Genomic DNA, 55,954 nt, shown 5'->3' on the forward strand with positions numbered 1-55,954 from the left:
GGCGGCGTCGCCCTCGACCTTGTCGGTGGGGCTGGGCTTGGTGCCGGAGGTGGGCTTGTCGGCCGGTCCCTGCTTGGGGGCGGGGGAAGACTTACGGTCGGAGCTGTCGGCGGAGCCGGACTTCTCGTCGTCCCTGTCCGAGGGGGCGGCGTCGCCCTCGACCTTGTCGGTGGGGCTGGGCTTGGTGCCGGAGGTGGGCTTGTCGGCCGGTCCCTGCTTGGAGGCGGGGGAAGACTTACGGTCGGAGCCGTCGGCGGAGCCGGGCTTGGCGCTGGTGGCAGCCTCCGGCTGGGAGGCAGAGGCGGTCTTGCCACCGGGAGCGTCCTGACCGGGCTTGTCGGCAGACTCCGACTCGGAGGCGGAGGTGTCCTTGTCGCCGGAGGCGGTCTTCCCGGTCGGGGTGAACTTGTCGTCGAGTTTGGTACCGGGAGCCGACTCGTCTTCGACCTTCTGCCCGGAGGCAGACTTCACAGCGGGGCTGGACGCGGAGCCGGACTTGGCGTCGTTCCGCCCGGCGGCGCCGGACACGGTGCTCTGGGCCTTGTCGGCGGGGCTGGACGCCGCGCCGGAGGCGGGGGAGGCAGTACCAGCGGAATTGCCCTTGGCCTTCTCGGCAGACCGCCACCGGGAGCCAGCGGCGGACGTGCCGTCGGCGCCGGAGGCGGGCGCGGCAGCACCGGCGGACTGCGGCTTGGAGGCGGGAGTGGGCGAGCCGTCGGAGGTCGGCTTCTGACCGGGGTCGGTCTTGGCGTCGGAGGCGGCAGCCTTACCGGCGGCGCCCGGCTTCTCGGCAGACCCCGACCGGGAGGCAGAGGCGGACTTGCCCTCGGCGGAGCCGGACTTGGCGTCAGGCGTTTCCGTAGCCGCAGGCTTGTCGCTCGCCTCGGAGGCGCGATCGGCACCCGAAGCGGAACTACCCTTGCCCGCGCTGGAGGAGCCCCCGTCGGACCCCTTGGACGCGCCAGCGGAACCGTTGCCGCCCGAGGCGGAACCATCCCTGCCCGTGCGGGGGGAGCCCTCGCCCGCGCCAGCGGAATCGTCGCCGCCCTTGGGGGCGCTGTCGGCGCCCGAGGCGGAAGCGCCGTTGCCCGAGCGGGAGGAGCCCCCGTCGGACCCCTTGGACGCGCCAGCGGAACCGTTACCGCCCTTGGGAGCGCTGTCGGCGCCCGAGGCGGAAGCGCCCTCGGCAGCACGGGAGGAGCCCTGAGCCGCGCCAGCGGCACCGCTGCCGTCCTCGGCGGAGTCGTCGGCGCCCGAGGCGGAACCACCCTTGGTCGCGCGGGAGGCGCCCCCTGCGGGGCTCTTGGGGGCATCGGCAGCCCCGGAGGGGGAACCGCTGCGCTCGGCCGCGTCAGCGGAAGCCTCGCTGCTCTCGGGAGCGTCCTCGGCGCCGGAGGCGGACGGCTCGGAGGCGTCAGCGGCGCGCGAAGCGGAGCCGCCCTTGGCCGCGGCAGCGGAACCCGCGGAAACGTTGTCGCCACCGCTCCCGGAGCGGGACTTCTCCGAAGCCGTCTCGGTGGAATCGTCCTTGCCCTCAACGGAGTTGGGACCCGCAGCCGTGCCGGACGCATCGTCGTTCCTGCCCGCGCCCTTGCCGGAGGCGGACCCCTCCGAAGTCTTCCCGCTGCCGAACCTGCCGGAGGCAACCCCGCCGGAGTCCGCACCCGCACCCCCGCCGGAGGCAGACGTACTCACCCCGCCCGCAACGGAGTTGGCGCCCCCCTTCGCCCCCGCCCCCGCGGACCTCTCCTCGGACTCGGCCGAATCCACCCCCTCCGCCGAACCGACGGAGTTTCCCTGCTTCGACCTGTCGGGGGACTCGCCCGCCACCGATGCCTCCTCCATGCGCCGCACGCTCGCCGCGCGCCCTGTCCGAACCATGTACCAGTGTCCTGTGTGGGGGCTTGCCCAGGGTGGTAGACGAGAACGACATACCTACCGGTTCCCCCACGAACCGGGCACGCACCCTCGACAGATGAATGTGAGAGGCGTCACCCTGTCATTCATCCACGCGGGGAGGCATGGATGGGCAGGAGCCGCAGAACACTTCCGGAAGAGCTTCTGCTGCTCGCACTGGACCCGGCCACGGGTACCACTGCGCAGCCGCAGTCGCTCGACCTCGGTCTGGCCGGTGCACAGCTAGTGGAGCTGGCGCTGGCCGGACGGATAGCCCCAGACGGGGATCGTATCGCCGTGGTGGTGCCACGGCCGACAGGAGATCCGACTCTGGACAGCGCGTTGGAGCTGCTGCGCAGGCGCGGCGCTCCGGTGCGTGCCGTCCATTGGATCGGCGGCCCACGCCTGGGCCTGCGCCAGACCTACCTTTCCCACCTCGAACGGTGCGGAATGGTCGCCGCGGTGCCGGGCCAGATGTGCGGGGTGCTGCCGACGACGCGGTACCAGGCGACGGACACGGCGATCAGCCGGGAGATCCGTTCCCGTCTGGACGCCGCGATCCGCACCGGCGTACCACCGGACCCGCGGACCGCCGCGCTCGCCGCGCTGGCGCACGCCGTCGGTCTCGGCAAGCATCTGTACCCGGGCAACGAGGGCCGCTCGTCCCGTTCCCGGCTGCGCGACCTCATCCGGCACGACCCGATGGGCGGGCTCGTCGCCCACGCCGTCATGGACGTGCAGAACGGTGCCGCCGCGCAGCCGCGCCGGGGTCCGGCAGGGCCGCCGCGGCCGAGCGGTCCCGCGCGCGCCGAACCGGCGCGCGGGGTGCCGATGCAGCCGCATCACGGCTCCATGGCACGGGCCGCCGCGCACTGAATCCACGCGTACGGCCGACGACAGGCGGTGGGGCGAACGTCGCCCCGCCGCCTCGGCGTTCACCCGAATCATGTCCGAACTGACGCGTACGCGCCGCATATCCGATGTTTTCCAGCGCTGGAAAGCACTGTGGTGGCAGTCTGCTGAACAGCAGATACACAAAGTGTCAGGAACAGGCAGGCAGCCGGAGGTGCGCTCACCGTGGCGTCCAATGTCAATCCCACCGTCAGGCGGCGCCGTCTCGGCCAGGAGCTGCGCAGACTCCGTGAGCAGAAAGGTATGACCGCCGAAGAGGTGGCCGACCGTCTGCTCGTGTCGCAGTCGAAGATCAGCAGGCTGGAGAACGGCCGCCGCAGCATCAGCCAGCGCGACGTGCGCGACCTGTGCGGGGTCTACGAGGTCGAGGACCAGCGGGTCGTCGACTCGCTGATGGAGATGGCCCGCGACTCCCGCCAGCAGGGCTGGTGGCACACCTTCGGGGACATCCCGTACAGCGTGTACATCGGTCTGGAGACGGACGCGCAGTCGCTGCGCGTCTACGAACCCCAGTTGGTGACGGGTCTGCTGCAGACCCGCGCGTACGCCGAGGCGCTCGTGCGCGGCGCGCTGCCGGAGACCTCGACCGCCGAGATCGACAAGCGGGTCAACGTCCGTATGCGCCGGCAGGAGCGCGTCACCGCGGAGAACAACCCGCTGCGCCTGTGGGTCGTCCTGGACGAGGCGGCGCTGCACCGGGTGGTGGGCAGCAGGCTGGTGATGCGCGAGCAGTTGGAGCACCTCATCGAGATGTGCCAGTTGCCCCATGTCACCGTGCAGGTCCTGCCGTTCGAGGCGGGCGCCCACCCGGGGCTCAACGGCCAGTACGCCATCCTCGAGTTCGCCGACGCGGCCGACTCCAGCGTGGTCTACCTGGAGGGCGTCACCAGCGACCTGTATCTGGAGAAGGCGCCCGACGTGCAGAAGTACGCCGTGATGTACGAACATCTGCGGGCACAGTCCCTCAGTGTGGAACATTCCCGGGAGTTCATCGCGAAGGCGGCCAAAAACTTCGCGGACTGAGGTCGCCGGACAGGCGGCGAGGGATCGTACACCGTCGGACCGCCCGAGCGGAGGCGCGTTTGGAATATGCCATCCGCTCGGGTGAACGGCCCAGCCGCGGAAGCCTGTTGCCGGGTAGCGTCGATCACGCCAATCGATCGACAGGGTTGGCGTGAACCGCACCACCGCAACTCGCAACAGGAGTGGACATGGCACTGATTCAGGGCGCTTCGGAGACGTGGATGAAGTCCTCCTATTCCGCGGGCAACGGCGCCTGCGTCGAGGTCAAGTCGCCGACCGCCGCCGAACTCGCCGTTCGCGACTCCAAGGTCACCGAGGGGCCCGTGCTGGCCTTCCCGGCCACGGCCTGGAACACCTTCGTGGCCTCGGTCAAGGCGTAAGGGACCGTTCCCGGTCCTCCGCCCTCGTAGAAGCGCGAACCATGCTTCGACGACAACAGCACACGCACCACCCCGCGAAGCCCTCTCGGCCTGACGCCGTCCTCGCCGAGGGGGCTCCGCGTTTCGAGTGAGCGACCTCGGTCGTCCGGACACCCGCACGCCGGCCTCCCCGCCAGCACCTTCCGTGTCCGGACCGACCCGGGCCGGGTCCGACCGGGGCGAGCGCTCAGCCGAGCTGGGACTCGATCGCGGTCACGATCTCCGCCGACTCCGGCTCCGCCTGCGGGGAGAAACGGGCGACGACGGCGCCATCGCGTCCGATCAGGAACTTCTCGAAGTTCCAGCGGATGTCACCGGTGTGGCCCTCGGCGTCCGCGAAGTCCACGAGCCGCTGGTAGAGCGGGTGCCGGTCGGCGCCGTTCACCTCGACCTTCTCGGTCAGCGGGAAGGTCACGCCGTACGTCGCCGAGCAGAACTCCGCGATCTCCTCGGCGGAGCCGGGCTCCTGCCCCATGAACTGGTTGCAGGGCACCCCGATCACGGTGAACCCGCGGTCGCGGTAGCGCTCCTGCAGCCGCTCGAGACCGGTGTACTGCGGGGTCAGCCCGCACTTGGAAGCCACGTTCACGATCAGGACGGCGCCGCCCGCGTACTGCGCGAGATCGGCTTCGCCGCCCTGGAGGGCGCCGATGGGGGTGTCCAGTACGGCGGTGTTGTCATCGGTTGTCGTCATGGGCGGATGCTAACCGGGTCAGTGGTCGCCGGGGACGACCAGCCCGGTCACCCGGCCGTACCGGCGGACCGCCCCGCCGCCACCAGCCCGTCCCCCGCCGCCGTGCGCTCGTAGAGCACCGAGCGACCCGCCCGGCGCCGGACCAGCAGCCCCGCGTCCAGGAGCACCTTCAGATGGCGGCCGACCGAGCCGAGGCTCTGCCCGGTGACGGCGGTGAGCTGGGTGGTGCTCATGGGGGAGTCCAGGAGGAGCAGGACGCTCGCGCGGGCGGGACCGAGCAGGGTCGCCAGGGCGGCGGGTGCCGAGCGGTCCCGGTGCCAGGCGAGGGAACCGGCGCAGGGGTAGACCTTGGCGTAGCGCAGCCCGTCCTCCCAGCACACCCAGCCGCCGCGCTGCGGGGTCACGGGGACGAAGGACAGCTCGGCGCCCGTGATGTCGCGCGGGGGATACGCCTGAAGGTTGACCTGGAGGCGGCTGTCCCCGAGCCACCGCGTCCGCCCCGGTCGCAGCGAGTCCAGCACCCCGGCCCAGCCGTCCCGGCTCACCCGCGCCGTGCGCGCCAGCACATCCGCCTCCAGGACCTTCCGGCGCCGCTCCCAGGTGGGGCGTACCGTCTCCTCCCACACCCACTCCAGGAGCGCGGCAGCCCGCTCGGGCAGGTCGTCGCGCTCCAGTACGGCGGGGAGCGGACCCTCGAGGGAGAGCAGGAGATGGGCGCGGGCGTCCGCCGGACGGGCGGCGCGTACCCGCGCGACCTCGGTGGCGAAGTCCTCGCCGGGGCGGGGCGCGGGGGTCAGGAAGTCGGCGGTCCAGTGACGGCCGAGCCCCGCCCGGACAAGGCGAGCGGTGACCGGCTCCGACGCCAGCAGGGCGCGGTAGTCCGGGAGATGAGCCGTCAGCCACTCCCGCTCCCCGGGATGCGAACCGCTCCCCGTGTGCAGCAGCCACAGCGCCGCGAAGGTCTCGGCGAGCGGGGAGATCACGAACCGTCCGCGCGCGAGCGTGTCAGCGTCGAGCTGCCACCATCCCAAGTCGGCTCCCCCTCACGAGCTTTCGCGCACCGGCGAAACAATATCGGCGCGGAAGACGGCCTTTGAGACTCCCGGCATGTCCAGTTACCGATCCCTGTTCCGCACCCCGGAGTTCACCCCGCTCTTCCTCGGCTCCGCCGCCCAGACCGCCGCCCAGACCCTCGGCGGACTCGCCCTCGGCACCCTCGTCTACCGCGCCACCGGCTCCCCGCTGCTCGCGGCGGTCAGCATGTTCGGCTCCTCCCTCGCCCAGGTCCTCGGCGCGACCGTGCTGCTCTCCGGCGCCGACCGGCTGCCCCCGCGCACCGCCCTGTCCGTCATCGCGCTGACCTTCGCGGCGGGTACGGCACTCCAGGCGCTGCCCGGTCTGCCCACGGGCGTCCTCGTCCTGATCGTCCTGCTGCTCGGGCTCGTCGCCTCGCTCGGCGTCGGCGTCCGCTGGGGACTGCTGAACGAGATCCTGACCAAGGACGGCTATCTGCCCGGACGTTCACTGTTCAACATGATGAGCGGTCTGACGCAGATCACCGGGTACGTCACCGGCGGCGCCCTGCTGACCGCCCTCTCCCCGCGCGTCTGTCTGCTCGCCGCGGCGGCGCTGTATCTGGCGGCGGCGCTGCTGCTGCGCCTCGGTCTGACCCCGCGCCCGCCCCGCGTCGGCGGACGCCCGTCCCCGGCGGTGACCTGGCGCACCAACGCCCGCCTGTGGGCGGACCGTTCGCGCCGCCTGACCTATCTGGGGCTGTGGGTGCCCAACGGACTGGTCGTCGGCTGCGAATCGCTCTACGTGTCGTACGCCCCCGGCGCGGCGGGCACGCTGTTCGCCTGCGCGGCGCTCGGCATGTTCGCCGGGGACGTGTCCGTGGGGCGCCTGATCCCGCCCGTGGTGCGTACCCGCCTCGCGACGCCGCTGCTGCTCCTGCTGGCGGTCCCGTACCTGCTCTTCGCCGCGCACCCGCCGCTGCCGGTGGCGGTGGTGTGCGTGACGCTCGCCTCCGTCGGCTTCGGCGCGAGCCTGGTCCAGCAGGAGCGGCTGATGAGCCTGACCCCGGACGAACTCGCCGGTCACGCCCTGGGGTTGCACTCGGCGGGGATGCTGACCCTCCAGGGCGTGAGCGCGACGCTCGCCGGTGCGGTCGCCCAACTCATCTCTCCGGCAACGGCGATGACCGTGATGGCGGCGGCGTCCGCGACCGTGACGCTGGCCCTGGCTACGGCCGGCCGGAGTCTTCCCGCGGGCGCGGCTCGGGAAGCCGCTTGGCCTCGGGCGAGGTCAGCTCGGGAGCGGCGGGGGCAGGGGTGACCTCGGGAGCGGCAGCGACCTCAGGTGCCGACTGGGGCGCGGACGCACCGGAGTTGGCGCCGGAGTTGGTCCCAGCGCCGCCCCCGAACTGCTGCGCCGCCTTGTCGAAGTACCGCAGCAGCTCGACCGGGAACGGCATGACCAGCGTCGAGTTCTTCTCCGCTGCCACCTCGACGACCGTCTGCAGCAGCCGGAGCTGCATCGCCTCCGGCGTGTCCGACATGATTCGCGAGGCGTTGGCGAGCTGCTGCGCCGCCTGGAACTCGCCGTCCGCCGTAATGACCCGCGCCCGCCGCTCCCGCTCGGCTTCCGCCTGGCGCGACATGGACCGCTTGAGCGACTCGGGCAACTGGACGTCCTTGATCTCGACCCGGTCGATGTGGATGCCCCAGCCCGCCGCCGGGCTGTCGATCATCAGGGCGAGCCCCTCGTGCAGCCGCTCACGGTCGCTGAGCAGGTCGTCCAGGTCGCTCTTGCCGATGATGGAGCGCAGCGAGGACTGGGCGACCTGGCCGACGGCGAACACGTAGTCCTGCACCTCGATGGCGGCGCGCACCGGGTCGACCACCCGGAAGTAGACGACCGCGTCGACCTTCACCGAGACGTTGTCCTTGGTGATGCCCTCCTGGGTGGGCACCGGCATCGTGACGACCTGCACGTTCACCTTGCGCATCCGGTCGGCGAACGGCACCAGGAAGGTGATCCCCGGCTGCCGCGCCCCCGGCAGCGCCTTCCCCAGCCGGAACACCACCCCGCGCTCCACCTGGTTGACCACCCGCATCCCGCTCTTCAGCACGAGCAGCAGGAACACGGCCACGACCACCTCTGCGACGACGGCGCCGTCCATGGCACTCCATTCTCCGACGCGACTCCTCCGGTCGGCCCGGACAAGGAGAAGGACTCGACGGGGAGGCGCGCGGATGCGAGCGCACGGGTCATGACCGCGCAAAGAATCGCCGCACGGAATACGCCCGCGAAAGGCGTCGTTTGCGGTGGAATGACCGACTGGACGACGGAGGTCCGCGACCGCCTGGCGGCGGAACGCGAGGCCACGCACGCCCGGATCAAGGCGCTGAACAGGGACTTCCAGGCGATCGTCGAGGCGAACGCCCTGGTCGCGGTGGACGACGAACACGACCCGGACGGCTCCAGCACCGCCTTCGAACGAGCCCATGTCGCCTCCCTCCTCAAGCAGGCGGAGGCGCACCTGGAGACCCTGGACGACGCCCTGACCCGCCTCGCCGAGGGCACCTACGGACACTGCGAGACGTGCGGCGACCCGATCCCGCCGGAACGGCTGGCGATACGGCCCGCGGCGACCATGTGCGTGGAGTGCGCGGGCGCGAAGCGGCGGCGTTAGGGGGTGTGCGTGGGTCCTACGCCCCGGCGCCCGCCCCGATCGAGTCGAGGGCGACGGCGACGGTCCGGTGCAGCGTGGCGGGGTCGGCGCCGGTGCGGGAGCGGAGGTTGACCCCGTAGGCAAGCAGCGCGAGGAGTTCGGCGGAGGCGGCGGGATCCGTCCCGGGCGCGAGCTGTCCCCGGCGCTCGGCGCCCGCGAGGGCGGTGGCCATGGCGTCGCGCAGTTCCTGGTGGTGCCGTTCCAGCAGGGCGCGCACCTCGGGGTCGTCGTGCTCGGCACCGGCGTGCGCGTTGGCGATCATGCAGCCCCAGCGGGCGTACTCGCCCGTGCAGCGGACCTCGACGAGGGCGCCGAAGAACTCGGCGACGGCGGGCAGTCCCCGCCCGTCCTCGGTCAGGCGCCGGAACGCGGGCCAGGACCACTGCTCCACGTAGCGGCGCAGTGCGGCGCGGTACAGCTCCCGCTTGCCGCCGAACGTGGCGTACAGGCTGGACCGGTTGAGCCCGGTCGCCGTCACCACGTCCTGGATGCCGGTGGAGGTCACGCCCTGCCGCCAGAACAGCCGGACCACGGTGTCCAGGGTGGCGTCCGGGTCGAAGTGCTTGATGTCCGGCATGGTCCTGCCTCGTCCTCCTGAAGTCGCCCTGAAGGCATCTTGAAATGCCGATTCCAAGATACGCGCCCCGGATCAAGGGCAAGCGGCTATCTTGGAACGGTCGTTCCAAGACGAACCCGGGAGGGGCGAGAGCCATGACCACGCTCAACACCGAACTGCGTGCCTTCTACACCGCGCGCCAGCAGGACATCCCCGCCGAGATCCGCGAGGTCATGCGGCGCGCGGACGGGGAACTCGCCGCCTCCGGACAGGCGGACCGCGCCCTGACCACCGGCGACAAGGCACCCGCCTTCACGCTCACCACAGCCACCGGCGGCACGCTCTCGCTGGACGCGCTGCTCACCGAGGGTCCCGTCGTCCTGACCTTCTACCGCGGCGCCTGGTGCCCGTACTGCAACCTCGCGCTCCGCGCCCTCCAGCGGCACCACGAGGACATCACCGCGCGCGGCGCCCGGCTGGTGGCGGTCTCCCCGCAGGTCCCGGACGAGTCCCTCACCCTTGCCGAGAAGCACGCGCTGGACTTCGACGTGCTCAGCGACCCCGGCTCCGCCGTCGCGCGGCAGTACGGTCTCGCCTTCGACCTCCCCGACGACCTGGCCGCCGTCTACACCCGGCTCGGCATCGACCTCCACCGCTCCAACGGCGGCCACGCCCGCACGCTCCCGATCCCGGCGACGTACGTCATCGACGGCACGGGCGTGATCCGCTGGGCGTTCGTCGACACGGACTACACGAAGCGTGCCGAGCCCGGGGACGTCCTCGACGCCCTGGACTCCCTGCGCTGACGTCAGTCCTTCGCGGACAGCTCTCCGCTGAGCGTCCCGTGGATGCGGGCGCTCGGTCCGTTCAGACCCGTGATCTCGACCGTCTTGCCGCGCTGGGCGTACTTGGTCTCGACGGCGTCCAGCGCGGCGACGGAGGAGGCGTCCCAGACGTGGGCGGCGGAGAGGTCGATGACCACCCTGCCGGGGTCACCGGCGTAGTCGAAGCTGCCCACCAGCTCGTCGGAGGACGCGAAGAACAGGGCGCCGGTCACCCGGTAGACCACCGTGCCGCCGTCGGGGTCGGTGACGGCGGTGACTTCCGCGAGACGCGCCACGCGGCGGGCGAAGACAGCCATCGCGGTGAGCGAGCCGACCACCACCCCGACGGCGAGGTTGTGGGTGGCGACCACACACACCACGGTGATCACCATGACGGCGATCTCCCCGGCGGGCATCCGCCGGAGCGTCTTCGGCGCGATCGAGTGCCAGTCGAAGGTCGCGCAGCACACCATGACCATCACCGCGACCAGCGCCGCCATGGGGATGCGGGAGACGACCGGACCGAAGACGACGCACAGCGTCAGCAGGAAGGCGCCCGCCAGGAAGGTGGACAGCCGCGTCCGGGCGCCGGAGACCCGGACGTTGATCATCGTCTGGCCGATCACCGCACAGCCGCCCATCCCGCCGAGCAGACCGGTGACGATGTTGGCGATGCCCTGCCCGACGGACTCGCGGGTCTTCGAGGAGCGGGTGTCGGTGAGGTCGTCCACCAGCCGGGCGGTCATCAGCGACTCCATCAGACCGACCAGGGCCATCGCGAGCGCGTAGGGGGCGATGGTGATCAGCGTGTCCAGGGTGAACGGCACGTCCGGCAGCCCCGGTACCGGCAGGGACGACGGCAGCCTCCCCTTGTCGCCCACCGTCGGCACCGCGATCCCGGCGGCGACGGTGACCACGGTGAGCACGGCGATGGACACCAGCGGCGCCGGGACCACCTTGGTGACCTTGGGGAAGAGCACCATCAGCACCAGCCCGGCGGCGAGCAGCGGATACACCGGCCAGGGCACACCGGTCAGCTCCGGCACCTGCGCCAGGAACACCAGGATCGCCAGCGCGTTCACGAAGCCGACCATCACGCCGCGCGGCACGAACCGCATCAGCTTGGCGACGCCGAGCGCGCCCAGGACGATCTGGAAGACACCGGCCAGGATCACCGTCGCGATCAGATGACCGAACCCGTGCTCGCGGTTGACCGGGGCGATGACCAGGGCGACGGCGCCGGTGGCGGCGGAGATCATGGCGGGGCGTCCGCCGACCACGGCGGTGGTCACCGCCATCGTGAACGACGCGAACAGCCCGATGGCCGGATCGACCCCCGCGATCACGGAGAACGAGATCGCCTCCGGGATCAGCGCCAGGGCGACCACGAGCCCGGCCAGCACCTCGGTGCGCAGCACCCTCGGATCGGACAGCCAGGACGGACGGCTCAGACCACGCGACCACGCGGCCGGGGACGGTACGGAGGAGGGCAAGGGAAAACGAACCTGTCGTGCTCGGGAAAGAGGCAACTTTACCCGCGCCGACGAAGAGGGTCCGCGCCCTCGGGACCCCGAGCAGTCAGCCCTCGGGACCCCGAACAGGTAATACGTCGCCGCGCACCGGTCCGGATGGGTCCCGGAGCGTTTTTCACCTGATCCGGCGAACCCACCCATCCGCCCAGGTCACAGCGCCGGATTCCCCTCGTGAGAGACGAGGAGAAAGATCCCGCCGCCCGCCCGGGCACGCTGCGCCGGGCACTGGGCGCGCTCAGCGGGCTGCTCGCCGGATTCGGCGCGCTGGCGACGGCAGAGCTGGCGGCTGCCGCCGTACGTCCGCAGTCCGGACCCGTCGTCGCCGTGGGCGGCGCCGCCATCGACCGCACGCCCGCCGCCGTGAAGGACTGGGCGATCCGCCAGTTCGGCACCGCCGACAAGCTGGTGCTCCAGACGGGCATCGTGGTCGTGCTGGCCGTCCTGGCGGCGGGGCTGGGCGCGCTCGCCGTACGGTTCCGGCGCGCGGGCGCCGCCGGGGTCCTGCTCTTCGGGGTCGTCGGCGCGATCGCCGCGACCGGTCGCCCCGACTCCACGGGGCTCACCGACGCGTTGCCGTCCCTGCTCGGCGCCGTAACGGGAGCGCTGCTCCTGTACGCCCTCGCGGGGCGCCTCCGACACCAGCGGGACGAGTCCGACCCCACCGCCGACCCCGCCCCCGGAGCCACCGGCGCCTTCGACCGCCGGGGCTTCGTCCTCACGGCGGTGGCCACCGCGACCGCGTCGACCGCCGCCGGAGCGACCGGCAGGTACCTGAACGGAGCGAGCGGCAGGGGCGCCGTCGCCTCGCGCGCGGCCGTCGTCCTGCCCCGCCCCGGCTCACCCGCGCGACCCGTCCCCGCCCGCGCCGGTCTCCGCATCCCCGGGATCAGCCCGTTCGTCACCGGGAACACGGACTTCTACCGGGTCGACACCGCCCTGGTCGTGCCCAAGGTCGACGCGGGCACCTGGCGGCTGCGCGTGCACGGCAGGGGTGTACGACGACCCGCCGTCTTCACCTACGACAGCCTGCTGCGCAGGGAGCTGGTCGAGCGGGACATCACCCTGACCTGCGTCTCCAACGAGGTCGGCGGTCCCTACACCGGCACCGCCCGCTGGCTCGGCGTACGGCTCGCCGACCTGCTCGCCGAGTGCGGGGTGCGCCCGCCGTCGCAGGGCGGTCCCGCCGATCAACTGGTGGCGCGCTCGGTCGACGGCATGACGCTGGGCACACCGGTCGAGGACGTGCTGGACGGCCGCGACGCGCTGCTCGCCCTCGGCATGAACGGCGAACCACTGCCCTTCGCGCACGGCTTCCCCGTCCGCATGGTGGTGCCGGGACTCTACGGCTACGTCTCCGCCTGCAAGTGGATCGAGGACCTCGAACTCACCACCTTCGACGCCTACGACCCCTACTGGGTGAAGCGGGGCTGGGCGCGCCGGGCACCGGTCAAGACCCAGTCGCGGATCGACACCCCGAAGCCGTTCGCCCGCCCGAAAGCCGGTCCGGTGATGGTCGCCGGGGTCGCCTGGGCGCAGCACCGGGGCATCGACAAGGTCGAGGTACGCGTCGACGACGGTCCCTGGCAGGAAGCCCGGCTAGCGGAGGACGCCGGACGGGACACCTGGCGGCAGTGGTCCTTCCCCTGGCAGGCGACCAAGGGCGGACACACCCTCACCGTGCGCGCGACCGACCGCACCGGCGCCGTGCAGACCGCACGCCGTACGCGCACGGTCCCCGACGGCGCCAGCGGGCGGCACTCGGTGGTGGTCACCGTCGAGTGAAACCAGGGGCGTTCACGCCCCCACCGGACCAACTCCCTTTCCTTTCCACCCTGAACGCGGCAGTCCGCCGCACTCTCAAGAGGAGATCTCTGATGAACACCCGTGCCCGCCGTATCGCCGTCACCCTCGCCGCGACCGCGGTGCTGCCGCTGGCGCTGAGCGCCTGTTCCGGCTCCGGCGACAAGGACGGTGACTCCGGCAAGCCGAGCGCGTCGGGCAAGGCGTCCGCCTCCGCGTCCGCATCGCAGGACGGCGGGGACATGGGCGGTTCCGCCATGGGGCAGCCCTTCGGTTCCGCCTGTGCCGCCGTGCCGAAGAACGGCGCCGGTTCCTTCGACGGCATGGCCAAGGACCCGGTGGCCACCGCCGCCTCCCACAACCCCGCCCTGTCCACGCTCGTGTCGGCGGTCAAGAAGGCAGGTCTGGTCGACACGCTCAACAACGCCCAGGACATCACGGTGTTCGCGCCGACCAACGACGCCTTCAAGAAGATCCCGAAGGCGACCCTGGACAAGGTCCTGAGCGACAAGGCAGAGCTGACGAAGATCCTCACCTACCACGTTGTCGGCAAGCAGCTCATGCCCGCCGATCTGGCGAACGGCTCCTTCGACACCCTGGAGAAGTCGAAGCTGACGACCTCCGGCTCGGGCGAGTCGTACACCGTGAACGGCTCCTCGAAGGTCGTCTGCGGCAACGTCAGCACCGCCAACGCCCGTGTGTACATCGTCGATTCGGTCCTGATGCCGAAGAGCTGACGCCTTCACCGGATGCGGGAACGCGCCGTACGGTCTCCTTCGCGGAGGGACCGTACGGCGCGTTCGGCGTCCTGCCACCGCTCCTTGCTCAGGACGGCATGGTCAGCAGACCGACGGGCGCGCTGGTCGGCCGGGGCGAACCACCGGCGGGCTCGACGGTGATGCCGACGGCGGAGGCGCCGTCCACCCGCCCCCGCATCAGCACGGTCTGCGCAGTGCGGTCGGCGTTCATCAGCCCCGCCGGGCGCATGCTGCCGCCGTCGGCGAACCAGAGCTGATACACCTTGCCCTCCGGCGGCGCGGGCATCTTCGAGGCCACGAACACGGCCCGGTCCCGGTCGGCGGACACCACCAGGGTGCCGGTGCCGCCCGCGACCCGCGCCGACCGCGTCCGCGCGTCCGGCGCGCTCAGCACCCCGGCCACCTCGTCCGCCTGCCGCTCGGCGAGCGCCGCCTGCCGCTGGGCGTCCTGGGCGCGCTCGTACTGCCACACCGCCGTACCGCCGAAGCCCACCGCGGCGGCGAGGCAGGCGGCCAGCGCCCACCGCGCGGGTCCGCGCCCGCGCGGCAGCCGGCGCCGGACCTCGTCCAGCGGCGCGGCGGCCGGGGGCACCTGGCGCACGGTGGTGACCCGCTGCAGCACCTCGCGGCGCATCCCGTCGCGTACGGGCACGGCGGACGCCGAGGCGAGCCGGGCGGCCGTGGCGGTGAACTCCGCCACCTCCTGGGCGCAGGACGCGCATCCCGACACATGGCGTTCGAAGGCGGCGCGCTCCTCGTCGGGCAGCGCGTGCAGGGCGTAGGCACCCGTCAGCAGGTGCGGATCGGCGGTGGTCACGCGGTCACCCCCAGGCAGTCGCGCAGCCGGACGAGTCCGTCGCGCAGGCGGGTCTTCACCGTGCCGAGCGGCAGCGCGAGCGACTCGGCGACCTGGCGGTAGGTCAGTCCCCGGTAGTACGCCAGGGTCACCGCCTGCCGCTGCAGATCGGTCAACGTCTTGAGACAGCGCCGCACTTGCTCCTGCTCAAGACGGGTCTCGACCTGCTCGGTCACCTGGTCGTACGCCGGTGTCCGGTCCAGCAGGGCTGCCCTGGTGTCGCGGGCGGCGGCTGCCTCCACCGACCGGACCCGGTCCACCGCGCGGCGGTGCGCCAGGGTGAGGATCCAGTTGACGGCGGTCCCGCGCTCGGGGCGGTAGCGGGGCGCCGTGCGCCACACCTCCACCAGCACCTCCTGCGCGACCTCCTCCGACTGCGCCTGGTCCCGCAGCACGGCACGGACGACACCCAGCACGGAACCGGACACCGCGTCGTACAGCGCCGCGAACGCCTCCTGGTCCCCGAGGGCCACCTCGTGCACCAGGCGCTGGAGATCAGGTTTGGACGACGGACTTGGGCCGATGTGGACGGCTTCCTTCACTGCGGAACTCCCCGGGCGCGACGAACCAGAACATCTCCGCGTAATCCGAGGCCGCGGGGGCGGCGGATTGGTCCCGCGCGCAACCAAAAGCACCACCTGCCGGTCTGCTGTGCGTCCCGTCCCGTCAGCCCAGGAGAAGACACGCGATGCACTCCCGTACCCGCCTCACCCTGGCGACCGCCGCCGCGGCCGCCCTCACCGGCGGACTCCTGGCGTCCGGTGCGGTTCCGGCTTCCGCGGCTGGTTCCGGTGCCGCTGCCGTTTTCGGTGCCGGTCCCGGTGCCGGTGCCAGCACCGCTGCCGGTTCCGGTGCGGCCAGGGCGTACGACTTCAACGGCGACGGCTACCGCGACCTGGTGATCGGCGTCCCGCGCGGCACGGTGAACGGCGCCAGGTCGGCGGGCTACCTGGTCGTGATCCCCGGCTCCGGGACCGGGCTGAAGACGTCCGCCCGGCGCGTCATCAGCCAGGCGAGCCCCTCGGTCCCCGGCACCCCGGAGGCGAACGACTACTTCGGCGCGAAGCGCGGCAGCGCCGACCTCAAGCGGGACGGCTACGCCGACCTCGTCGTCTCCGCCTCGGGCGAAGCCGGTGCCGACGGCGTCCAGAACGGCCGGACCACCATCCTGTGGGGCAGCGCCTCGGGACTCGCCGGGGGCACGTTCCTGCCCGCCCCCGCCCCGAACGTCAACTCCCTCGGCAGCGCCGGGCTGTTCCCCGCCGACGTCGACGGCGACGGCGCCACCGACCTGGTCAGCCTCAACGTCGCCCCCGACCCCAAGTTCCACAGCGTCAGCGTCACTTCGGGTCCCTTCACACCGGGCACCACCCCGCCCGCCGCCCACGAGGTCTACCGCGACCAGCTCCAGGAACCCCACGGCACGGTCGCCGACGTCGACGGCGACGACCGCGCCGACCTGTTCCTGAACCAGGTCGGCTACCAGCACGGCACCCCCTTGGGGCTGACCCCCGAGCCCTCCTGGACCTTCCCCTCGGCGAACGCCGCGGTCTTCACCAGCGGCGACTTCGACCACGACGGCTACGCGGACATCGCCTCCGGCTGGTACGGCGGCTCCGGGCTCTCCGACGGCGGCTCCGTCCACGTGGTCTACGGCGGCCCGGACGGTCCCGCCCGCTCCGCCGACCTCAGCCAGGCGACCCCCGGGGTGCCCGGCGCCGACGAGGTGAACGACTACTTCGGCGCGGCGCTCTCCACCGGGGACGTCAACGGCGACGGCTACGACGACCTCGCGGTGGGCGCCCCCTTCGAAGCGATCGGCTCCGCGGGGAACGCGGGCTCCGTCACCCTCCTGTACGGCTCCGCGAAGGGTCTCACCGGCAAGGGCGCGGCGGTCTTCCACCAGGGCACACCCGGTGTCCCCGGCGGCAACGAGATCAACGACGTCTTCGGCCGCGCCGTCTCCCTGCGGGACCTGAACGGCGACGGCCGAGCCGACCTCACCGTCTCCGCCCCCGGCGAGGACCACGACACCGGCCGCGTCTGGACCTTCCCCACCACCGCCTCCGGCATCACCGCCGCGGGCGCCTTCACCTTCGACGTGAAGTCCCTGAAACTGCCGGACCCGACGGGGGGTCTGTTCGGCGCGAGCCTGAACGACTGACGCCGCGTCAGCGGGGGAGGTGCGGGGCGACGGGCGCGGAGTTCGCGAGAACGAGCTGGAGCAGAGCGGCGTCGTGGGGACGCAGCCAGTACGACGCCTCACCGAGGTCCACGGCCGCGGTGTACCCCATACGGGCCTGGACGCCGTTCTGCTGCTCCCGCTCCGGACGTACGACCACCGCGCTCCGAAGCTGGACCGGCTGGTCGACAGCACCCTTCCCCCGCTTGCGCCAGGCCACCCGGACCGCGCCGTCCGCCGACTGGTCGAGCAGCAGATACCCGAGCGTCTGACTCCCGTCGCGCATCCCGTACGCGAGCATGCTGAGCCGCACCCCGCGCCGCAGCCGCTCGGCATCCGCCCGCACGGTGCGGGAGGGCCCCCTCCCCAGCCTGATCGCCAGCTTCGCCCCCCACCCCCGGTACAGCGCACAGGTCGCCTGCGCCCCTCGCGGAGCCGGGAAGAAGGACGGCGGAAACAGGGCCTGGACCAGCGGGACGAGCACGAAGAAGGCGAACACCATCCCCAGCAGCCCGAGCATCATCCCGCCCTCCGCCAGACCACCGAAGAACAGACCGAGGGTTATGGCCATCACGACCACGAACTGCATGAGAAGACGGACGTTCACGTTTCTACCGGCACGCTTTCTGTTCCCGACGGGCGACGCGGCAGGCTATCCGCCCCCAGCGCGAGTTGACCATGGAATCCCGGGCCCGGGACCGTGATCAATACGCACCCTTTACCTGAGACCCCCGTGACCTGACCGGTCCTCAAAAAATCTTGGTTGAGCGTACAACCACACAACTCCTCCACGAGTCATACATGCGCACTCCACACTCGTAACCCTCGGGGGACCCATGGACCAGCAGTACCCGCAGCAGCCTCAGCCGCCTCAGCAGCCCAACTGGAACGGCCCGCAGCAGCCCGGCCAGCCGCCGACCGGATGGGCCGGTCCCGGCCCGCAGCAGCAGTGGGGCGTCCCGCCGCAGCCGCCGAAGAAGTCGAGCGCGGGGAAGATCGTCGGCTTCGGCTGTCTCGGCGTGGTGGGTCTGGTGGTCATCCTCGGCATCGCCGGAGCGGCGATGAGCGGCGGCGACTCAAGCGACAGCGGCGGCAAGGACAAGACGATCGCCGCGCCGAAGGCGGAAGCACCCAAGAAGGCCGAGAAGCCGGCCGAAAAGCCCGCCGAGCAGACCAAGTCACAGGCCGACCAGTTCAAGGCGTGCGTCGCCAAGACCGGCACCCCCACCGAGAAGGCCGCAGTCAAGCACGTCACCAAGGTGACCGGCACCGACAAGCGCAACGACCTCCTCGACAGCGCCGAGGTCTACACCGACTTCACCGGCGGCTTCATGAGCGCCAACGCAGGCGACGCCAAACTCATCGCCAGCGCCTTCACCTCCTGCTACAAGTCCGACAACGGCCTCGTCACGGTCTACGGCTCGGACGGCGACATGATCTCGAACGCCAACTACTGACCCACGCGGACCGCTGGAACACCGAAAAGCCCCCGTCCAGATGGAACGGGGGCCTTTCGTCTGGTGCCCCCGGCAGGATTCGAACCTGCGACACCCGCTTTAGGCGTTTCCCTGGGCGGGGCTGTGACCTGCAGGACTGTCGAGCGTAGAGTAGTTGAGCTGCGAAAACGCCCTCTGTTGTTCTCGGGTGTTCACGGGCTTCCCGGCCTCATGTGTGCTGAATGCCCATGGTGGTGGTGTGCGGGTTCGACCGGAGGTTTGCTCCAGTGTTGGGAAGCGGCCACCGGCCGTCGGCGGCATGCGCGCGGCTGCTTTTGGAGGGCCATTCAACCCTGCGGTGGGCGGGCCTCGGACGGGCCCGTAGGACCGCTCACCGCTTCCATGGGAGCCGTCACCGGCCGCGCCGGTCCAGCCAACCGGGCAGAGGACCCGGCACGCCCCGCACGATCAACCAACCGACCACTGCCGTCCCGCAGTCGGGCCATCACGCGGCGCATGTACCGCACTCCTGTCGTCCTCCCGTCACTCTGCTGGCCGACACGCCAGTGCCACCACTGCGGGGCCCCGGTCCAGTGGCGACCCGCCGCCGCTTCCGTACGGGTAGCCAATTGCAGCAGGTACCTGTCCGCCGGGCGTCAGCGGCACTCGACCACCTTTGGGGGACTGGGCATCCAAGCGGCTGCCCGCACACGTCCGCGTGTGCTTTAGGGCGGCTTGGCTGTGGCTCAGTGGCCCACACCTGACCCGTGACGCGCATATTGCAGAGAAAGTTTCACTCTCGTGAGCTCTTCTGCAGATTTTTTTACCTCTAGAGAGTAACTAACTCTGCGAGAGTGTGGAACTATCTCTGTATGGACCGTGCGGAGCAGATGGCTGCTCTCTCCGGAGCCGCCGCAGATCAATGGGGCCTGGTGACGGCCGCGCAAGCCAAGGGGCTGGGCGTTAACGGCGTGCAGTTGTCGCGGCTGACGGAGGCCGGCCTTCTGTCGAGCGTGGGCCGCGGCGTCTACCTGCTGACCGCAGTGGGCGTACCGTCCCACCTGGATATGAAGGTCGCCTGGCTACGCTTGCAGCCCAAGCAGTTCCTCTGGGAGCGGCCCGTCGGCGACCCGGACTCCGGTGTCGTCTCGCACGCCTCCGCCTGCCAACTGCTGGACCTCGGAGACATCCCCGCCCCAGAGGTAGAGATCAGTGTCCCGCGTCGGCGGACTACGACCGAACCGTTCGTGCGCCTGCGTACCGCGCAGGTCGGGACAACAGAGATCACCACAGTTGACGGCCTGCCCGTCACCACGGCCGTGCGTACCATCACCGACCTGCTGCATGCCGGGGTCGACGGCGGACACATCGGCGGAGTCATCGCGGACGCCGAGCGCCGCGGCCTGATCACTGTGGACGACCTGTCAGAACGGGCTCAACCATTCTCTCGGAAGTACGGTTTGAAAGTTGACGCCTCCGGATACGACCTGATCGACCACCTCGTCGCACAGGCTGGTGAGAGTCTGCGCCGTCAGGAAGTCGACCGGGCAAGCCGGGAAGGGTTCGATCAAGCCGTCCAGCTCCTGGCTGAACGCCCCGAACTCATCGAGCTCATGAGGGCGACGCGGGCAGCAGCACGCCAACAACACAACCTGTCGCCCACGGTGCCTGCGCTCAACCCTGCGCTTATGGAGTTGATCAGGAAGCTGTCGCAGCCGAACCCTGCGTCGATGGAGTCGATTCGGAAGTTGACACGGCCGGACCCGGCGATCCGCGCCGCGATGCGGAAGACGATGCCGAATCCTGCGCTCATGGAGTCGATTCGCAAGATGATGCCGGACCCGGGCACGGTGCGTGCCATTCAGCAGGCCGCCGCCCTCCCACTCGGCATTCTCAAGGCTCCTGAGCGTGCAACCGCCCCTAAGCCGACACCCGAACGCACAAGCCCGTTGTCCGGCCCATCGGAGACAGAAAGCACCGCCACCTCCGGCGGAGGCTCTCAAGAACCGGATGGCACCAGCAGCCAAGGACCGGAGGGACCTGACATCCAGACGAACTGAAGTCGATCAACTGGGCGTAGAGTCTGCGGATCCAAGCCAGCACGCCAGGGGGGCGATCCGTGGGCAAGACCTACCAGACTCCGACGGCCTTCAGAACCGCTCTGAACCAGTCCGCCAAGAAGATGTCCAAGCAGACGGGCATGAACGTCTCCGATCTCATGCGGATCTTCTACTTCAACCGCCTCGCTGCTCGGGTCTTCACCCTGGACCCCGACGGTTGGCTCATCAAAGGCGGGCAGGCTCTCCTCGTCCGCTACCGGGGCGCAGCCCGCCTCAGCGGCGACATCGATCTACAGGCTGCCCAGCCCGGACTGGCCCCGGACGAGGCACGAAAGCGCGTCCTGGAAGCCGCCGCCCACGACCTGAGAGACTTCCTCCGCTTCGCCCCCGGCAAATACACGTCGGCGGCCGACCCCACCCGCGGCGGCTCCCAGCACTTCGAGGTCTTCCTCGGGCCCACCCGCGTCGACAGCGTCAAAGTAGACATCACGGTCCGCCGATCCATCGCTGGCACTCCCGAAACCCGCCTCCTCGCCTCCGCCGTGGACCTGCCCTGGCCCATCGACTGGCCCACCGTGCGCCTCTACCCCCTCATCGACCACATCGCTGACAAGATCTGCGCCCTGTACGAACGACACGGCGACGGAAGTTCCAGCCGCTACCGCGACTTGGCCGACCTCCTGCTGATCAGCCAGCAGGAGACGGTTGACGGCCCTACGGCCTACCAGGCCGTACAGCAAGAAGCCGAACTCCGGCGTCAACGAGGCATTGACCTCGTACTGCCCCAGAACTTCAAGGCTCCCGGAACGGCCTGGCAGGACCACTATCCGACTGCTGCGGCACTGGTCATTGGGCTCCAGGGATGCCGCACCTTCCCGGAAGCAACTCAAGCCGCCGAGATCTTCCTCAACCCACTGCTCGACGGCAGCGTGCAGGGCAACTGGGATCCTTCGAAGGGCGCCTGGCAGTAGCGCCCTACGCTGTCCCAAGTATTTGGGGCTTCTTGTACCCCGGCCAGCTCGACGCGCTAACACGCCTTGATCCGGGCCACCGCCCGCGCCATGGTGCTCGTTCCCGCGTCCGGTGAGCACTCGGCCCGTACGCTTGCGATGGGGCTCGCAGGTCGATGTGCACCCTCATCGGCGCCCTTGCCGTGAGGAACCATCGCATTGGCGAACTCTCGGAGCTGGTCCGGCTGCCCTTGCTGGCCCACATCCGGTGCCTGATTGAAGCGTGCTGGACCTAGACGACGCATCCCTTCGACCGTACGCTGACCCGCTGGGTTGGCTTCCGCAGCCGACTACCGCGCCCGGCAGGAACGCCGCGAACGCGATTGGGAAAGCTCCCCCTCCGTGATTCGCACGTGTTCACGGGGTCTCCCGGCCTCACATGCCGATGAGTACTGTTCGGTGAAGGCCCGGATCGCTCGGGGGAATGCGCAGCGAGCGGTCTGAGCGAGGTGCGTGCGTCTTCGCTGAGACCTTCTCGACTCGAGCGGAGTAGCTTCGCCCAGCTCTGCAAGATCGCCGCCTAGGATCAGATGCCCGTGATAGCCCTGGTATTCGAGCTTGAGAGCGGCCCGCGTCAGCGACTCAAGCCGCTCAACTAGCTTCTCGTGCGGATGCCTGGCCTGTTCGGCCTTCGCGCACACATCGCACGGCCCCCCCCGCCTCTGGCCACAGCCGCATCTGCGCTGCGAGTACGAAGGGCCCTTCCGTCCGATGGACGGAAGGGCCCCCTGACCAGGTGCTTCCCTGTGCCCCCGGCAGGATTCGAACCTGCGACACCCGCTTTAGGAGAGCGGTGCTCTATCCCCTGAGCTACGAAGGCGGGGCCTTGGGGAGCGGTGGGCTCCGGCAAGGGTGTGGGCGGCCACGTTGTGGCTGCCCATGACAGCGTAGCGGATCGAGGGGTGGGGGGTGGGGGGAGATCAGGGCGGGATCGGCCGGGTGGATTAACTCGGCCCCCACGCGCGTTGGTTGATCTCGCGCGTCGTTGATCAACGGTCGCCGGGCATCGAGCGGGGAGTGGACATGGGCAGGCGGTTCGAGGGCAAGGTCGTCGTCGTCACCGGAGGTGGGGCGGGGATCGGGCGGGCCAGTGCCAGGGGGTTCGCGGGGGAGGGGGCCAGGGTGGTCGTCGCCGGGCCACGGGGGGAGTCGATCGAGGAGACCGTGGGGATCATCGAGGGCGAGGGCGGGGTCGCCAGTGCCGTGGTCGCCGATGTGACCCGCGCCGAGGACATGGCGCGGCTCGTGCGGACCACCGTGGAGCGGTACGGCGCGCTGCACATCGCCCACAACAACGCCGGGATCTTCGGCAAGCCCACTCCCGTGGGGGATCTCGCCCCCGCCGACTGGCAGCACGTGCTCGACGTCAACCTCACCGGGGTGCTGCTCGCGATGCGTGAAGAGGTCGGTCATATGCGGGCACATGGCGGTGGCGTCATCGTCAACACCGCCTCCAACATCGGCTATCACGGGCGCCGTCCCGGCATGGCCGCCTACGCCGCCTCCAAGGCGGCGGTCAGCGCGCTCACCAAGGTCGCCGCCCTCGACCACATCGGGGACGGCATCCGGATCAACGCCGTCAGTCCCGGCGCCACCGACACCACCATGTCGCTGCGGCCGGGGGAGAGCGACGCCGACCGGGCCGCGCGGCTCGCCACCGCCGTACCCGCCGGGCGGGTCGCCTCCACGCGGGAGATCGTCAACGCCGTGCTCTGGCTCGCGTCGGAGGAGTCGAGCTTCGTCGTCGGGCACGACCTCGTCGTCGACGGCGGCGTCACCGCCTAGCCGGAGCCAGAAACAGAGTCGGGAGAACCACAAACCCCCTCATCGCCGCCCCAGCGTCTCCGGTACCGCCCCCGCCGCCCCCGTCCCCTCCGGCACCCCCTTCGTCCGCGTCACCCGCACCCGGTACTTCCCGGACCCGTCCGCGCTGGTGACCTGCACGGTGATCCCGTGTTTGCGGTCCCTGAAGGTCTCGCCGGGGGTGTAGGCGGCGTCGGAGAGTTCCGCCTGGACGTTGGGGCTGCGGGTGCAGCCGCCGCTGTCGGGGTGGGCGTCGGCGACGGTCACCGGTCCCCGGCCGGTGTCGACGTCGGCGTCCACCTTGTAGACGAGGACGCCGGGGCGGCACACGTCCTCGTCGTTGCCCCCCTCGGTGCGCAGCTCTAGGGCGTACGCGGTGCTGCCGCCGACGGGGACCAGGATCAGCTTGCCGCCGCCCTTCTCGTGCAGCGGGGTCAGCGTGTACTCCGTGCTGCCCTTGGCCGTCGCGCAGGCGACCTGGGAGGTGTCGAGCCAGCCGAGCTTCCACTTGTGCCAGCCGAGCAGGTCGTTGTTGGCGCCCCAGTCCTCGCTCATGATGTCCCAGTGGCCCACCGAGCTGCCGCCGTCCTGGGTGTAGAGGTCGGGCAGTCCGAAGGTGTGGCCGTTCTCGTGCGGGAGCACCCGGTAGCCGGTCTTGTCGTAGGTGCCGGAGCCGTCGTCCTGGCGGGAGTAGACGAAGGACGCGTTGGCGACGGGCGTGCCGTCGGCGACCGGGGCGTCCCCGTTGCCCGCGAAGGTCACGGAGAGCACGGTGTCCAGGGCGGAAGGTCCGGCGTTCGGGGTGACCAGGACGTTCAGCAGGTCGTACGAGCGGAAGTCCACCTCGGGATCGGCGGCGGCCACGATGTCGTGGACCAGGTCGCGGTAGCCGGGGTCGAAGGGGGCGCCGCGTTCTATGCCGTAGTCCTTGAACGGTTTCGGCATCCGCAGCCAGTGGGTGATCGGGGTCTCGGGACGGTAGTCGAGGCGGCCGTACGACGCTCTGCGGAACCACTCCTGGGTCTGCGGGAAGAACTCGTGGAAGCGGTCGAGCGCGCTGCCCCGGCCCTTGGCGTCGGGGAAGTCGATCATCAAGGTCAGTGCGTGGACGGTGCCGGTGGAGCGGGAGTAGCCGCCGGTGGTGGGCACGCCCTCCGTCATCTGGACGTCGGTGCCGCCGTGGATCATGCAGGGCGCCAGGGCGGCGCTGGTGCGGGTGAGACCCGTGGGACCCGCGGAGTGGTGCGCCGTGAGCGGTCCGGACCCGGCCGAGGTGCTGACCGCGAAGGTCAGGACGGTCACGGAGGCCAGGGCGGCCACACGGCGCGAGCGTATGCGGCGGGGCGACTGCGGCTGCATACATGGACCTCTCGCTCCACGGCAGCCACCCGTCTCCGGCTGCACCCATGCGCTCACCCTGTGTCGGCGGTGTCGCGGTCGCGCGCTGGGAGAGACCGATCGTGGGATTTCCGTACGAGCGGGTGTGAATCACATAGGCTGGGGGTGAATCGCGGCAAGTGGGGCAGAGGCGGGAAGGCGGCGTGACCCAGGTCACATGCGAAATTCCCGCGACGGGAAATAACCGGGGAACCCCTCCCCGTTTAGACCTGTGTCCGCGCGAAACGGGGAAGCGCTCCCCGGAACGCCGGACCGGCAAGCCTTCCGTCCACCCGAAGCCTTCCGCCCATCCGAAGCCTTCCGTCCCACCGCCCGACTCGTTTGAAGTGGAGTTCGCCGTGCAGACCGCAGCCCCCGCCCGCAAGGCGTCCCGGCCCCGCGCCGACGCGCTGCGCAACAGGGAGCGGATCGTCACCGCCGCCCGCGAGATGTTCGTCGAACACGGCCTGCACGTGCCGCTCGACGAGATCGCCCGCCGGGCCGGCGTCGGCAACGCCACGCTGTACCGCAACTTCCCGGACCGCGACGCCCTGGCCCGCGAGGTCGTCTGCTCCGTGATGGACCGCACGGCCCGCGCGGCCGAGCAGGCTCTCGCGGAGACCGGCGACGCCTTCGCCGCGCTGGAGCGCTTCGTGCACGCCGCCGCCGAGGAACGGATCAGCGCGCTGTGTCCGATGATCTCCAGCGACTTCGACCACGACCACCCCGATCTGGAAGCCGCGCGCCGACGGATCGAGGGGCTGGTCGCGGAGATCATGGACCGCGCGAAGTCCGCCGGGCAGTTGCGGACCGATGTCGGCGTCGGTGACCTGCTGGTCGCCGCGGCGCAGCTCAGCCGGCCCCCGGCCGGTACGGCCTGCTTCAGCGTCGACCGCTTCGTCCACCGTCATCTCCAGTTGTTCCTGGACGGTCTGCGGGCTCCGGCCCGTTCCGCCCTGCCGGGTACGGCCGTGACCATGGAGGACCTGCGCCGGCCCTGACCGAACCGATCTGACCGCCTGACCGACCGGTCCGGCCGGGCCCGCGCCCCGGCTCCGAACCGCACGCTTCCGGCCGCCCCGAGGGCGCGCCGCCGATACCGCACGCCTCGCGTCCGTACAGCGCCGTACGAATCGCCCGCGAGGCGGTCTTCATCCTCACGAATCATCAGGAATCGCCACGAGTTTCCGTTGCGATTCCTCCTCACGAAGTACCGGAGTGGGTACCCCCATGTCTCAGACAGCCGACAAGGCTCCCGTCGCCGCGTCCGGCGGTGACAACAACCGCTGGAAGGCGCTCGTCTTCATCGCGCTCGCCCAGTTGATGGTCGTCCTCGACGCCACCATCGTGAACATCGCCCTGCCGTCCGCCCAGCGCGACCTCGGCATCTCCGACGGCAACCGGCAGTGGGTCGTCACCGCCTACGCCCTCGCCTTCGGCGGTCTGCTGCTCTTCGGCGGCCGCATCGCCGACAAGTGGGGCCGCAAGCGTGCCTTCCTGATCGGTCTCATCGGCTTCGCCGCCGCCTCCACGCTCGGCGGCATCGCCACCAGCGGCGTCATGATGTTCGGCGCCCGCGCCCTCCAGGGCGTCTTCGGCGCCCTGCTCGCCCCCGCCGCGCTCTCCCTGCTCGCCGTGATGTTCACGGACGCCAAGGAGCGCGCCAAGGCGTTCGGCATCTACGGCGCGATCGCGGGCGGCGGCGGCGCCGTCGGTCTGATCCTCGGCGGCTTCCTCACCGAGTACCTGGACTGGCGCTGGACCTTCTTCGTCAACGTCCCGTTCGCCGTCGTCGCCGCGCTCGGCGCCTGGTTCGTCATCCGTGAGCCGGAGGGCGGCCGCAACCGCTCCCCGCTGGACATCCCCGGCGTCATCCTCTCGACCCTGGGCCTGGTCGCCCTGGTCTACGGCTTCACCCGCGCCGAGTCCGACGGCTGGGGCGACGGTGTGACCATCGGCATGTTCGTCGGCTCCGCCGTGCTGCTGCTGGCGTTCGTGCTGGTCGAGTCCCGCGTCAAGGCTCCGCTGCTCCCGCTGCGCGTGATCGCCGACCGCAACCGCGGCGGCATCTACCTCTCGCTCGGTCTCGCCATCATCGGCATGTTCGGTCTGTTCCTCTTCCTGACCTACTACCTGCAGATCGTGAAGGGCTACACCCCGGTCAAGACCGGTTTCGCGTTCCTGCCCATGGTCGCGGGCATGATCACCGGCTCGACCCAGATCGGCGCCCGCCTGATGACCCGCGTCCCGGCGCGCTTCCTGATGGGTCCCGGCTTCTTCGTCGCCGGTGTCGGCATGCTGCTGCTGACCCAGCTCGAGGTCGGCACCTCCTACGCCGCGACGCTGCTGCCCGCCATGGTGCTGCTCGGTCTCGGCATGGGTACGGCGTTCATGCCCGCCATGTCGCTGGCGACCATGGGCGTCGAGCCCCGCGACGCCGGTGTCGCCTCCGCGATGGTCAACACCTCCCAGCAGGTGGGCGGCGCGATCGGCACCGCCCTGCTGAACACCATCGCCGCGTCCGCGACCACGTCGTACATCAAGGACCACATCGCCGGCGCCACCTCCAAGCCGCAGGCGCAGTTCGTCCAGCTCCAGGGCATGGTGCACGGCTACAGCACGGCGATCTGGTTCGCGGTCGGCATCCTGGCGCTGGCCTCGCTGATCGCGTTCACCTTCGTCAACGCCGGGCGTCCGGGCTCCGTCAAGGTGGCGTCCGGCGACGGCGAGGGCGCGGCGGACGAGGTGCAGATCCCGGTGGTCGCGCACTGAGCCGCCGCCCCTGACGTGAGGAGAGCCTGCCCGGCTCAGCGCAGCCAGGGCAGGTCGGCACCCGCTTCGCTCGGCTGAAGACCCTCGGCGACGATCTGCATGATCTCGCCGAGGGTCTTCTGCTGTTCAGGGGTCAGCCGGTCGAACAGCGCCTGCCGTACGGCGGTCACATGGCCGGGGGCGGTCCGGCGCAGCACCTCGGCGCCCTCGTCGGTGAGCACCGCGAACTGGCCGCGCTTGTCGGAGGGGCAGTCCTCGCGGCGCACCCAGCCGTTCTTCTCCAGGCGGGCGACGGCGTGCGAGAGCCGGGAGCGGGTGATCTTCGACTTCCGGGCCAGCTCGGTCATCCGCAGCCTGCGGCGCGGTGCCTCGCCGAGGCTGACGATCAGTCCGTAGTACATGTGGGGCATACCGGCGTCGCGCTGGAGCTGCCGGTCGAGATGGTCGTCCAGGAGCGTCGTGGCGTGGAGGTACGAGCGCCAGACGCGCTGTTCCTCGTCGGTGAGCCAGCGGTGCCGGTCGGCGGGGTCCGATGCCGTGTTCATGCGCCCCACTGTACGAGGCGTGTCCTTGAAAGTTGAACAACCGGAGCGTACGCTGTTTCTGTAAAGCTTGAGAGTTAAAGCATTCCTCTCAGGGGGACCGACCACCGGGAGCCGCCGCCATGTCCGCCGCCGTCCAGCAGGAGCCCGCCCGCCCGGACCGCATGCCCGCGCTCTACCTCAGCCACGGTGCCCCGCCGCTCGCCGACGACCCCGTCTGGCCCGGTCAGCTCGCCGCCTGGTCCGCGGAGCTGCCCCGCCCCCGCGCGATCCTCGTCGTCTCCGCCCACTGGGAGGAGGCACCGCTCGCGCTCGGCGCCACCAGCACCGTCCCGCTGGTCTACGACTTCTGGGGCTTCCCCGAGCACTACTACCGCGTCCGCTACGCCGCCCCCGGCGCCCCCGAGCTGGCCGACTCCGTCCGCAAGCTGCTGCGCGCCCCCGGCACGCCCGTCCAGGACATCCCCGACCGGGGTCTGGACCACGGCGCCTACGTCCCGCTGGTCGAGATGTTCCCGGACGCCGACATCCCCGTCCTCCAGGTCTCGCTGCCCACCCTCGACCCGGCCCGCCTGATGGACCTCGGGCGCAGGCTGGCCCCGCTGCGCGACGAAGGGGTGCTGATCGTCGGCTCCGGGTTCTTCACCCACAACCTCGCCGCGCTGCGCCACGCGGGCGTGCCGAGCTGGTCCGCCGAGTTCGACGACTGGGGGCGGCGGGCGCTGGAGGCGCGCGACTGGGACGCGCTCCTCGACTTCCAGGCGACCTCCCCGGCCGGGCGCTACGCCCACCCGCGCACCGAGCACTTCGCACCGCTCTTCGTCACCATGGGCGCGGCCGACGGCGACCTGGACGGTCCGCGCTCGGTGATCGACGGCTTCTGGATGGGGCTGGCCAAGCGGTCACTGCAGTTCGGGTGACCGCGCGGCGGCGTGGGCGGTCTCGGCGGTCCGGGCAGCCTCAGCGACCCGGCAGCTCCTTCTCGTACCAGGCCACGTCCCAGTAGCGCCCGAACTTGCGGCCCACCTCGCCGAAGGTGCCCAGATGCCGGAAGCCGAGGCGGGTGTGCAGCCGCACGGACGCCTCGTTGGGCAGCGCGATCCCGGCGTAGGCGCGGTGCACGTCCTCCTGCGCCAGCGCGGCGAAGAGGGCGGTGTAGAGCAGGGTGCCGACGCCGCGTCCGGTCGCCTCCGGGGCGAGGTACACCGAGGTCTCCACCGAGGTCGCGTACGCCGCCTTCGGGCGGTGCGGGCTGGAGGTGGCGTACCCCAGGATCCGCCGGGAATCCGGGTCCGTGGCAACCATCAGGCGGTGCGGGCCGTCTTCCGGGTGGGAGAGCAGCCAGTGCCGTCGGGCCTCCTGGGTGAATTCCGCCGTGTCGAATGTGACGGCCGTCTCACGTACGTAGTGGTTGTAGAGGTCCGTGAGGGCGCCGAGATCCGCCTCCGTGCCGGGTCTGACCTGCGCCTCCGTACGTCCGGACACCATCGCCCCTCCCTGTGTGGCCCCGCAGGGTACTGCATGATCAGGAAATTCGGGGGGCGCGTGGGGAATTCTGTCCGGATTCCAGTCGTTGTTTCCCACAGATGCAGGGCACTCGAGGAGAGTCCCGAGAGAGTCCCAGGAGTGCTGAGCGTTCGTTTCAGGACCCACCCGCCCAATCGCAAGGGAGCACGCATGGCAACCCGTGCCGTCGCCCGTCGTAGGTCGGTCACCGGCAAGACGGCCGACTCGGCAAGCAGCGTTCGCGTCCACAGCGGCGAGATAGCCGACCGGGACCTGGTCGGCATGTACCTCGACGAGATCGCGCGCACGCCGCTCCTCGATGCCGCCAAGGAGGTCGAGCTGTCTCAGGCCATCGAAGCGGGTGTGTTCGCGCGGCAGGTGCTCGACGGAGCGGAGCAGACCGCCGCCGAGGTGAGCCGCGAAGAGCTGGAGACGCTGGTCGAGGAGAGCGAGCGGGCCAAGGACGTCTTCATCCGCTCCAACCTCCGCCTGGTCGTGGCCGTGGCCCGGCGCTACCCGCGCAGTGGACTGCCCCTGCTCGACCTGATCCAGGAGGGCAACGCGGGACTGGTGCGCGCGGTCGAGAAGTTCGACTACCGCAAGGGCTTCAAGTTCTCGACGTACGCCACCTGGTGGATCCGCCAGGCCATCACCCGCTCCATAGCCGACCAGTCCCGCACCATCCGGCTCCCCGTCCACCTGGTGGAGGAGCTGGGCCGCATCCGCCGCGTCCAGCGCGAGTTCAACCGCGAGAACGGCCGCGAGCCGGAGCCCGTCGAGATCGCCGCCGAGCTGGGCTCGACGCCGGAGCGCGTGACGGACGTGCTCGACTGGTCCCGCGACCCGGTCTCGCTGAACATGTCGGTGGACGACGAGGGCGAGACCCAGTTCGGCGACCTGCTGGAGGACACCTCCGCGGTCTCCCCGGAGCAGTCGGTGCTCAGCCTGCTGCGCCGAGAGGAGCTGGACGACCTCATCGGCCGCCTGGACGAGCGCACGGCTTCCATCATCAAGATGCGGTACGGCATCGAGGACGGTCGCGAGCGCACCCTCACCGAGGTCGGCAAGGAGCACGGTCTGACCCGCGAGCGCATCCGGCAGATCGAGAAGCACGCCCTGCTCGAACTGAAGAAGCTGGCCCGCGACACCGGGTTCGACGCGGCCGCCTGATCGCCGGGGAGTGCGCGGGCGCGCGTCGCGGAGCGCCGCGCCAACATGGCGCGGTACCGCCGCTTCAACGCCCGGCACCGGGGGAACAACCCTTCCGGGCCCAGGAGTTCGAGTGCTCCCGGGGCCGCACTCCCACCTGAGTCCGGCCGTACTTCCCCCACGCACCACCTATGAGCCAGTTCCGGCGCCATCCCCCCCGGCGCCGGGACTCCCCAGCCGGGCTCGGCGCCTATCCCCCCCAGGCGCCGGGCCCGGCTTTTGCGTGGGGCGGGACGGGGCGAGAATTCTGTGGAGAGGTGGGCCACCCCGCACCTGAACCGCGGGGTGGCCCACCGAATGGCAGATTCTGCCACATGGGCATAGCCTGCCGACGTGAGCACCACCCGTACCACCGGCACCACCGGCACCACCGCACACCGGCAGCGTTTTCCGGCCTCGCCCTCGGCGTCCCTGACCGAGCGCCGCAAGGCCGAGACCCGCATGGAGATCGCCCGCGCCGCGGCCACCCTCTTCGTCCGCCAGGGTCTCAAGGCCACCCGCGCCGAGGACATCGCGGCGGCGGCGGGCATCGCCCCGCGCACCTTCTACCGCTACTTCGCCTCCAAGGAAGAAGCCGTCGCCCCGCTCTACGCGGCCGGCGCCGAGTGCTGGACCCAGGCGGTCCGCGCCGCCCCGGCGCACCTCACCGTCCCCGGGGCGCTGCGCCACGCGGTCGAGCACACCCTCGCCCCCGGCAGCGGAGTCTCCGCCTCCACCTGGGAGTGGGCCCGCACCCTCATTCGCATGGCCCACACCGGGCCCGCCCTGCGGAAGGTGTGGGCGGAGGTCTGCCAGGAGGCGGAGGAGGAACTGGCACGGGCACTGGCGGAACGGCGGGCGGGCGCGGGGGCGGCGGCGCCGGTCCGCTCGGCGGAGGGGTCCGACAACGTTGCCGGGTCCTCGGCGGGCGCCGGGTCTGCGGCGGGTGTCGGATCTGCGACGGGCGCCGGGTCCGCGACGGGTGTCGGGCTCGCGGCGGACGCTGGTCCCGTGGCAGGCGCTGGTCCTGCGCCGGGCGCGGGTTCCTCGGCGGGTGCTGGTGCTGCCACGGGCGCCGGGTCCGCGGCGCGCTCCGGGTCCTCGGCGGGCGCCGGGTCTGCGACGGGTGTCGGGCTCGCGGCGGACGCTGGTCCCGTGGCGGGCGCTGGTCCTGCGCCGGGCGCGGGTTCCTCGGCGGGTGCTGGTGCCGCCACGGGCGCCGGGTCCGCGGCACGCTCCGGGTCCGCCGTCGGCGCTGAGGGTGAGCCCGCCCCCGTCACCCCCCGCCTCCGCTTCGCCGCCGCCGTCGCGGGTGCCGCCGTACGGGTCGCCGTCGAGTCCTGGGCCCAGACCACCGCCCCGCACACCGGTGCCACGGGTCCGGCGGCGCTCGCCCTGCGGAACCTGGACGCGCTGACGGGGTTCGACTGGGAGGAAGAGCCGGGGGAGGGCTAGGGGTTGAGGCTGCCTAGGTGCTGGGCGTATCCGTCGCACGGCTCAGGCGCGCGCCCAACTCCCGTACGCAAGACACAAGTTCCTCCGGCTCCAGCACCGTGAAGTCGTACCCCGCGAGTCCGAGCCGTACCGCCAGCCACTCCACCGGCTCGCTGCTCGTCCCCGTGAGCAGCGAGCCGTCGTCCCCGTAACTCTCCAGTGAGCCGAGCCACTTGGGGAGCCGGGCGGCGATCGTGTCCGGTGGAGCCGCGAGGCGGACGGTGAAGGCGTAGGTGTCCTGGTGGAGGCGGATCGAGCGGCGCAGGTACTCCTCGACGCCGCCCTCGGGCAGGTCTCGGGGGGTGAACCGGGCGCCCGTGGCGAAGGGTTCGCTCACCCGGTCCACCCGGAAGGTCCGCCAGTCCTCGCGCTCCAGGTCGTAGGCGACGAGGTACCAGCGTGTGCCGGTGGACACCAGCCGGTACGGCTCGGTCAGCCGGTGGGACTCGCCGCCGTCCCCGGCGCGGTAGGCGAAGCGCAGCCGTTCGCGTCCGGTGACCGCCGAGGCCAGCGTGGTCAGGGTCTCCGGCGCGATGCTCGGACCGCTGCCGCCGGTCAGCGGGGTGGTCGCCGCCTGGAGGGTGGAGACGCGATGGCGCAGCCGGGCGGGCAGCACCTGTTCCAGCTTCGCGAGCGCCCGTACCGACGCCTCGTCCACGCCCGCCACCGTGTGCCCCGCCCCCGCGCGCAGCCCGACCGCGATGGCCACCGCCTCCTCGTCGTCCAGCAGCAGCGGGGGCATCGCCGTGCCCGCGACCAGCCGGTACCCGCCCTCGGCGCCCAGGGTGGCCCGCACCGGGTAGCCCAGCTCGCGCAGTCGCTCGACGTCCCGGCGCACGGTACGGCGCGAGACCCCGAGCCGGTCCGCCAGCTCGCCGCCGGGCCACTCGCGCGGGGTCTGGAGGAGGGAGAGGAGGCGGAGCAGGCGGGCCGGGGTGTCCGTCGTCATGGACCGAGCATGGCGGAGAACGAGGACAGAGGCTGTCCGCTTTCCCTGCCGCTTTCCCGGGAGGCTTCCGTTCCTGTCCGCCCGGAAGTCCGTTCATGCCCGAATCACGTCCGAACCCGTTTACTTTCCGGAAATCCCGGCGTAGCCTCCGAGTGAAACCACACGTTCGGGCATCAACGGCGATGACCGGACGCGTGGTACGAGACGAGTGAACCGTACGACGACCGGACAGCGGTCCGGAGACGACGCGGAGGCGGCGCAGATGTACGCACCGGAGCGGCAGCAGGCGATCCTGCGGCTCGCCCGTGAGGGCGGCCGGGTGGACGTGCTGTCGCTGGCCGAGGAGTTCCAGGTCACGGCCGAGACGATCCGCCGCGACCTGAAGGCGCTCGACCGCGCGGGTCTGGTCCGCCGGGTGCACGGCGGCGCCATCCCGTCCGGGCGCCTCGACTTCGAACCCGACCTCACCGAGCGCGAGTCCACCGCCGCCGACGAGAAGGACCGCATCGCCAAGGCTGCCCTCGCGGAACTGCCCGTCGACGGCACGGTGATCCTCGACGCCGGTACGACCGTCGCCCGCCTCGCCGCCGCGATCCCGCTGGAGTCCTCGCTCACCGTCGTCACCCACAGCCTGCCCATCGCCGCCCGCCTCGCGGACCACCCGGGCATCCAGCTCCATCTGATCGGCGGCCGGGTCCGGCACCGTACCCGCGCCGCCGTGGACGCCTGGGCGCTGCGCGCCTACGGCGAGATCCGCGCCGACGTCGCCTTCGTCGCCGCCAACGGCTTCTCCGCCGAGCACGGTCTGACCACCCCCGACCTCGCGGAGTCCGCCGTCAAGCGCGCCGCCGTCGCCGCCGCGCGCCGGGTCGTCCTCCTCGCGGACTCCGCCAAGCACGGCCAGGAGCACTTCGCCCGCTTCGCGGGACTGGACGACGTGGACCTGCTGATCACCGACAGCGGGCTGAGCCCCGACGACGCGACCGCCATCGAGCGCGGCGGCACGGAAGTAGTACGCGCATGATCCTCACCGTCACCCCCAACCCCTCGCTGGACCGCACCTACGAGGTCCCCGCCCTGGAGCGCGGCGAGGTCATCCGCGCCTCCGGCGAGCGCATGGACCCGGGCGGCAAGGGCGTGAACGTCTCGCGTGCGGTCGCCGCCGCCGGGCAGCGCACCGTCGCCGTACTGCCCCTGGGCGGTGCCCCCGGCGCACTGATCTCGGAACTGCTCGACGCGCAGGGCATCGAGGTCGCGCCGGTGCCGATCGCCGGTGCCACCCGGTCCAACATCGCGCTCGCGGAGTCCGACGGCGTCCTCACGAAGATCAACGCGCCGGGACCCGAACTCTCCCCGGACGAGCAGGAGTCGCTCCTCGACACCGTCCGCGCGCACGCCGTCGGTGCCGACTGGATCGCCTGCTGCGGCAGCCTGCCCCGGGGGCTCGCCCCCGCCTGGTACGCCGACCTCGTCACCCGGGCGCACGCGGCGGGCAAGCGCATCGCCCTGGACACCTCGGGACCCGCGCTCTTCGAGGCGCTGCGCGCCCGGCCCGACGTGGTCAAGCCCAACGCCGAGGAGCTGTCCGAAGCCGTCGGGCGCCCCCTGCTCACCGTGGGCGACGCGGTCAAGGCAGCCGAGGAACTCCGCGCGATGGGCGCCCGCGCCGTGCTCGCCAGCCTCGGCGCCGACGGTCAGTTGCTCGTGGACGGCGACGGCGCCTGGTTCGCGACCGCCCCCGTCGACGCCGTACGCAGCAACGTCGGCGCCGGTGACTCCTCGCTCGCCGGCTTCCTGATCGCGGGCGGCAGCGGTCCGGAGGCACTGGCCTCCGCCGTCGCGCACGGCGCCGCCGCCGTGCAGTTGCCCGGCAGCGTGATGCCGACGCCCGCCGACCTGGACCCGGCGGGCGTGACGGTCACGGCGGACATCCCGTCCGACCGCCCGCTCAGGGAGCCGGTGTCATGAGCGCCGCGTTCCCGCCCCGACGGTCCACAAGGGCGGCCGATGCCGTGACCGCCCTGCTCCACCCCTTCCACTTCCCCCACAGCAGCACCCTCGTCCCCCGTCACGCCCACCCCACGCCCCGGGCGATACGCGAGCAAAGGAGCCCGCGATGAGCGAGATGATCACCGCGGACCTGGTCGACCTCGACCTGTCCGCCGAGAGCAAGGAAGCGGCGGCGCGCGCCCTCGCCGAACGGATGGTGGCCCAGGGCCGGGTGACCGACCTGGAGGGCTTCCTCGCCGACGTGGCCGCCCGCGAGGCGCAGATGCCGACCGGTCTCGACGGCGGCATCGGCATCCCGCACTGCCGCAGCGAACACGTCACCGAGCCGACCCTCGCCTTCGGGCGCAGCGCGGCCGGGATCGACTTCGGCGCGGCGGACGGTCCGGCCGACCTGATCTTCCTGATCGCGGCGCCCGCCGGTGCCGACGACGCCCACCTGACGATCCTGTCCTCGCTGGCACGCCAGCTCATGAACACCGAGTTCACCGACGCGCTGCGGGCGGTCTCCGACCCGGGTACGGCGGCGGCGCTGATCCGGGGCGAGGAGCCTCCGGCGGCTGAGGCGAAGGGTGCCGAGGCTAAGGGTGCCGAGGCGAAGGGCGCCGAGGGTGCCGAGGGTGCCGAGGGTGTGGAGGGCGCGAAGGGTGCCCCCGAGAACACCGCCACGGCGTCGGCGGCGGCCTCCGCCGACGCCGCGGCGGGCAGTACCGCTCCGGCGGTCCCGGACGAGACGGCAGCCGGGAAGGCTCCGCAGCCCTTCCGGATCGTCGCCGTCACCTCCTGCCCCACCGGTATCGCCCACACCTACATGGCGGCCGAGTCACTGGAGAACGCGGGCCGGGAGGCGGGCGTCGAGCTGGTCGTGGAGACGCAGGGCTCGGCGGGCTTCACCCGGCTCGACCCGTCCGTGATCGCGGCGGCGGACGCCGTGATCTTCGCCCACGACGTGCCGGTGCGCGAGAAGGACCGCTTCGCGGGCAAGCCCACCGTGGACGTCGGCGTGAAGGCGGGCATCAACCGCCCCGCCGACCTCATCACCGAGGTCCGCGCCAAGGCGGAGCGCGGCGAGAAGACCGCCCCCTCGGGCGCGGCGACCGGAGGAACCCCCGTGGAACGCGCGGGCGACTCCACCGAGGGCTACGGCACCAAGCTCCGCAAGTGGCTGATGTCCGGCGTGAGTTACATGGTCCCGTTCGTCGCCGCGGGCGGTCTGCTCATCGCCCTCGGCTTCGCGATCGGCGGCTGGACGGTCAACAAGGCTCCCTCCGTGATGGACCACTTCGTGTGGACCCAGGCGGACAGTTGGGGCGCGCTGCTGTTCCAGATCGGCGGCATGGCGTTCAACTTCCTGGTCCCGGTCCTCGCCGGTTACATCGCCTACGGCATGGCCGACCGGCCAGGTCTCGTGCCCGGCTTCGTCGGCGGCGCGATCTCGCTCAGCATCAACGCGGGCTTCCTCGGCGGTCTCGTCGCCGGTCTGATCGCCGGTGGCGTGGTGATGGCGATCCAGCGGGTGAACATCCCGGCGGCGCTGCGCGGCATCATGCCGGTGGTGGTGATCCCGCTGATCTCCTCCGCGATCGTCGGCTTCCTGATGTTCGTGGTGATCGGCAAGCCCATCGCCGCCGCCCAGAAGGGCATGACCGACTGGCTCAACGGTCTCACGGGCACCAACGCCATCCTGCTCGGCGCCCTCCTCGGTCTGATGATGTGCTTCGACCTCGGCGGCCCGGTCAACAAGGTGGCGTACACCTTCGCCACCGCCGGTATCGCCGTCGCCAGCCCCAGCGACTCCGCGATGAAGATCATGGCCGCGGTGATGGCGGCCGGCATGGTCCCGCCGCTGGCGATGGCCCTGGCCACCACCGTGCGCGGCAAGCTCTTCACCCCGACCGAGCGTGAGAACGGCAAGGCCGCCTGGGTCCTTGGCGCCTCCTTCATCTCCGAGGGCGCCATCCCGTTCGCGGCGGCCGACCCGCTGCGGGTCATCCCGTCCGCGATGGTCGGCGGCGCGGTCACCGGTTCGCTCTCGATGATGTTCGGCGCGACCCTGCGCGCCCCGCACGGCGGCATCTTCGTGGTCCCGCTGATCGGCAACGCGTTCCTCTACCTGGTCGCCATCGCCGCGGGCGTCTGCGTCAGCACCGCCCTGGTGATCCTCCTCAAGGGCACCCGCAAGCAGCCCGGCGACGCGGTCTCCGGCTCCGCCGGAACTCCCGCCGAGGACAAGCAGGGCGCGAAGCAGCCGATAGCCGCCTGACGGCTGCCGCCTTCGACGCGAGGCGTCACGGCCCGGACCTCCGAGTCCCGGACCGTGACGCCTTTTCGGCTCCCGGGGCAGGTCTCGGACGGGGGCGAACCGTCAGCCGTGCGTGGCCGCCCGCCGCTCCATGGCGTCCCGCGCGGCGTCCTGGCTCGTGTACACCTCGCACATGTGCCGCCCGTCGGGCGTCGCCGTGTGCTCGACCTCCCACAGGGAGACCTCCCGGCCGTCCCGCAGCAGGAACGCGTGCTCGTACAGCGCGAAGCTCAGCCCGGCCCGCGCGGTCTTCCGACCGGGACGGCCGAACGCCTGGGTGATCTGGTGCGCGGCGGTCGTCGCGAGCAGCGCCGCCGTCTCCGCGTCCGGCCGGTCCGGGTTCTCCGCCCGGCGCAGCAGCCGACGGGCATGGTCCGCCGAGTTGTCCGCCACGTACACATGGCGCGGCTCGGGCACCGCCGACAGCTCGGCCAGCAGCGGCAGTTCGAAGTCGGGCGTCTCCTGGGGGAGCGCGAGGCGTGCGGTGGCCGTCTGGAGTTCCTCCTCGTCGATGTACACCTCGTGCTGGGCGTCGCCGCCCGGGGCGGTGTTGTGGACCAGCTCCCACAGGGTGACCGCCGAACCGTCCGCCAGCAGCCAGGTGTGGCGGTACGTCTCGCGGTGCAGCCCCGCGCTGTGGTGCGCGGAGTGCAGCGAACTGTCGTGCGCCAGCGCGCAGTCGAGTCGGCGTATCACCTCGTCGGGCAGCTCGAAGGAGTTCAGGGTGCGGCCGAGGAGCCGCTCGAGGTGCTCCTCGGGAGACTCGGGCGACTCGGCGGATTCGTACTCCGCCGTCTCGTACGGAACGCTCAAGGTTTCTCCCGGCGTCGCTGCATGTCACCTGGTGGGTGCATACCGTAGCCCCTCGGTCGGACATCGTGCCCGGGAACCGAGAAACGTACTAGGGGTAAACGCCCGCCGGGCCCGGATGGTTCCCGCGAGCTGGGCTTCCGTGAAAAAAATCCGTCCGTCTCTTCTGTCACGGCAGCCCCAACCCCCTTGGAAAAAGCGGGCGTTACCGGACCACCCCGCCCGCACCCCGCGCTCCGTACAGCTCCTCGTACGACGGCCACTCCCCGCCCGGACCGGCCACCGGGCGCGCAGCGCGCACGGCGCGCACGATCGCGCGCGTCACCAGATCCGCGCCCGCCGCGAGCACCTCGTTGAGCGCCAGCGGCTGCTCGGGGGCGAGCGGTCGAGCACCGGTCGCCAGCGCGAACACCGTGTCCCCGTCGTGCAGCAGATGCACCGGGCGTACGGCCCGGGCGATGCCGTCGTGCGCGGTGCCCGCCAGCTTCCGCGCCTGCGCCTTGGTCAGTTCGGCGTCGGTCGCCACCACCGCGAGCGTCGTGTTGAGCGGCGGCTCGGGGCTCCGCGCGGCGACCTCGGCCAGCCGTTGCCGCGCCGCCTCGTGCGTCCGCTCCTGCGGATACGTCACCCTCCCTTCGAAGAACTCCCCGTACAGCACGCCGGTTTCGGGCTCCAGCACGGACCCCGCCGCGTTCACCACCACGAGCGCGCCGACCGTGATCCCCGACTCCAGCACCGTGCTCGCGCTGCCGACCCCGCCCTTGAGCACCCCGGCGACCGCGCCGGTCCCCGCGCCCACACAGCCCTGCGGCACCGGGGCGCCCGGTGCGCTCGCCGCGGCGTCCTCGACCGCCGCGCGTCCCAGCGCCGCGTCGGGACGGGCCCGGAAGTCCCCGCCGCGCCCCAGGTCGAAGACGCACGCCGCCGGCACGACCGGCACGACGTGCGCGGGGTCCGCCCCGACCCGCACCCCGCGCCCCCGCTCCTCCAGCCAGGCCATCACCCCGGACGCGGCGTCCAGCCCGTAGGCGCTGCCGCCGGTGAGCACGAGGGCGTCCACCGTGCGCACCACGTTGCGCGGGTCCAGCGCGTCCGTCTCCTTGGTGCCGGGTCCGCCCCCGCGCACGTCCACGGCGGCGACCGCACCGCCCTCCGGCGCCAGCACGACGGTGACCCCGGTGAGCCACCCGTCCCCGTCCCGCGTCGCGTGCCCGACCCGCACGCCCCCGACATCGGTCACCCCGTCAGCCGTCATGCCCCTCAGTCTGACCCGGCGCCCCAGGACTCACACCGCTTCCGCCGCCCCCGCGTCCCGGGGCGTCCGCGTCCGGTACGAGTGGCCCAGCTCCGGACCCAGGCCGAAGTAGTGGCGGAAGTTGTAGATCAGCGGGCTCCAGGCGGCGGGGTCGACGTGGTGACTGCCCGGGACGAGGAGGCGGGGGTCCGCGTGGACCTTGTGGACCCGGGTCTCGACGATGAGGTGGTCGCCCGAGACGTCGAGGCGGACGTGCTCGGCGCGGGCCTCCAGTTGGAGGGGGCATTCCGCCACGCGGGGCGGGCGGACCAGATGGGAGGGCTCCGGACGCAGACCGGAGGCAGTGAACTTGTCCGGTTCGTACCGGCAGCCGTGCGCCTTCGTGGGCGGGACCGGGTGGCGGCCGGTGAGCGGGGCCAGGCGCTCCACCGCCCGCCACTGGCCGGGACCGGGGAGGCTGATCACCAGGTCCGGGCGGCTGCCCAGGTTGCGCGCGGTCTGGCCCTCGCGGCCGAGCCCCAGGACGACGGTCCGGCCGAGCGCCCAGGCGGAGGACATCGGGGCGAGGTTGACCGAGCCGTCCTCGTTCTCCGTGGTCAGGAGGACCACCGGTGTCCCGAAGTAGAGGATGCTCGGCTCGATGGTCACATGGTCGGACAGTGTCGACGTGTTCATGGCGGGAGCCTAGGAACCGGTCGGTTCGGTGAGCGCCGAACCGTGGCCGGCGGGGGCGGCCGTACCCTGGTGCCATGAGCACCGCCCCCGCACCCGAGCCGCGCGACCCCAAGGCCGCGCTCGTCTTCGACGACCCGCTGAGCCAGCAGTCCTCCGACGACACCGACCGGGGGTGGGGCGAGCGCCCGGACGGCGACAGCGCCGCCGACCTGAAGCGCTTCCTCGACGAGAAGCCGCCCCACCACTTCTGAGCGGTACGGAAGAGCGCCGCTAGCGCTCGTCCGGTCCGGCGGTGCGCTGCTGGGTGACCGCGCCGTCCGCGCTGCCGTTGCGCTGGGCGACCAGCAGGTCGCGGATGTCCTGGAGCACGTCCACCTCGGTCACCGGGGTCGGCTCGTTCGCCGCCTGGCCCTCGCGGGCCTTCTTGCGGGCCTCCTGGCGCGCCAGGTACTTGGCCATCGGCAGCACCATCAGGAAGTAGACCACCGCCGCGGTGATCAGGAACTGCAGCGCGGAGCCCACGACCGAGCCCCACAGGATCGGCACACCGCTCTTGACCGTGCCGTCCGCGGCCATCTTGCACGGGTCCTTCAGACACACGCTGTAGTGGTCCAGGTTCTGCGAACCGAACGCGCCGACCAGCGGGTTGATGACGCCCTTCACCACCGAGTTGACGATGTTCGTGAAGGCGGCTCCGATGACCACCGCGACCGCCAGGTCGATGACGTTGCCGCGCATCAGGAACGCCTTGAAGCCGTCCAGAATGCTCGCGGCTTCCTTCTTCGTCTTGCTCACCTCGGTGACTCTCCTCGTCGTGTGCACAGGTTGTGGAACAAAGCGCTCCGCAACCTACGGCACCGCGCGGCCATAGTGTCCAATCCCGTCGCTCGATCGAGCGACTTGACAGCGCGCCTGCGAGCAGAGGGCGCGGGCCGTTCACCATAGCGTCACCGCCAGCCGCGCCGAGGGGTTCGCGCCCACCAGCCGGGCCGCCGTCGCACGTGGCACGGCCAGCACCACCAGCGCACCGCCCGCGCTCACCCCGTCCTCCGGCTCACCCAGCGGCTCCGGCAGCCGCGTCACCCGCGCGCCGCGCGCGAGGACCCGGGCACCCCCGCCCGTGGACCGTTCCTCGGAGGCGATCACGTCGACCCGGTCGCCGGGCCGCAGCAGTCGTACCGTCGCCGCGTCCGCGATCCGCACCGGTGCCCGCACCAGCTCCGCCGGGCCGTGCCGACCCAGCGGCTCCGCGGCAGGGCGGCCGCGTGGTCGCTCGGCGCTCGCGTCCCGAGGTCCGGACACCGCCCGTGGACCCGCCGCGACCAGCGCCGCCGCCGTCACGGCCAGTCCTGCCGCCACCGCCCGCCTGCGGCTCCGCAGCAGCCGCCGCGCCGCGTACCGTCCCCCGCCGCGTACGCACACCGGCGAAAAGCCGGGCACCTCACGGGTCGCGGGGACGTCCGTGCCCGGCGGACGCGGGACACGGAACGCCGGGGCGTGGGAAGGAACGAGGTTGACCGAAGGCATCGGGATCACCGCCTGCTGCGAGGGAATCGACTGCTTGCGATGCCCACGATGACGGCTTTCGCCGAGGTCCGTCGGGAGCTGTGAACGGCCCGGCGCCTGTGGAAAACTCCCTCACCCGAACGAGGAGACCCCCGCTTCGAGAGCCGCTAAGGCAGCGCGAACCCCGGCTCCACCCCACCCAGCGCCCCCACGCACAGACAGTCCCGCTCCTCGGTCCCCGGCAGCGCCGCCACCGCGTCGAACAGCACCCCCCGCAACCGGTCCACGTTGGCCGCGAACACCCGCAGCACCTCCTCGTGGGAGACGCCCTCGCCGGTCTCGGCGCCCGCGTCGAGGTCGGTGACCAGGGTCAGCGAGGTGTAGCAGAGCTCCAGCTCACGGGCGAGAGCCGCCTCGGGATGCCCGGTCATGCCCACCACCGACCAGCCCTGCGCCTGGTGCCACAGCGACTCGGCGCGGGTGGAGAAGCGCGGACCCTCGACCACGACCAGCGTGCCGCCGTCCACCGCCTCCCAGTCCCGCCCGCGCGCCGCCTTCAGCGCGGCGGCGCGTCCGCTGGGGCAGTAGGGGTCGGCCAGTGACACGTGCACCACGCCCGGCACCGTGCCGTCCGGCAGCGGCAGCCCGTCGAAGTAGGTCTGCTCCCGCGCCTTGGTGCGGTCCACCATCTGGTCCGGCACCAGCAGCGTGCCGGGACCGTACTCCGGGCGCAGACCGCCCACCGCGCACGGGCCGAGGACCTGGCGGACCCCGACGGAACGCAGCGCCCACAGATTGGCGCGGTAGTTGATGCGGTGCGGCGGGATGTGGTGGTCCCGGCCGTGCCGGGGCAGGAAGGCGACCCGCCGACCGGCGATCTCGCCGAGGAAGAGGGAGTCGCTGGGGGCGCCGTAGGGGGTGTCCACCCGGACCTCGGTCACGTCCTCCAGGAAGGAGTAGAAACCCGACCCGCCGATTACGCCGATCTCTGCGTTCGCCATGCCGAGCACCCTAGCCGGAGCCGAAAACGGTCCCCAGGGGCCATCGGGAACGGTTCGGGAACGTCACGCGCACCACGACAGACCGCCCCCGGGAACGCCGAAGACCCCACCGTCACGGACAGCCGGACGGCAGGGTCGGAAAGCGCGGTTCTCAGGCGGCGGAGCCGGACGAGGACGACGAAGACGAAGAGGACGTCGACGTGGACGAAGACGAGGACGCCTTCGAGTCGGACGACGACGAGGACGACGACTTCGTGGCAGGGCTGCTGCTCGACGACGCGCCGCGCGAGTCGTTGCGGTAGAAGCCGGAGCCCTTGAAGACAATGCCGACCGCGGAGAACACCTTCTTCAGGGGGCCACCGCAGTTGGGGCACTCGGTCAGGGCGTCGTCGGTGAACTTCTGCACCGCCTCAAGGCCCTCGCCACAGTCCTTGCACTGGTACTGATAGGTCGGCACTGTCTTCCTCCTGGCACTCTCACTCAATGAGTGCTAACGACGGTCCATCTTGACGCATTCCCGGGGATCAGTCCACCGCGACCGGCGCGCGGTGACCCACGCCACGTGCCACCGTACGGTTCAGCGGCCGGGGCACGAGCCGCGAACGCAGCAGCAACAGCGTCGCCAGCGCGGGCACCGTACCGGCCATCGGCACCAGGAATCCCGCGCCGCCCCACAGCCGGTCCTCCAGTTGCCCGGCGACGGTGACGGCCGCCGCCTGGCCGAGTGCGACCGCGCCGGTCAGCCAGGTGAACGCCTCGGTGCGGGCGCCCGCCGGTACGAGCGCCTCGACCAGCGTGTAGCCGGTGATCAGCGCGGGCGCGATGCAGACGCCGACCAGCAGACCGAGCCCGGCGAGCAGCGGCAGCGAGTGCGCCGTCCACAGCGCGGACGCGGTCAGCGCGAGCCCCGCGTACCCGACCGCGAGCCGCCGCCGGGGCGTGGCGCGCCAGGCGATGGCGCCGCAGACGAAGCCGGAGAGCATGTTGCCCGCCGCGAAGACGCCGTACAGGACGCCGTTCAGACCGGGTTCGCCGATCGACTCGGTGAACGCCGCCAGCGAGACCTGCATCCCGCCGAAGACCGCTCCGATGCCGAGGAACGTCACGATCAGCACGCGTACGCCGGGCACGCGCAGGGCGGAGGTGTGCGGCACGCGCGCGTGCTCGTCGGCGGCGGGCGCGTCCACGGAGGGCTGCGTCCCCCGCTGGGCGGCGAAGAGCAGTCCGCCCACCAGCGTCAGCAGCGCCTCGGTGACCAGCCCGGCCGACGGCGTGACGGTGGTGCACAGGGCGGTCGCGAGGAGGGGTCCGACCACGAAGGTCAGCTCGTCCGTGACGGACTCGAACGCCGCCGCCGTGCTCATCAGCGGCGATCCCTGGAGTTTCACGCCCCAGCGGGCGCGCACCATGGGGCCGACCTGCGGCACCGAGGCGCCGGTCGGCACGGCCGCCGCGAACAGCGCCCACAGGGGCGCGTGCGACAGGGCGAGCGCGGTCAGACCGAGCCCGGCCAGCGCGTGCACGACGACACCGGGGACCAGGACGGCGCGCTGGCCGTAGCGGTCCGCGAGACGGCCGCCGTAGGGCGCGCAGAGCGCCATGGAGACGCCGGTGACGGCGGCGGCGGCACCGGCGGCGCCGTACGAGCCGGTGGTGTGCCGTACGAGCAGCACGATGGAGATGGTGAGCATCGCGAACGGCTGGCGCGCGGCGAAGCCCGGGACCAGGAAGGTCCAGGCGCCCCGGGTGCGCAGCAGTTGTCCGTAGCCAGGACGAGACGGAGCCTGCCGCTTCTCGGCCGGCTCGGTGATGACCGTGGACTCCACGGCCCGTGCCTTCCTTCCGCCTGGTAGCGCGCCCGTGCGGGGGGCACCGAGAGCTGTCCTCTTGCGCGGGACTGCGGTAGATACCGGTGCTGCACTACGAAAGGCGTTCCGGCCGCCATACGGTCGCGCCAGCTCTGCGTCAGACAGATCAGACAGAGTTGGTTCGATCAGATGCCTTGATCGTACAGGCGGCACCCGGCGCGCGGTCTGTGAGAACGGGCACCCTCACCAGCACCCTCACCAGCACCCTCACGGCACTCGCGGCGGCACTCCGCGGCACCCCACGGCGCTCCACGGCACCCCCCGGCGCCCCGGAGGCACCCTGAAGGCGCCGCGAAAGCGCCCCCCGCCTCACCGCCGAGGGCGTCCGCCGTCCGGCTGCCCCGTCCCCAGCCAGTCCGCCAGCTTGCCGCCCTTGGTGACCGCGCGCAGCCGCCGCTCCGCCTGGTCGCGCACCGGGTCGGTGGCGACCACCAGGAGTTCGTCCCCGTGCCGCAGCACGGTCGTCGGCGAGGGCACGAAGGACTTGCCGTCGCGCACGACCAGGGTGACGGCGGCGCCGGGCGGCAGCCGCAGCTCGCCCACCTCCACGCCGTGCATCTTGGAGTCCTCGGGGATCGCGACCGAGAGGAGATGCCCGCGCAGCCGCTCCAGGGGCGCCGACTCGATCCCGAGGTCGGACGCCTCGCCCTCCTCGCCGAGCCGCAGCTTGCGGGCGAGCCAGGGCAGGGTCGGACCCTGGACGAGGGTGTAGACGACGACCAGGACGAAGACGACGTTGAAGATGCGGCGGCTGCCCTCGATGCCGCTCACCATGGGGATCGTCGCCAGGATGATGGGGACCGCGCCGCGCAGTCCCGCCCAGGACATCAGCGCCTGCTCCTGCCAGGGCACCCGGAACGGCGTCAGGCTCAGCACCACGCTCAGCGGACGCGCCGCCATGGTCAGCACCAGACCGATGACCAGCGCGGGCACGATGTCGTCGCCCAGCTCGTGCGGGGTCACCAGCAGACCGAGCAGGACGAACATGCCGATCTGCGCGATCCAGCCGAGCCCGTCCGCGAAGCCCCGGGTGGCCGGCCAGTGCGGCAGCTTGGCGTTGCCGAGCACCATGGAGGCCAGATACACGGCGAGGAAGCCGCTGCCGTGGGCCAGGGCGCCCGCCGCGTAGGCGGTGACGGCGATGGCCATGACGGCGATCGGGTAGAGGCCGGAGGCGGGCAGCGCGACGTGCTTGAGTCCCCAGGAGCCGAGGAAGCCCACCGCGAGACCGAGGGCGGCGCCGATGGCCAGTTCCAGCAGGATCTCGCCGAGGAGCACGTACCAGTGGTCGATCGGACCCGTCTGGGAGAAGGCGACGACCAGGATGACGACAGGGGCGTCGTTGAAGCCGGACTCGGCTTCCAGCGTGCCCGTCACGCGCGCGGGCAGCGGGATGCGCCGCAGCACGGAGAACACCGCCGCCGCGTCCGTCGAGGACACCACCGCGCCGATGATCAGCGCCTGCCGCCACTCCAGCCCGACCAGATAGTGCGCGCCCGCCGCCGTGGCACCGACGCTGACCGCGACGCCGAGCGTCGCCAGCACGGAGGCTTGCGGCAGCGCGGGTTTCACTTCCTTCCACTTCGTGCCCAGACCGCCCTCGGCGAGGATCACGACCAGGGCCGCGTACCCGATGACCTGGACCATCTCGGCGTTGTCGAAGTGGATGTGCGCGATGCCGTCGGAGCCCATCAGGACGCCGATCCCCAGGTACACGAGCAGGCTGGGGAGCCCGCTGCGCGAGGAGATCCGCACGGCCGCGACCGCGACCAGGAGCACGAGCGAGCAGGCGAGCAGGAGCTGGTTGAGGTGGTGGACAGTCAGCGGCGCTTCCCTTCCTCTGCCCCGCGTCCGGCGCGGGGGCGGGGCTCAGTACACAAGACCCGAGGCTGCGGCGCACCGCACCCAAGTACTTCGTTACCTTACCTAACTCTTGACGTTTCCTTGACGCTCGCGTTGGCAAGATCGAACGCCCGTGCGCGCCAGTTCCCGACTCCGCGTCAAGTGGCTCGGGGCCCTGCGCCTATGGTTGCTCCAGCGCTCATTCAAAGTCATGGCCCGACCTGCCGCTCGCGTTAGGACAGCAAGGACAGCGATGCCCCCCAACACCACCGCCACAACAGGTGACAAGCCTGGCAAGTCCGGCAGGAAGAAGGGGCGCAAAGCCCGACTTATCGTGCTGGTCCTGGTTCTGGCCGTCATCGGCGGCATCGCCTTCGGCGCGTACTGGACCGTCAGCACCGTGCGCGCCTCCTTCCCGCAGACGAGCGGCTCACTCACGCTCAAGGGTCTGTCGGGCCCGGTGGACGTGAAGCGCGACGGCTACGGGATCCCGCAGATATACGCGTCCTCCGACGCGGACCTGTTCATGGCGCAGGGCTATGTCCAGGCGCAGGACCGGTTCTACGAGATGGACGTGCGCCGGCACATGACCTCCGGGCGCCTGTCGGAGATGTTCGGCAAGAGCCAGGTCAAGAACGACGCCTTCCTGCGCACGCTCGGCTGGGACCGCGTGGCCAAGCAGGAGTACGACAGCAAGCTGTCGCCCTCCACCAAGAAGTACCTCGACGCCTACTCCAAGGGCGTCAACGCCTACCTCCAGGGCAAGAACGGCAAGGACATCTCCCTGGAGTACGCCGCCCTGAACCTCTCCAACGACTACAAGCCCTCGGCGTGGACCCCGGTCGACTCGCTGTCGTGGCTGAAGGCGATGGCGTGGGACCTGCGCGGCAACATGCGGGACGAGGCCGACCGCGCCCTGATGACGAGCCGCCTCGGCCCGCAGCAGATCCGCGACCTCTACCCGGACTACCCGTACAGCCGGAACAAGCCGATCGTGCAGAACGGCCAGTACGACGAGCTGACCAAGACCTTCGGGGAGAACGGCACCTCGGGCGCCACGGGCGGCACCGGGACCACGGGCACCACCGGCACCACCGGCACCACCGGCACCACGGGCTCCACGGGCGCGACCGGCTCCACGGGCGCCTCCGGCACCGCCGCGAACTCCGGTTCCGCCGTCACCAGCCAGCTCATGGGTCTCTCCAAGGTCCTGGACGACCTCCCGACCGCCGTCGGCGTCAACGGCCAGGGCATCGGCTCCAACTCCTGGGTCGTCTCCGGCGACAACACGATCACCGGCAAGCCGCTGCTCGCCAACGACCCGCACCTGTCCGCCACGCTGCCCTCGGTCTGGTACCAGATGGGTCTGCACTGCCGGACCGTCAGCAGCAAGTGCCAGTACGACGTCACGGGTTACACCTTTGCCGGAATGCCCGGTGTGATCATCGGGCACAACGGTCAGATCGCCTGGGGCATGACCAACTCCGGGGTCGACGTCACCGACCTCTACCTGGAGAAGATCACCGGCGACGGCTACCTCTACGACGGCAAGGTCCGCCCCTTCCGCACCCGCGAGGAGACCATCAAGGTCGCGGGCGGTCCGTCCCGGAAGATCGTCGTGCGCCAGACCGCCGACGGTATGCCGCTGCTGTCGGACCGCGACGACGAACTGGTCGAGGTGGGTCGCAAGGCCGGGGTCGACACCGCCGCCCCCGACCGCGGCGACGGCTACGGCGTCGCCCTGAAGTGGACCGCGCTGCAGCCGGGCACCTCCATGGACGCCGTGTTCGCCATGGACAAGGCGTCCGACTGGAAGAGCTTCCGCTCCGCCGCCCGCCTGTTCGACGTGCCGTCGCAGAACCTGGTCTACGCCGACGCCAAGAACATCGGCTACACCCTGCCCGGCAGGATCCCCATGCGCTCCGCGTCCGACGACGGCTCGCTCCCGGCGCCCGGCTGGGACTCCAAGTACCGCTGGACCGGCTACATCCCGCAGGACGCGCTGCCGTACGAGTACAACCCCAAGCGCGGCTACATCGTCACCGCCAACCAGGCTGTGATCGACAAGGACAAGTACCCGTACACCCTGACCACCGACTGGGGCTACGGCACCCGCAGCCAGCGCATCACCGACCTGATCGAGTCCAAGATCAAGGACGGCGGCAAGATCTCGACCGACGACATGCGCCAGATGCAGACGGACAACAGCAGCGAGATCGCGCGGCTCCTCGTGCCCAAGCTGCTGAAGCTCAACCTGGACGACCCGGACGTCCGCCAGGCGCAGAAGCTCCTGGAGGGCTGGGACTACACCCAGGACGCCGACTCGGCGGCGGCGGCGTACTTCAACGCGGTCTGGCGCAACATCCTCAAGCTCGCCTTCGGCGACAAGCTCCCCAAGGAGCTGCGGGTCAAGGGCCAGTGCCTGTGGGTCGAGCGCGCCGACTCGACCGGTCCGGTGGACGACGACACCAAGGTGCGCGAGTGCGGTCAGCGCGATGCCGACCAGGCGCAGCCGGACGGCGGCGACCGCTGGTTCGAGGTCGTGCGCACCCTGATGGACAAGCCCGACAGCGACTGGTGGAAGGCGCCGAAGGCGGGCAACCGCCCGGCCGCCGAGAACCGCGACCAGCTCTTCACCCGCGCCATGATCGACGCGCGCTGGGAGCTGACCGCCAAGCTCGGCAAGGACATCGACACCTGGAGCTGGGGACGGCTGCACCGGCTGTTCCTGAAGAACCAGACGCTCGGCACCAACGGCCCGGAGATCCTCCAGTACGCGCTCAACCGCGGTCCCTGGAAGCTCAGCGGCGGCGAGGCCACCGTGGACGCCACCGGCTGGAACGCGGCGGGCGGCTACGGCGTGGTCTGGGTGCCGTCCATGCGGATGGTGGTCAACCTGGCCGACCTGGACAAGTCCAAGTGGATCAACGTCTCCGGCGCCTCCGGCCACGCCTTCAGCGCCCACTACACCGACCAGACGGACAAGTGGGCCAAGGGCGAGCTGCTGCCCTGGTCGTTCACCGGCAAGGCGGTCGACGGGAGCACGAAGGACACCCTGGTCCTCAAGCCGTGATCCCCTGACGGCGACCTTTACGCGGAACGGCCCTCCACGCACTCGTGGAGGGCCGTTCCGCGTGTTCCGGGGAAAAGCCCCCGACCGGGTCTGCTCAGGGGCGTACGAAGCGGCGCACGCCCGTCGGGGTCACCACGGCGTGCACCGGGCGGTCGTGCGGCTCGGCGGGCACGCGCGGGACGACCTCCGTGTCGTACAGCAGCACCACGAGCGCCGGGTACGCGCCCGCGCGCTCCAGGCGCGCGAGCACCCGGTCGTACGACCCTCCGCCGCGCCCCAGCCGCATCCCGCGCGCGTCCACCGCGAGTCCGGGCAGCAGCACGGCGTCGGCCGTGGTGACGGCGTCCGGGCCGAGCCGGGGTCCGCAGGGCTCCAGCAGCTCCATGCGGCCGCCGTGCCGGACCGGGATCAGCGAGCCGGGACCGGTGTACTCCGCCCAGTCCAGGTCGTTGTCGGGCAGCAGGGCGGGCAGCAGGACGCTTACGCCCCGCGCGCGCAGGGCATCGAGGAGCGCGCGGGTGCCGGGTTCACTCCCCACCGAGACGTACGCCGCCACCGTGCGGGCGCCGGTCAGCTCCGGCAGGAGCAGCGCCTGCCCGGCGAACGCGGCGGCCGACGACCGGATGTCATCCTCCGGCAATGCGCTCCTCACCTGGAGGAATTCCCGTCGCAACGCACGCTTGTCAGGCTCGTCGACACGTCCTCGGTGTCCCCAGGGACCGGTCTGTTCTTCTGGCATGTCACTCAATCCACTCATATGAGGGTCAGCCAACCGGAGTAGCGGATTCCCTGCCAAGACACCGGATAGGGTTGCCGGCATGACTCAGTCGCACCCAAGGATCAGCAAGGCTGTCATCCCGGCGGCGGGCCTCGGCACCCGGTTCCTGCCGGCCACCAAAGCCACTCCCAAGGAGATGCTGCCGGTCGTCGACAAGCCGGCGATCCAGTATGTGGTGGAGGAGGCGGTGTCGGCCGGCCTCGACGACGTCCTCATGGTCACCGGACGCAACAAGCGCCCCCTGGAAGACCACTTCGACCGCAACTACGAGCTGGAATCGGCGCTGCAGAAGAAGGGCGACGCCCAACGGCTCGGCAAGGTGCGCGAGTCCAGCGACCTGGCGACCATGCACTACGTGCGCCAGGGCGACCCCAAGGGTCTCGGCCACGCGGTCCTCTGCGCCGCCCCGCACGTCGGACACGAGCCCTTCGCCGTCCTCCTCGGTGACGACCTGATCGACCCCCGCGACCCCCTGCTCCAGCGCATGATCGACATCCAGGAGCAGCACGGCGGCAGCGTCGTCGCGCTCATGGAGGTCGCCCCCGAGCAGATCCACCTTTACGGCTGCGCCGCCGTCGAAACCACCGGTGAGAGTGACGTCGTCCGCGTGACCGGACTGGTCGAGAAGCCCGACCCGGCGGACGCCCCCTCGAACTACGCGATCATCGGGCGCTACGTCCTCGACCCCGGCATCTTCGAGACCCTGCGCCGCACCGAGCCGGGCCGGGGCGGCGAGATCCAGCTCACCGACGCCCTCCAGCAGCTCGCCCAGGACGAGAAGGCGGGCGGTCCCGTGCACGGCGTCGTCTTCACCGGGCGCCGCTATGACACCGGTGACCGTGGCGACTACTTGCGTGCCATTGTCAGACTCGCGTGCGAACGTGAAGACCTGGGCCCGGACTTCCGGACCTGGCTTCGCACGTACGTAGCCGAGGAGATGCAGGAACGTTGAGCACCGCCCCGAACCGTCCCGCCGGACCGGACCACGTGTGGTCGGTGGACGAGCACCTGGAGGACATCCTCACCACCATCCGCCCGCTCGAACCCATCGAGCTGCCGGTCCTGGAGGCCCAGGGCTGCGTCCTCGTGGACGACGTGGTGGTGCCGGTGTCCCTGCCCCCGTTCGACAACAGCTCCATGGACGGGTACGCGGTCCGGGTCGCGGACGTGTCCGGGGCGAGCGAGGAGTACCCGGCCGTCCTGGAGGTCGTCGGCGACGTGGCGGCCGGTGCCGCCGACCTCGTGCGGGTCGGTCCGGGGCAGGCCGCCCGCATCATGACCGGCGCCCCGCTGCCGCCCGGCGCCGAGGCGGTCGTCGCCGTCGAGCAGACCGACGCCGGGCTCGGCGAGGGTCCGGCGACCGGCATGCGCGCCCGCTCGCAGGCTCCCGAGGGCGCCGAGGGCCAGGTGCGGATCTACGAGGCCGTCGAGTCCGGCGCCCATGTGCGCCCCAGCGGCAGCGACGTACGCGCCGGTGACCTCGCGCTTGCCGCCGGTACGGTCCTGGGACCGCCGCAGGTCGCGCTGCTCGCCGCGATCGGGCGGGGCTCGGTGCGCGTACGCCCGCGCCCGCGCGTGGTCGTCATGTCCACCGGCAGTGAACTCGTCCAGCCCGGCGAGGCGTTGGGTCCCGGGCAGATCCACGACTCCAACAGCTTCGCGCTGACCGCCGCCGCCCGGGACGCGGGCGCCATCGCCTACCGCGTCGGCGCCGTCGAGGACGACGCCGACGTGCTGCGCTCCACCATCGAGGACCAGCTCGTCCGCGCCGACCTGCTGGTCACCACGGGCGGGGTGAGCGTCGGCGCGTACGACGTGGTCAAGGAGGCGCTCTCCGCCGTCGCCGACGAGGACGAGGCGGGCGGCGGCGTCGACTTCCGCAAGCTCGCCATGCAGCCCGGCAAGCCGCAGGGCTTCGGCTCGGTCGGTCCCGACCACACCCCGCTCCTCGCGCTGCCCGGCAACCCGGTGTCGTCGTACGTCTCCTTCGAGCTGTTCGTGCGCCCCGCGATCCGCGCCCTGATGGGTCTGGAGGACGTGCACCGACCGCACACCCGGGCGACCTTGCGGACCGAGGAGCCGCTGCGCTCGCCCAAGGGACGCCGCCAGTTCCTGCGCGGCACCTACGCCGACGGCGAGGTCGCCCCGGTGGGCGGCGCGGGCTCGCACCTGATCGCCGCGCTGGCCCACGCCGACTGCCTCATCGTCCTTCCCGAGGACGTGGATTCGGCCGAGGACGGCACCGAGGTGGAGGTCGTGCTGCTCGGCTGACCGGGCGCTCTCCGCGCGGTCCTGACAGGGGCCGCGCGGGGTCTCGACCCGGTGCGCGGGCCGACTTGGAGGTACCGTGTCGCGCACACAGGCCCGTACAACCAGCATCGGCGACGGGCCGGGACCGGGAGCACGGCACACCATGAGTACGCAGGACCGACTGACGCACATCGACGAGGCGGGCGCGGCCCGCATGGTCGACGTATCCGGCAAGGACGTGACGGCACGCACCGCGCGCGCCACCGGCCGGGTGCTCGTCTCACCCCGCGTGATCGAGCTGCTGCGCGGCGAGGGAGTGCCCAAGGGCGACGCGCTCGCCACCGCGCGGATCGCCGGGATCATGGGCGCCAAGCGGACCCCGGACCTGATCCCGCTCTGCCACCCGCTGTCGGTCTCCGGCGTGAAGCTGGACCTCGCGGTCGCGGACGACGCCGTGGAGATCGCCGCGACGGTGAAGACCACCGACCGTACGGGCGTCGAGATGGAAGCCCTGACCGCCGTGTCGGTCGCCGCGCTCACCGTGATCGACATGATCAAGGCCGTGGACAAGGGCGCCGTCATCACCGACGTCCGGGTCGAGACGAAGACGGGCGGCAAGTCGGGCGACTGGAGCCGGGCGTGAGCGCGGACGCGCCCCTGGGCGGCGCCCTGACCGCGCCGTACAGCGCGCTGGTCGTCACCGCCTCCAACCGGGCCGCCGCCGGGGTCTACGCCGACAGGGGCGGACCGATGGTCGCCGAGGGGCTGCGCGGTTTCGGCTTCGCCGTGGACGGACCCCGGGTGGTGCCCGACGGCGAGCCGGTGAAGGCGGCGCTGGGCGAGGCCGTGGCGGCGGGGTACGACGTGGTCGTGACCACCGGCGGCACCGGCATCTCGCCCACCGACCGCACCCCGGAGGCGACCCGCGAGGTCCTCGACTACGAGGTGCCGGGCATCGCGGAGGCGATCCGGGCGTACGGCCGGGAGAAGATCCCCACCGCAGTCCTCTCGCGCGGTCTTTCCGGAGTCGCGGGCGGCACGGTGATCGTGAACCTGCCCGGCTCGACCGGGGGAGTGCGGGACGGGCTCGCCGTCCTGGAGCCGCTGCTGGTCCACGCCGTGGACCAGATCCGCGGCGGCGACCACCCCCGCCCCGCCGCGGCGGAGCCCGCCGCCGGTTCCGGGGGTGCGAGCTGACCGGGCGGTCCTGGCCCGTCGCGCTGGCGGACGCGGATGTCGTCCTCCGGCCGATAAGACTGCGCGACCAGCGGGCCTGGCGCGAGGTGAACCGGCGCAACCGGGACTGGCTGCGCCCCTGGGAGGCGACCATCCCGCCGCCCACTCCGCAGGGTCCGATCACGCACCGGCCGACCTACCGCCAGATGGTCCGTCATCTGCGCTCGGAGGCGCACGCGGGGCGGATGCTGCCGTTCGTCATCGAGTACCAGGGCCGTCTGGTCGGCCAGCTCACGGTCGCCGGGATCACCTGGGGCTCCATGTGCTCGGGGCACATCGGCTACTGGGTGGACGAGTCCGTCGCCGGGCGCGGGGTCATGCCGACCGCCGTCGCGCTGGTGGTGGACCACTGTTTCCGCTCGGTCGGTCTGCACCGCCTCGAGGTGTGCATTCGCCCCGAGAACCGGCCCAGCCGCCGGGTCGTGGAGAAACTCGGATTCCGCGAGGAGGGGCTGCGACCGCGCTATCTGCACATCGACGGCGCCTGGCGCGACCACCTCGTCTACGCCCTCACGGCGGAGGAGGTCCCCGACGGACTGCTCTCGCGCTGGCGGCGCACGCGTGCGGAGAACGCGTCCGGAAATCAGCCGACCCCCGGAAATTGAATAAGTGTTCGAATTCGATCGGTCACTGACCGTTCCGAGGCATATCAATTCATGACTTCGACGGTCGGCTGATCGCATCGGTCGCAAAAAAAGCTCGGAATATCAGCCAGATCGTGCGACACACCGGCTCAATTGGCGGATGGCCCCGTACAAACCCCTCTACCGTGTGAGGCGTGAGCAGCAGCGGCCTCATTTACGCAGTCATCGTCGGGGCCTGGGCCGCCTACTTGGTGCCGATGTGGCTCCGTAGGCAGGACGAGCTGAACGAGGCCCGTCCGACGGAACGCTTCAGCACCGCCATCCGGCTGCTGTCCGGACGGGCGGGAATGGAGCGCCGGTACGCCAAGGACCTGCGGGCGCGCTCCGCCGACGAGGGGGAGCCGGACGCCGGTGACCCGGACACCGTCACCGACTCGGTGGACGTCCGGGCCTTCGCCATGCCTCCGACCCGCCGTCAGGCGCGCGCGGACGTCCCCGCGGAGGAGCCCGGGCATCCCGAGCCGACCCCCAAGTCCCCCTCGGCGCAGGCGCATCACTCCGGCTCGCACCAGGCGCCCGCGCCCGTGTCGGCGCCGGTGCCCGCGCCCGCGTCGGCGCGGCAGCGGGGCGCCAACCCCGCCTCCGCCAGGGCTCAGGGCGCCCAGGGCGCCCGGCGCGCCCCGGCACCGCAGACGGCCGCCGCCCGCGCCCAGCGCTCCAAGGTGCTCGCGCGGCGCAGACGCACCACCGTGGTGCTCTTCCTCGCCTTCACCTGCGGCGCGATCGTCGCCGCCGTCGGCGGGCTCGCCTTCCTGTGGGCGCCCGCCGTGCCCGCCCTCCTGCTCAGCGGCTACATCGCCTATCTGCGCACCCAGGAACGGCGCCGCTTCGCCTACCAGATGGACCGCCGCCGCGCCGAGGACGCCGCCCGCCACCTGCGCGAGAACGCGCGTCGTCCGCGCCGCCGCACCCCGGTCGACGCGGGTGCCGTCGCCGACGAACCGGAGGAGGGATCAGGGCCGAAGACCGACCCCGCCCTGTCCGCCGCGCTCGCCGCCGACCGCCGCGCCCTCGTCGAGCAGACCGACCACGCCGAATGGGTCGACCAGCAGCGCGAGCGCACCCGGCCGCCCGGACACGGCGAGAGCTGGGACCCGGTCCCGGTCCCGCTGCCCACCTACGTCACCGCCCCGGTCGCCCCGCGCGCCACTCCCGACGTCGACCTCGGCGCCCCGGACACCTGGAGCTCCGCCCGCTCCGGTCCGGTCGTGTCGGAGCACGAGTCGGAGACGCCGGAGGAAGTCGCGGAGCCCCGCGCCGAGGACGCCCGCGACGCCGCCCGCCGCGCCGCCTCCGCCCGCCGCTCCCGCGAGCGCGGGCGCACCCCCCTCTTCGACCAGTACGAGACCGACGGGCGCCCCCGCGCCGCCAACGAGTGACCCCCG

At 71.6% G+C, this 55,954-nt stretch carries 51 protein-coding genes, 2 tRNA genes and 1 pseudogene; 29 read left to right on the forward strand and 25 right to left on the reverse strand.

The genetic code is table 11. The annotated features are described in order from the left end of the window. Positions 1–1,695, reverse strand: a 1,695-nt coding sequence (locus tag IF655_RS31500) for a hypothetical protein (RefSeq protein WP_277952688.1), incomplete at its 3' end; no start/stop codon positions are given. 330 nt (positions 1,696–2,025) lie between these two features. On the opposite strand from IF655_RS31500, the gene IF655_RS16070 reads away from it, so the two are divergent. From IF655_RS16070 to IF655_RS16080, 3 genes are all read left to right on the forward strand, one after another. After that, positions 2,026–2,772: a GPP34 family phosphoprotein gene (locus IF655_RS16070; RefSeq protein ID WP_199585488.1), complete on the forward strand. Its 747-nt coding sequence runs from the start codon at positions 2,026–2,028 to the stop codon at positions 2,770–2,772. A 201-nt stretch (positions 2,773–2,973) separates the two neighbouring features. Next, positions 2,974–3,831 carry a helix-turn-helix transcriptional regulator gene (locus tag IF655_RS16075; RefSeq protein ID WP_199585489.1) on the forward strand — a complete coding sequence of 286 codons (858 nt, stop codon included), beginning with the start codon at positions 2,974–2,976 and terminating at the stop codon, positions 3,829–3,831. 188 nt (positions 3,832–4,019) lie between these two features. Further along, positions 4,020–4,211 carry a DUF397 domain-containing protein gene (locus tag IF655_RS16080; protein WP_018548243.1) on the forward strand — a complete coding sequence of 64 codons (192 nt, stop codon included), beginning with the start codon at positions 4,020–4,022 and terminating at the stop codon, positions 4,209–4,211. A gap of 226 nt (positions 4,212–4,437) precedes the next feature. Here the strand turns inward: IF655_RS16080 and IF655_RS16085 are convergent, their stop codons facing one another. Both IF655_RS16085 and IF655_RS16090 read right to left on the reverse strand, forming a co-directional pair. After that, positions 4,438–4,944, reverse strand: a complete 507-nt coding sequence (locus IF655_RS16085; protein ID WP_242488761.1) for a glutathione peroxidase — start codon at positions 4,942–4,944, stop codon at positions 4,438–4,440. A gap of 47 nt (positions 4,945–4,991) precedes the next feature. Beyond that, positions 4,992–5,975, reverse strand: coding sequence for a helix-turn-helix domain-containing protein (locus IF655_RS16090; RefSeq protein ID WP_199585490.1), 984 nt, complete (start codon positions 5,973–5,975; stop codon positions 4,992–4,994). Positions 5,976–6,051: 76 nt separating this feature from the next. On the opposite strand from IF655_RS16090, the gene IF655_RS16095 reads away from it, so the two are divergent. Then, on the forward strand, positions 6,052–7,278 hold the full coding sequence (locus tag IF655_RS16095) for an MFS transporter (RefSeq protein ID WP_199585491.1): 1,227 nt from the start codon (positions 6,052–6,054) through the stop codon (positions 7,276–7,278). Here IF655_RS16095 and IF655_RS16100 read toward each other — a convergent pair. Next, a complete protein-coding gene (locus tag IF655_RS16100; protein ID WP_199585492.1) occupies positions 7,187–8,125 on the reverse strand; it encodes a slipin family protein in 939 nt (312 codons plus the stop codon). The two genes, IF655_RS16095 and IF655_RS16100, sit on opposite strands and share 92 nt — an antisense overlap. A gap of 150 nt (positions 8,126–8,275) precedes the next feature. Between IF655_RS16100 and IF655_RS16105 the strand changes: the two genes are divergently transcribed. Beyond that, positions 8,276–8,638 (forward strand): TraR/DksA C4-type zinc finger protein, encoded by a 363-nt coding sequence (locus IF655_RS16105; protein WP_199585493.1) that lies wholly within the window; start codon positions 8,276–8,278, stop codon positions 8,636–8,638. Positions 8,639–8,654: 16 nt separating this feature from the next. On the opposite strand, the gene IF655_RS16110 is transcribed toward IF655_RS16105, so the two are convergent. Next, positions 8,655–9,254: a TetR/AcrR family transcriptional regulator gene (locus IF655_RS16110; protein WP_199585494.1), complete on the reverse strand. Its 600-nt coding sequence runs from the start codon at positions 9,252–9,254 to the stop codon at positions 8,655–8,657. 134 nt (positions 9,255–9,388) lie between these two features. Between IF655_RS16110 and IF655_RS16115 the strand changes: the two genes are divergently transcribed. After that, positions 9,389–10,039 carry a peroxiredoxin-like family protein gene (locus IF655_RS16115; protein ID WP_199585495.1) on the forward strand — a complete coding sequence of 217 codons (651 nt, stop codon included), beginning with the start codon at positions 9,389–9,391 and terminating at the stop codon, positions 10,037–10,039. A gap of 2 nt (positions 10,040–10,041) precedes the next feature. On the opposite strand, the gene IF655_RS16120 is transcribed toward IF655_RS16115, so the two are convergent. Beyond that, entirely contained in the window at positions 10,042–11,550 is a 1,509-nt protein-coding gene (locus IF655_RS16120; RefSeq protein ID WP_199585496.1) for a SulP family inorganic anion transporter, read from the reverse strand. Positions 11,551–11,760: 210 nt separating this feature from the next. Between IF655_RS16120 and IF655_RS16125 the strand changes: the two genes are divergently transcribed. Together IF655_RS16125 and IF655_RS16130 are read left to right on the forward strand one after the other, a co-directional pair. Beyond that, complete coding sequence (locus IF655_RS16125; protein WP_199585497.1) at positions 11,761–13,371, forward strand: molybdopterin-dependent oxidoreductase; 1,611 nt, start codon at positions 11,761–11,763, stop codon at positions 13,369–13,371. 92 nt (positions 13,372–13,463) lie between these two features. After that, positions 13,464–14,126 (forward strand): fasciclin domain-containing protein, encoded by a 663-nt coding sequence (locus IF655_RS16130; RefSeq protein WP_199585498.1) that lies wholly within the window; start codon positions 13,464–13,466, stop codon positions 14,124–14,126. An 88-nt stretch (positions 14,127–14,214) separates the two neighbouring features. Here the strand turns inward: IF655_RS16130 and IF655_RS16135 are convergent, their stop codons facing one another. Together IF655_RS16135 and IF655_RS16140 are read right to left on the reverse strand one after the other, a co-directional pair. Further along, positions 14,215–14,964, reverse strand: coding sequence for an anti-sigma factor domain-containing protein (locus tag IF655_RS16135; RefSeq protein WP_199585499.1), 750 nt, complete (start codon positions 14,962–14,964; stop codon positions 14,215–14,217). Next, entirely contained in the window at positions 14,961–15,545 is a 585-nt protein-coding gene (locus IF655_RS16140; protein WP_199585500.1) for a sigma-70 family RNA polymerase sigma factor, read from the reverse strand. Before IF655_RS16140 ends, IF655_RS16135 begins: the two co-directional genes overlap by 4 nt. Before the next feature lie 146 nt (positions 15,546–15,691). Between IF655_RS16140 and IF655_RS16145 the strand changes: the two genes are divergently transcribed. After that, a complete protein-coding gene (locus tag IF655_RS16145; protein WP_199585501.1) occupies positions 15,692–17,167 on the forward strand; it encodes an FG-GAP-like repeat-containing protein in 1,476 nt (491 codons plus the stop codon). Between the two features lie 7 nt (positions 17,168–17,174). On the opposite strand, the gene IF655_RS16150 is transcribed toward IF655_RS16145, so the two are convergent. After that, positions 17,175–17,792 (reverse strand): hypothetical protein, encoded by a 618-nt coding sequence (locus IF655_RS16150; protein WP_199585502.1) that lies wholly within the window; start codon positions 17,790–17,792, stop codon positions 17,175–17,177. 229 nt (positions 17,793–18,021) lie between these two features. On the opposite strand from IF655_RS16150, the gene IF655_RS16155 reads away from it, so the two are divergent. Beyond that, positions 18,022–18,642 (forward strand): hypothetical protein, encoded by a 621-nt coding sequence (locus tag IF655_RS16155; RefSeq protein WP_199585503.1) that lies wholly within the window; start codon positions 18,022–18,024, stop codon positions 18,640–18,642. A 61-nt stretch (positions 18,643–18,703) separates the two neighbouring features. Here IF655_RS16155 and IF655_RS16160 read toward each other — a convergent pair. Continuing rightward, positions 18,704–18,779, reverse strand: a tRNA-OTHER gene (locus IF655_RS16160). A 714-nt stretch (positions 18,780–19,493) separates the two neighbouring features. Between IF655_RS16160 and IF655_RS16165 the strand changes: the two genes are divergently transcribed. Together IF655_RS16165 and IF655_RS16170 are read left to right on the forward strand one after the other, a co-directional pair. Further along, positions 19,494–20,681 (forward strand): type IV toxin-antitoxin system AbiEi family antitoxin domain-containing protein, encoded by a 1,188-nt coding sequence (locus IF655_RS16165; RefSeq protein ID WP_242488762.1) that lies wholly within the window; start codon positions 19,494–19,496, stop codon positions 20,679–20,681. A gap of 59 nt (positions 20,682–20,740) precedes the next feature. Continuing rightward, complete coding sequence (locus IF655_RS16170) at positions 20,741–21,652, forward strand: nucleotidyl transferase AbiEii/AbiGii toxin family protein (protein ID WP_307814941.1); 912 nt, start codon at positions 20,741–20,743, stop codon at positions 21,650–21,652. A 786-nt stretch (positions 21,653–22,438) separates the two neighbouring features. Here the strand turns inward: IF655_RS16170 and IF655_RS16175 are convergent. After that, a tRNA-Arg gene (locus IF655_RS16175) sits at positions 22,439–22,511 on the reverse strand. A 203-nt stretch (positions 22,512–22,714) separates the two neighbouring features. Between IF655_RS16175 and IF655_RS16180 the strand changes: the two genes are divergently transcribed. Beyond that, positions 22,715–23,476, forward strand: coding sequence for an SDR family NAD(P)-dependent oxidoreductase (locus tag IF655_RS16180; protein ID WP_199585504.1), 762 nt, complete (start codon positions 22,715–22,717; stop codon positions 23,474–23,476). Positions 23,477–23,515: 39 nt separating this feature from the next. Here the strand turns inward: IF655_RS16180 and IF655_RS16185 are convergent, their stop codons facing one another. Beyond that, on the reverse strand, positions 23,516–24,853 hold the full coding sequence (locus tag IF655_RS16185) for a M6 family metalloprotease domain-containing protein (RefSeq protein ID WP_199585505.1): 1,338 nt from the start codon (positions 24,851–24,853) through the stop codon (positions 23,516–23,518). Positions 24,854–25,230: 377 nt separating this feature from the next. Here IF655_RS16185 and IF655_RS16190 point away from each other — a divergent pair, with 377 nt between their 5' ends. Together IF655_RS16190 and IF655_RS16195 are read left to right on the forward strand one after the other, a co-directional pair. Beyond that, complete coding sequence (locus tag IF655_RS16190) at positions 25,231–25,872, forward strand: TetR/AcrR family transcriptional regulator (protein ID WP_199585506.1); 642 nt, start codon at positions 25,231–25,233, stop codon at positions 25,870–25,872. Between the two features lie 229 nt (positions 25,873–26,101). Then, entirely contained in the window at positions 26,102–27,643 is a 1,542-nt protein-coding gene (locus tag IF655_RS16195; protein ID WP_199585507.1) for an MFS transporter, read from the forward strand. 35 nt (positions 27,644–27,678) lie between these two features. Here IF655_RS16195 and IF655_RS16200 read toward each other — a convergent pair whose 3' ends face one another. After that, complete coding sequence (locus IF655_RS16200; protein WP_199585508.1) at positions 27,679–28,188, reverse strand: MarR family winged helix-turn-helix transcriptional regulator; 510 nt, start codon at positions 28,186–28,188, stop codon at positions 27,679–27,681. A 119-nt stretch (positions 28,189–28,307) separates the two neighbouring features. Here IF655_RS16200 and IF655_RS16205 point away from each other — a divergent pair, with 119 nt between their 5' ends. Then, complete coding sequence (locus IF655_RS16205) at positions 28,308–29,105, forward strand: dioxygenase (protein ID WP_199585509.1); 798 nt, start codon at positions 28,308–28,310, stop codon at positions 29,103–29,105. A 40-nt stretch (positions 29,106–29,145) separates the two neighbouring features. Here the strand turns inward: IF655_RS16205 and IF655_RS16210 are convergent, their stop codons facing one another. Next, positions 29,146–29,673, reverse strand: a complete 528-nt coding sequence (locus IF655_RS16210; protein WP_199585510.1) for a GNAT family N-acetyltransferase — start codon at positions 29,671–29,673, stop codon at positions 29,146–29,148. A 189-nt stretch (positions 29,674–29,862) separates the two neighbouring features. Here IF655_RS16210 and IF655_RS16215 point away from each other — a divergent pair, with 189 nt between their 5' ends. Then, positions 29,863–30,861: an RNA polymerase sigma factor RpoD/SigA gene (locus IF655_RS16215; RefSeq protein WP_199585511.1), complete on the forward strand. Its 999-nt coding sequence runs from the start codon at positions 29,863–29,865 to the stop codon at positions 30,859–30,861. A gap of 480 nt (positions 30,862–31,341) precedes the next feature. Beyond that, positions 31,342–31,908, forward strand: a pseudogene (locus IF655_RS16220) (TetR/AcrR family transcriptional regulator); the annotation flags it as partial. Between the two features lie 439 nt (positions 31,909–32,347). Here IF655_RS16220 and IF655_RS16230 read toward each other — a convergent pair. After that, the gene (locus tag IF655_RS16230; RefSeq protein ID WP_199585512.1) at positions 32,348–33,322 is read right to left on the reverse strand and encodes a YafY family protein; all 975 of its coding nucleotides are present in this window, start codon (positions 33,320–33,322) and stop codon (positions 32,348–32,350) included. 262 nt (positions 33,323–33,584) lie between these two features. Between IF655_RS16230 and IF655_RS16235 the strand changes: the two genes are divergently transcribed. The 3 genes from IF655_RS16235 to IF655_RS16245 all read left to right on the forward strand — a co-directional run bounded on the left by IF655_RS16235 (position 33,585) and on the right by IF655_RS16245 (position 37,592). Continuing rightward, entirely contained in the window at positions 33,585–34,346 is a 762-nt protein-coding gene (locus IF655_RS16235) for a DeoR/GlpR family DNA-binding transcription regulator (protein WP_199585673.1), read from the forward strand. Further along, on the forward strand, positions 34,343–35,290 hold the full coding sequence (pfkB, locus tag IF655_RS16240; RefSeq protein WP_199585513.1) for a 1-phosphofructokinase: 948 nt from the start codon (positions 34,343–34,345) through the stop codon (positions 35,288–35,290). The genes IF655_RS16235 and pfkB overlap by 4 nt, the downstream gene beginning before the upstream one ends. 148 nt (positions 35,291–35,438) lie before the next feature. Continuing rightward, positions 35,439–37,592 carry a fructose-specific PTS transporter subunit EIIC gene (locus IF655_RS16245; protein ID WP_199585514.1) on the forward strand — a complete coding sequence of 718 codons (2,154 nt, stop codon included), beginning with the start codon at positions 35,439–35,441 and terminating at the stop codon, positions 37,590–37,592. A 102-nt stretch (positions 37,593–37,694) separates the two neighbouring features. On the opposite strand, the gene IF655_RS16250 is transcribed toward IF655_RS16245, so the two are convergent. The 3 genes from IF655_RS16250 to IF655_RS16260 all read right to left on the reverse strand — a co-directional run bounded on the left by IF655_RS16250 (position 37,695) and on the right by IF655_RS16260 (position 40,371). Then, on the reverse strand, positions 37,695–38,444 hold the full coding sequence (locus IF655_RS16250) for a DUF6227 family protein (RefSeq protein WP_199585515.1): 750 nt from the start codon (positions 38,442–38,444) through the stop codon (positions 37,695–37,697). Between the two features lie 202 nt (positions 38,445–38,646). Next, a complete protein-coding gene (locus IF655_RS16255; protein WP_199585516.1) occupies positions 38,647–39,696 on the reverse strand; it encodes a P1 family peptidase in 1,050 nt (349 codons plus the stop codon). A 30-nt stretch (positions 39,697–39,726) separates the two neighbouring features. After that, positions 39,727–40,371 (reverse strand): flavin reductase family protein, encoded by a 645-nt coding sequence (locus tag IF655_RS16260; RefSeq protein WP_199585517.1) that lies wholly within the window; start codon positions 40,369–40,371, stop codon positions 39,727–39,729. Positions 40,372–40,445: 74 nt separating this feature from the next. Between IF655_RS16260 and IF655_RS16265 the strand changes: the two genes are divergently transcribed. Beyond that, a complete protein-coding gene (locus IF655_RS16265; RefSeq protein WP_199585518.1) occupies positions 40,446–40,622 on the forward strand; it encodes a hypothetical protein in 177 nt (58 codons plus the stop codon). Between the two features lie 19 nt (positions 40,623–40,641). Here IF655_RS16265 and mscL read toward each other — a convergent pair whose 3' ends face one another. From mscL to IF655_RS16295, 6 genes are all read right to left on the reverse strand, one after another. Further along, positions 40,642–41,166, reverse strand: a complete 525-nt coding sequence (gene mscL, locus IF655_RS16270) for a large conductance mechanosensitive channel protein MscL (protein ID WP_199585519.1) — start codon at positions 41,164–41,166, stop codon at positions 40,642–40,644. Positions 41,167–41,307: 141 nt separating this feature from the next. Further along, the gene (locus IF655_RS16275; RefSeq protein WP_199585520.1) at positions 41,308–41,898 is read right to left on the reverse strand and encodes a hypothetical protein; all 591 of its coding nucleotides are present in this window, start codon (positions 41,896–41,898) and stop codon (positions 41,308–41,310) included. 146 nt (positions 41,899–42,044) lie between these two features. Further along, a complete protein-coding gene (locus IF655_RS16280) occupies positions 42,045–42,878 on the reverse strand; it encodes an S-methyl-5'-thioadenosine phosphorylase (RefSeq protein ID WP_206775949.1) in 834 nt (277 codons plus the stop codon). 151 nt (positions 42,879–43,029) lie between these two features. Next, positions 43,030–43,335 carry an FmdB family zinc ribbon protein gene (locus tag IF655_RS16285; protein WP_199585522.1) on the reverse strand — a complete coding sequence of 102 codons (306 nt, stop codon included), beginning with the start codon at positions 43,333–43,335 and terminating at the stop codon, positions 43,030–43,032. A gap of 67 nt (positions 43,336–43,402) precedes the next feature. Beyond that, positions 43,403–44,704: an MFS transporter gene (locus IF655_RS16290; RefSeq protein ID WP_199585523.1), complete on the reverse strand. Its 1,302-nt coding sequence runs from the start codon at positions 44,702–44,704 to the stop codon at positions 43,403–43,405. A gap of 351 nt (positions 44,705–45,055) precedes the next feature. Continuing rightward, complete coding sequence (locus IF655_RS16295) at positions 45,056–46,570, reverse strand: potassium/proton antiporter (RefSeq protein ID WP_199585674.1); 1,515 nt, start codon at positions 46,568–46,570, stop codon at positions 45,056–45,058. Positions 46,571–46,841: 271 nt separating this feature from the next. On the opposite strand from IF655_RS16295, the gene IF655_RS16300 reads away from it, so the two are divergent. Beyond that, a complete protein-coding gene (locus tag IF655_RS16300; protein ID WP_199585524.1) occupies positions 46,842–49,661 on the forward strand; it encodes a penicillin acylase family protein in 2,820 nt (939 codons plus the stop codon). A 94-nt stretch (positions 49,662–49,755) separates the two neighbouring features. Here IF655_RS16300 and IF655_RS16305 read toward each other — a convergent pair whose 3' ends face one another. Further along, a complete protein-coding gene (locus tag IF655_RS16305) occupies positions 49,756–50,400 on the reverse strand; it encodes a 5-formyltetrahydrofolate cyclo-ligase (protein WP_199585525.1) in 645 nt (214 codons plus the stop codon). A gap of 79 nt (positions 50,401–50,479) precedes the next feature. Between IF655_RS16305 and galU the strand changes: the two genes are divergently transcribed. From galU to glpR, 6 genes are all read left to right on the forward strand, one after another. After that, positions 50,480–51,391 (forward strand): UTP--glucose-1-phosphate uridylyltransferase GalU, encoded by a 912-nt coding sequence (galU, locus tag IF655_RS16310; RefSeq protein ID WP_199585526.1) that lies wholly within the window; start codon positions 50,480–50,482, stop codon positions 51,389–51,391. Further along, positions 51,388–52,710: a gephyrin-like molybdotransferase Glp gene (gene glp, locus IF655_RS16315; protein WP_199585527.1), complete on the forward strand. Its 1,323-nt coding sequence runs from the start codon at positions 51,388–51,390 to the stop codon at positions 52,708–52,710. The genes galU and glp overlap by 4 nt, the downstream gene beginning before the upstream one ends. Positions 52,711–52,852: 142 nt before the next feature. Further along, positions 52,853–53,332: a cyclic pyranopterin monophosphate synthase MoaC gene (gene moaC, locus IF655_RS16320; RefSeq protein WP_199585528.1), complete on the forward strand. Its 480-nt coding sequence runs from the start codon at positions 52,853–52,855 to the stop codon at positions 53,330–53,332. Then, a complete protein-coding gene (locus IF655_RS16325; RefSeq protein WP_199585529.1) occupies positions 53,329–53,886 on the forward strand; it encodes a molybdenum cofactor biosynthesis protein B in 558 nt (185 codons plus the stop codon). Before moaC ends, IF655_RS16325 begins: the two co-directional genes overlap by 4 nt. Next, on the forward strand, positions 53,883–54,530 hold the full coding sequence (locus IF655_RS16330; RefSeq protein ID WP_199585675.1) for a GNAT family N-acetyltransferase: 648 nt from the start codon (positions 53,883–53,885) through the stop codon (positions 54,528–54,530). The genes IF655_RS16325 and IF655_RS16330 overlap by 4 nt, the downstream gene beginning before the upstream one ends. Before the next feature lie 173 nt (positions 54,531–54,703). After that, positions 54,704–55,948, forward strand: coding sequence for a gephyrin-like molybdotransferase receptor GlpR (glpR, locus tag IF655_RS16335; RefSeq protein ID WP_199585530.1), 1,245 nt, complete (start codon positions 54,704–54,706; stop codon positions 55,946–55,948). Positions 55,949–55,954 lie beyond the last annotated feature (6 nt).

Source organism: Streptomyces sp. DSM 110735 (assembly GCF_016482685.1).
Classification (GTDB): domain Bacteria; phylum Actinomycetota; class Actinomycetes; order Streptomycetales; family Streptomycetaceae; genus Streptomyces.

What these genes read in the sequence shown, in the direction of transcription:
- IF655_RS16245 (WP_199585514.1), top strand. Translation starts at nt 35,439, where the DNA reads ATGAGCGAGATGATCACCGCGGACCTGGTCGACCTCGACCTGTCCGCC.
- IF655_RS16130 (WP_199585498.1), top strand. Translation starts at nt 13,464, where the DNA reads ATGAACACCCGTGCCCGCCGTATCGCCGTCACCCTCGCCGCGACCGCG.
- moaC (WP_199585528.1), top strand. Translation starts at nt 52,853, where the DNA reads ATGAGTACGCAGGACCGACTGACGCACATCGACGAGGCGGGCGCGGCC.
- IF655_RS16195 (WP_199585507.1), top strand. Translation starts at nt 26,102, where the DNA reads ATGTCTCAGACAGCCGACAAGGCTCCCGTCGCCGCGTCCGGCGGTGAC.
- IF655_RS16080 (WP_018548243.1), top strand. Translation starts at nt 4,020, where the DNA reads ATGGCACTGATTCAGGGCGCTTCGGAGACGTGGATGAAGTCCTCCTAT.
- IF655_RS16205 (WP_199585509.1), top strand. Translation starts at nt 28,308, where the DNA reads ATGTCCGCCGCCGTCCAGCAGGAGCCCGCCCGCCCGGACCGCATGCCC.
- IF655_RS16230 (WP_199585512.1), bottom strand. Translation starts at nt 33,322, where the DNA reads ATGACGACGGACACCCCGGCCCGCCTGCTCCGCCTCCTCTCCCTCCTC.
- IF655_RS16280 (WP_206775949.1), bottom strand. Translation starts at nt 42,878, where the DNA reads ATGGCGAACGCAGAGATCGGCGTAATCGGCGGGTCGGGTTTCTACTCC.
- IF655_RS16200 (WP_199585508.1), bottom strand. Translation starts at nt 28,188, where the DNA reads ATGAACACGGCATCGGACCCCGCCGACCGGCACCGCTGGCTCACCGAC.
- IF655_RS16085 (WP_242488761.1), bottom strand. Translation starts at nt 4,944, where the DNA reads ATGACGACAACCGATGACAACACCGCCGTACTGGACACCCCCATCGGC.
- IF655_RS16255 (WP_199585516.1), bottom strand. Translation starts at nt 39,696, where the DNA reads ATGACGGCTGACGGGGTGACCGATGTCGGGGGCGTGCGGGTCGGGCAC.
- IF655_RS16105 (WP_199585493.1), top strand. Translation starts at nt 8,276, where the DNA reads ATGACCGACTGGACGACGGAGGTCCGCGACCGCCTGGCGGCGGAACGC.
- IF655_RS16180 (WP_199585504.1), top strand. Translation starts at nt 22,715, where the DNA reads ATGGGCAGGCGGTTCGAGGGCAAGGTCGTCGTCGTCACCGGAGGTGGG.
- IF655_RS16300 (WP_199585524.1), top strand. Translation starts at nt 46,842, where the DNA reads ATGCCCCCCAACACCACCGCCACAACAGGTGACAAGCCTGGCAAGTCC.
- IF655_RS16155 (WP_199585503.1), top strand. Translation starts at nt 18,022, where the DNA reads ATGGACCAGCAGTACCCGCAGCAGCCTCAGCCGCCTCAGCAGCCCAAC.
- IF655_RS16185 (WP_199585505.1), bottom strand. Translation starts at nt 24,853, where the DNA reads ATGCAGCCGCAGTCGCCCCGCCGCATACGCTCGCGCCGTGTGGCCGCC.
- IF655_RS16165 (WP_242488762.1), top strand. Translation starts at nt 19,494, where the DNA reads ATGGACCGTGCGGAGCAGATGGCTGCTCTCTCCGGAGCCGCCGCAGAT.
- IF655_RS16210 (WP_199585510.1), bottom strand. Translation starts at nt 29,673, where the DNA reads ATGGTGTCCGGACGTACGGAGGCGCAGGTCAGACCCGGCACGGAGGCG.
- IF655_RS16275 (WP_199585520.1), bottom strand. Translation starts at nt 41,898, where the DNA reads ATGCCTTCGGTCAACCTCGTTCCTTCCCACGCCCCGGCGTTCCGTGTC.
- IF655_RS16095 (WP_199585491.1), top strand. Translation starts at nt 6,052, where the DNA reads ATGTCCAGTTACCGATCCCTGTTCCGCACCCCGGAGTTCACCCCGCTC.
- IF655_RS16260 (WP_199585517.1), bottom strand. Translation starts at nt 40,371, where the DNA reads ATGAACACGTCGACACTGTCCGACCATGTGACCATCGAGCCGAGCATC.
- galU (WP_199585526.1), top strand. Translation starts at nt 50,480, where the DNA reads ATGACTCAGTCGCACCCAAGGATCAGCAAGGCTGTCATCCCGGCGGCG.
- IF655_RS16145 (WP_199585501.1), top strand. Translation starts at nt 15,692, where the DNA reads ATGCACTCCCGTACCCGCCTCACCCTGGCGACCGCCGCCGCGGCCGCC.
- IF655_RS16115 (WP_199585495.1), top strand. Translation starts at nt 9,389, where the DNA reads ATGACCACGCTCAACACCGAACTGCGTGCCTTCTACACCGCGCGCCAG.
- pfkB (WP_199585513.1), top strand. Translation starts at nt 34,343, where the DNA reads ATGATCCTCACCGTCACCCCCAACCCCTCGCTGGACCGCACCTACGAG.
- IF655_RS16070 (WP_199585488.1), top strand. Translation starts at nt 2,026, where the DNA reads ATGGGCAGGAGCCGCAGAACACTTCCGGAAGAGCTTCTGCTGCTCGCA.
- IF655_RS16235 (WP_199585673.1), top strand. Translation starts at nt 33,585, where the DNA reads ATGTACGCACCGGAGCGGCAGCAGGCGATCCTGCGGCTCGCCCGTGAG.
- IF655_RS16100 (WP_199585492.1), bottom strand. Translation starts at nt 8,125, where the DNA reads ATGGACGGCGCCGTCGTCGCAGAGGTGGTCGTGGCCGTGTTCCTGCTG.
- IF655_RS16110 (WP_199585494.1), bottom strand. Translation starts at nt 9,254, where the DNA reads ATGCCGGACATCAAGCACTTCGACCCGGACGCCACCCTGGACACCGTG.
- IF655_RS16215 (WP_199585511.1), top strand. Translation starts at nt 29,863, where the DNA reads ATGGCAACCCGTGCCGTCGCCCGTCGTAGGTCGGTCACCGGCAAGACG.
- IF655_RS16265 (WP_199585518.1), top strand. Translation starts at nt 40,446, where the DNA reads ATGAGCACCGCCCCCGCACCCGAGCCGCGCGACCCCAAGGCCGCGCTC.
- IF655_RS16305 (WP_199585525.1), bottom strand. Translation starts at nt 50,400, where the DNA reads ATGCCAGAAGAACAGACCGGTCCCTGGGGACACCGAGGACGTGTCGAC.